The 56,444-nt window shown below is 72.6% G+C and carries 49 protein-coding genes and 1 pseudogene (1 of these 50 running past the window's edge); 22 read left to right on the forward strand and 28 right to left on the reverse strand.

Going from position 1 to position 56,444, the window contains the following annotated elements:
• Positions 1 to 165 precede the first annotated feature (165 nt).
• Complete coding sequence (locus VF746_11055; protein HEX8692951.1) at positions 166 to 636, reverse strand: NUDIX domain-containing protein; 471 nt, start codon at positions 634 to 636, stop codon at positions 166 to 168.
• A 28-nt stretch (positions 637 to 664) separates the two neighbouring features.
• The gene (locus VF746_11060; protein ID HEX8692952.1) at positions 665 to 1,087 is read right to left on the reverse strand and encodes a hypothetical protein; all 423 of its coding nucleotides are present in this window, start codon (positions 1,085 to 1,087) and stop codon (positions 665 to 667) included.
• A 316-nt stretch (positions 1,088 to 1,403) separates the two neighbouring features.
• Between VF746_11060 and VF746_11065 the strand changes: the two genes are divergently transcribed.
• Positions 1,404 to 1,931, forward strand: coding sequence for a hypothetical protein (locus VF746_11065; protein HEX8692953.1), 528 nt, complete (start codon positions 1,404 to 1,406; stop codon positions 1,929 to 1,931).
• Positions 1,932 to 2,042: 111 nt separating this feature from the next.
• On the opposite strand, the gene VF746_11070 is transcribed toward VF746_11065, so the two are convergent.
• The 3 genes from VF746_11070 to ettA all read right to left on the reverse strand — a co-directional run bounded on the left by VF746_11070 (position 2,043) and on the right by ettA (position 4,562).
• Positions 2,043 to 2,417, reverse strand: a complete 375-nt coding sequence (locus VF746_11070; protein ID HEX8692954.1) for a DUF2283 domain-containing protein — start codon at positions 2,415 to 2,417, stop codon at positions 2,043 to 2,045.
• A gap of 3 nt (positions 2,418 to 2,420) precedes the next feature.
• Complete coding sequence (locus VF746_11075; GenBank protein HEX8692955.1) at positions 2,421 to 2,744, reverse strand: hypothetical protein; 324 nt, start codon at positions 2,742 to 2,744, stop codon at positions 2,421 to 2,423.
• A gap of 129 nt (positions 2,745 to 2,873) precedes the next feature.
• Complete coding sequence (gene ettA, locus VF746_11080; protein ID HEX8692956.1) at positions 2,874 to 4,562, reverse strand: energy-dependent translational throttle protein EttA; 1,689 nt, start codon at positions 4,560 to 4,562, stop codon at positions 2,874 to 2,876.
• A 155-nt stretch (positions 4,563 to 4,717) separates the two neighbouring features.
• Between ettA and VF746_11085 the strand changes: the two genes are divergently transcribed.
• The 5 genes from VF746_11085 to VF746_11105 all read left to right on the forward strand — a co-directional run bounded on the left by VF746_11085 (position 4,718) and on the right by VF746_11105 (position 8,204).
• Complete coding sequence (locus VF746_11085; protein ID HEX8692957.1) at positions 4,718 to 5,107, forward strand: GntR family transcriptional regulator; 390 nt, start codon at positions 4,718 to 4,720, stop codon at positions 5,105 to 5,107.
• The gene (locus VF746_11090) at positions 5,104 to 6,027 is read left to right on the forward strand and encodes an ABC transporter ATP-binding protein (protein HEX8692958.1); all 924 of its coding nucleotides are present in this window, start codon (positions 5,104 to 5,106) and stop codon (positions 6,025 to 6,027) included. Before VF746_11085 ends, VF746_11090 begins: the two co-directional genes overlap by 4 nt.
• A 5-nt stretch (positions 6,028 to 6,032) precedes the next feature.
• Positions 6,033 to 6,827 carry a hypothetical protein gene (locus VF746_11095; protein HEX8692959.1) on the forward strand — a complete coding sequence of 265 codons (795 nt, stop codon included), beginning with the start codon at positions 6,033 to 6,035 and terminating at the stop codon, positions 6,825 to 6,827.
• 11 nt (positions 6,828 to 6,838) lie between these two features.
• Positions 6,839 to 7,588 carry a hypothetical protein gene (locus tag VF746_11100; protein ID HEX8692960.1) on the forward strand — a complete coding sequence of 250 codons (750 nt, stop codon included), beginning with the start codon at positions 6,839 to 6,841 and terminating at the stop codon, positions 7,586 to 7,588.
• Between the two features lie 172 nt (positions 7,589 to 7,760).
• On the forward strand, positions 7,761 to 8,204 hold the full coding sequence (locus VF746_11105; protein ID HEX8692961.1) for a thioredoxin domain-containing protein: 444 nt from the start codon (positions 7,761 to 7,763) through the stop codon (positions 8,202 to 8,204).
• A 624-nt stretch (positions 8,205 to 8,828) separates the two neighbouring features.
• Here VF746_11105 and VF746_11110 read toward each other — a convergent pair.
• The 7 genes from VF746_11110 to VF746_11140 all read right to left on the reverse strand — a co-directional run bounded on the left by VF746_11110 (position 8,829) and on the right by VF746_11140 (position 15,520).
• The gene (locus tag VF746_11110; GenBank protein HEX8692962.1) at positions 8,829 to 11,504 is read right to left on the reverse strand and encodes an ADOP family duplicated permease; all 2,676 of its coding nucleotides are present in this window, start codon (positions 11,502 to 11,504) and stop codon (positions 8,829 to 8,831) included.
• Positions 11,505 to 11,515: 11 nt separating this feature from the next.
• Positions 11,516 to 11,848 (reverse strand): PadR family transcriptional regulator, encoded by a 333-nt coding sequence (locus tag VF746_11115; protein ID HEX8692963.1) that lies wholly within the window; start codon positions 11,846 to 11,848, stop codon positions 11,516 to 11,518.
• A gap of 286 nt (positions 11,849 to 12,134) precedes the next feature.
• Entirely contained in the window at positions 12,135 to 12,272 is a 138-nt protein-coding gene (locus VF746_11120; protein ID HEX8692964.1) for a hypothetical protein, read from the reverse strand.
• Positions 12,273 to 12,348: 76 nt separating this feature from the next.
• Positions 12,349 to 12,471, reverse strand: coding sequence for a hypothetical protein (locus VF746_11125; protein HEX8692965.1), 123 nt, complete (start codon positions 12,469 to 12,471; stop codon positions 12,349 to 12,351).
• A gap of 110 nt (positions 12,472 to 12,581) precedes the next feature.
• On the reverse strand, positions 12,582 to 14,510 hold the full coding sequence (locus VF746_11130) for an asparagine synthase-related protein (protein ID HEX8692966.1): 1,929 nt from the start codon (positions 14,508 to 14,510) through the stop codon (positions 12,582 to 12,584).
• A gap of 298 nt (positions 14,511 to 14,808) precedes the next feature.
• Positions 14,809 to 15,264 carry a lasso peptide biosynthesis B2 protein gene (locus VF746_11135; GenBank protein ID HEX8692967.1) on the reverse strand — a complete coding sequence of 152 codons (456 nt, stop codon included), beginning with the start codon at positions 15,262 to 15,264 and terminating at the stop codon, positions 14,809 to 14,811.
• The gene (locus tag VF746_11140; GenBank protein ID HEX8692968.1) at positions 15,251 to 15,520 is read right to left on the reverse strand and encodes a PqqD family protein; all 270 of its coding nucleotides are present in this window, start codon (positions 15,518 to 15,520) and stop codon (positions 15,251 to 15,253) included. Before VF746_11140 ends, VF746_11135 begins: the two co-directional genes overlap by 14 nt.
• Before the next feature lie 277 nt (positions 15,521 to 15,797).
• On the opposite strand from VF746_11140, the gene VF746_11145 reads away from it, so the two are divergent.
• From VF746_11145 to VF746_11170, 6 genes are all read left to right on the forward strand, one after another.
• Positions 15,798 to 18,260: an ABC transporter permease gene (locus VF746_11145; protein ID HEX8692969.1), complete on the forward strand. Its 2,463-nt coding sequence runs from the start codon at positions 15,798 to 15,800 to the stop codon at positions 18,258 to 18,260.
• 99 nt (positions 18,261 to 18,359) lie between these two features.
• Complete coding sequence (locus tag VF746_11150; GenBank protein HEX8692970.1) at positions 18,360 to 19,289, forward strand: hypothetical protein; 930 nt, start codon at positions 18,360 to 18,362, stop codon at positions 19,287 to 19,289.
• A 490-nt stretch (positions 19,290 to 19,779) separates the two neighbouring features.
• The gene (locus VF746_11155; GenBank protein HEX8692971.1) at positions 19,780 to 20,145 is read left to right on the forward strand and encodes a helix-turn-helix transcriptional regulator; all 366 of its coding nucleotides are present in this window, start codon (positions 19,780 to 19,782) and stop codon (positions 20,143 to 20,145) included.
• The gene (locus VF746_11160; GenBank protein ID HEX8692972.1) at positions 20,142 to 20,552 is read left to right on the forward strand and encodes a gluconate 2-dehydrogenase subunit 3 family protein; all 411 of its coding nucleotides are present in this window, start codon (positions 20,142 to 20,144) and stop codon (positions 20,550 to 20,552) included. Before VF746_11155 ends, VF746_11160 begins: the two co-directional genes overlap by 4 nt.
• Positions 20,539 to 22,356, forward strand: a complete 1,818-nt coding sequence (locus tag VF746_11165; protein HEX8692973.1) for a GMC family oxidoreductase — start codon at positions 20,539 to 20,541, stop codon at positions 22,354 to 22,356. Before VF746_11160 ends, VF746_11165 begins: the two co-directional genes overlap by 14 nt.
• Positions 22,353 to 24,341 (forward strand): ABC transporter ATP-binding protein, encoded by a 1,989-nt coding sequence (locus tag VF746_11170; protein ID HEX8692974.1) that lies wholly within the window; start codon positions 22,353 to 22,355, stop codon positions 24,339 to 24,341. Before VF746_11165 ends, VF746_11170 begins: the two co-directional genes overlap by 4 nt.
• Positions 24,342 to 24,583: 242 nt before the next feature.
• Here the strand turns inward: VF746_11170 and VF746_11175 are convergent, their stop codons facing one another.
• Entirely contained in the window at positions 24,584 to 25,024 is a 441-nt protein-coding gene (locus VF746_11175; GenBank protein HEX8692975.1) for a hypothetical protein, read from the reverse strand.
• A 777-nt stretch (positions 25,025 to 25,801) separates the two neighbouring features.
• Entirely contained in the window at positions 25,802 to 30,787 is a 4,986-nt protein-coding gene (locus VF746_11180) for a multicopper oxidase domain-containing protein (GenBank protein HEX8692976.1), read from the reverse strand.
• Positions 30,788 to 31,234: 447 nt separating this feature from the next.
• Between VF746_11180 and VF746_11185 the strand changes: the two genes are divergently transcribed.
• On the forward strand, positions 31,235 to 31,786 hold the full coding sequence (locus VF746_11185; GenBank protein ID HEX8692977.1) for a CHRD domain-containing protein: 552 nt from the start codon (positions 31,235 to 31,237) through the stop codon (positions 31,784 to 31,786).
• Positions 31,787 to 31,958: 172 nt separating this feature from the next.
• Here the strand turns inward: VF746_11185 and VF746_11190 are convergent, their stop codons facing one another.
• From VF746_11190 to VF746_11210, 5 genes are all read right to left on the reverse strand, one after another.
• On the reverse strand, positions 31,959 to 33,533 hold the full coding sequence (locus VF746_11190) for an alpha/beta fold hydrolase (GenBank protein HEX8692978.1): 1,575 nt from the start codon (positions 33,531 to 33,533) through the stop codon (positions 31,959 to 31,961).
• Between the two features lie 85 nt (positions 33,534 to 33,618).
• Positions 33,619 to 34,266 (reverse strand): SdpI family protein, encoded by a 648-nt coding sequence (locus VF746_11195; GenBank protein HEX8692979.1) that lies wholly within the window; start codon positions 34,264 to 34,266, stop codon positions 33,619 to 33,621.
• A complete protein-coding gene (locus VF746_11200; GenBank protein HEX8692980.1) occupies positions 34,263 to 34,535 on the reverse strand; it encodes an autorepressor SdpR family transcription factor in 273 nt (90 codons plus the stop codon). Before VF746_11200 ends, VF746_11195 begins: the two co-directional genes overlap by 4 nt.
• A 255-nt stretch (positions 34,536 to 34,790) precedes the next feature.
• Positions 34,791 to 35,948 carry a rhomboid family intramembrane serine protease gene (locus tag VF746_11205; protein ID HEX8692981.1) on the reverse strand — a complete coding sequence of 386 codons (1,158 nt, stop codon included), beginning with the start codon at positions 35,946 to 35,948 and terminating at the stop codon, positions 34,791 to 34,793.
• A gap of 180 nt (positions 35,949 to 36,128) precedes the next feature.
• A complete protein-coding gene (locus VF746_11210) occupies positions 36,129 to 37,064 on the reverse strand; it encodes a peptidoglycan-binding protein (GenBank protein HEX8692982.1) in 936 nt (311 codons plus the stop codon).
• A gap of 143 nt (positions 37,065 to 37,207) precedes the next feature.
• Here VF746_11210 and VF746_11215 point away from each other — a divergent pair, with 143 nt between their 5' ends.
• The 3 genes and pseudogenes from VF746_11215 (at position 37,208) to VF746_11225 (ending at position 41,721) form a co-directional block, all read left to right on the forward strand.
• Positions 37,208 to 39,631: an aldehyde dehydrogenase family protein gene (locus tag VF746_11215; protein HEX8692983.1), complete on the forward strand. Its 2,424-nt coding sequence runs from the start codon at positions 37,208 to 37,210 to the stop codon at positions 39,629 to 39,631.
• A gap of 292 nt (positions 39,632 to 39,923) precedes the next feature.
• Entirely contained in the window at positions 39,924 to 40,517 is a 594-nt protein-coding gene (locus VF746_11220) for an NYN domain-containing protein (GenBank protein ID HEX8692984.1), read from the forward strand.
• 130 nt (positions 40,518 to 40,647) lie between these two features.
• A pseudogene (locus tag VF746_11225) lies at positions 40,648 to 41,721 on the forward strand (serine hydrolase domain-containing protein).
• Positions 41,722 to 41,962: 241 nt separating this feature from the next.
• On the opposite strand, the gene VF746_11230 reads toward VF746_11225, so the two are convergent.
• The 3 genes from VF746_11230 to VF746_11240 form a co-directional block, all read right to left on the reverse strand.
• On the reverse strand, positions 41,963 to 42,850 hold the full coding sequence (locus VF746_11230; GenBank protein ID HEX8692985.1) for a helix-turn-helix domain-containing protein: 888 nt from the start codon (positions 42,848 to 42,850) through the stop codon (positions 41,963 to 41,965).
• 76 nt (positions 42,851 to 42,926) lie between these two features.
• Entirely contained in the window at positions 42,927 to 43,952 is a 1,026-nt protein-coding gene (locus VF746_11235; GenBank protein ID HEX8692986.1) for a slipin family protein, read from the reverse strand.
• A 5-nt stretch (positions 43,953 to 43,957) separates the two neighbouring features.
• A complete protein-coding gene (locus tag VF746_11240; protein HEX8692987.1) occupies positions 43,958 to 44,344 on the reverse strand; it encodes a GntR family transcriptional regulator in 387 nt (128 codons plus the stop codon).
• A gap of 160 nt (positions 44,345 to 44,504) precedes the next feature.
• On the opposite strand from VF746_11240, the gene VF746_11245 reads away from it, so the two are divergent.
• Positions 44,505 to 44,906, forward strand: a complete 402-nt coding sequence (locus tag VF746_11245) for a hypothetical protein (protein HEX8692988.1) — start codon at positions 44,505 to 44,507, stop codon at positions 44,904 to 44,906.
• Between the two features lie 103 nt (positions 44,907 to 45,009).
• Here VF746_11245 and VF746_11250 read toward each other — a convergent pair whose 3' ends face one another.
• Together VF746_11250 and VF746_11255 are read right to left on the reverse strand one after the other, a co-directional pair.
• A complete protein-coding gene (locus VF746_11250) occupies positions 45,010 to 45,270 on the reverse strand; it encodes a hypothetical protein (protein ID HEX8692989.1) in 261 nt (86 codons plus the stop codon).
• An 87-nt stretch (positions 45,271 to 45,357) separates the two neighbouring features.
• The gene (locus VF746_11255; GenBank protein HEX8692990.1) at positions 45,358 to 46,983 is read right to left on the reverse strand and encodes a peptide MFS transporter; all 1,626 of its coding nucleotides are present in this window, start codon (positions 46,981 to 46,983) and stop codon (positions 45,358 to 45,360) included.
• 280 nt (positions 46,984 to 47,263) lie between these two features.
• On the opposite strand from VF746_11255, the gene VF746_11260 reads away from it, so the two are divergent.
• The 3 genes from VF746_11260 to VF746_11270 all read left to right on the forward strand — a co-directional run bounded on the left by VF746_11260 (position 47,264) and on the right by VF746_11270 (position 49,179).
• Positions 47,264 to 48,082 (forward strand): inositol monophosphatase family protein, encoded by an 819-nt coding sequence (locus VF746_11260; GenBank protein ID HEX8692991.1) that lies wholly within the window; start codon positions 47,264 to 47,266, stop codon positions 48,080 to 48,082.
• Between the two features lie 391 nt (positions 48,083 to 48,473).
• On the forward strand, positions 48,474 to 48,686 hold the full coding sequence (locus VF746_11265; GenBank protein ID HEX8692992.1) for a hypothetical protein: 213 nt from the start codon (positions 48,474 to 48,476) through the stop codon (positions 48,684 to 48,686).
• A 61-nt stretch (positions 48,687 to 48,747) separates the two neighbouring features.
• Positions 48,748 to 49,179, forward strand: coding sequence for an OsmC family protein (locus VF746_11270; protein HEX8692993.1), 432 nt, complete (start codon positions 48,748 to 48,750; stop codon positions 49,177 to 49,179).
• Between the two features lie 91 nt (positions 49,180 to 49,270).
• Here the strand turns inward: VF746_11270 and VF746_11275 are convergent, their stop codons facing one another.
• The 3 genes from VF746_11275 to VF746_11285 all read right to left on the reverse strand — a co-directional run bounded on the left by VF746_11275 (position 49,271) and on the right by VF746_11285 (position 52,212).
• Positions 49,271 to 50,251, reverse strand: coding sequence for a ketoacyl-ACP synthase III (locus VF746_11275; GenBank protein ID HEX8692994.1), 981 nt, complete (start codon positions 50,249 to 50,251; stop codon positions 49,271 to 49,273).
• A gap of 10 nt (positions 50,252 to 50,261) precedes the next feature.
• On the reverse strand, positions 50,262 to 50,714 hold the full coding sequence (gene trxC, locus VF746_11280) for a thioredoxin TrxC (protein HEX8692995.1): 453 nt from the start codon (positions 50,712 to 50,714) through the stop codon (positions 50,262 to 50,264).
• A 478-nt stretch (positions 50,715 to 51,192) separates the two neighbouring features.
• Positions 51,193 to 52,212, reverse strand: coding sequence for a sulfurtransferase (locus tag VF746_11285; protein HEX8692996.1), 1,020 nt, complete (start codon positions 52,210 to 52,212; stop codon positions 51,193 to 51,195).
• A gap of 301 nt (positions 52,213 to 52,513) precedes the next feature.
• Between VF746_11285 and VF746_11290 the strand changes: the two genes are divergently transcribed.
• Complete coding sequence (locus VF746_11290) at positions 52,514 to 53,887, forward strand: hypothetical protein (GenBank protein HEX8692997.1); 1,374 nt, start codon at positions 52,514 to 52,516, stop codon at positions 53,885 to 53,887.
• 298 nt (positions 53,888 to 54,185) lie between these two features.
• Here VF746_11290 and VF746_11295 read toward each other — a convergent pair whose 3' ends face one another.
• Entirely contained in the window at positions 54,186 to 54,878 is a 693-nt protein-coding gene (locus tag VF746_11295) for a hypothetical protein (protein ID HEX8692998.1), read from the reverse strand.
• Positions 54,879 to 55,221: 343 nt separating this feature from the next.
• On the opposite strand from VF746_11295, the gene VF746_11300 reads away from it, so the two are divergent.
• Positions 55,222 to 56,444: the 5' portion of a GMC family oxidoreductase N-terminal domain-containing protein gene (locus tag VF746_11300; protein ID HEX8692999.1), read on the forward strand. Its footprint extends 916 nt past the window's final position; the window shows 1,223 of its 2,139 coding nt (coding positions 1-1,223); it begins with the start codon at positions 55,222 to 55,224; its stop codon lies off the right edge, out of view.

The raw sequence follows: 56,444 nt of genomic DNA on the forward strand, positions 1-56,444 counted from the left end.
CGTGCGCTGTGACGGGCTTCGGTGCTCGCCGCGGGTAGCCCCCCTCCCCGGCCCTCCCCCCGCTGCGCGGTGGGAGGGAGAACTACAACCCGTTTCATCCTCCGTGGTCGCGCGCAGCGCGGTGGAAGACTCAGGATGACAGAATGGGGATCCGCGTATCCGCGCTCAGCCGGCCAGCGCGGCCAGGAGCCGGTCGATCAGCTCGGCCTGGGCGGGGTTGATCTTCTCCCGCGCCGTCGCGGGGTCGAACCAGGCGCAGCGGTCGACCTCGGGGAAGGTGAGCCATCGGCCGGAGCCGCGCGGCCACTCGGTCCGCACCTCGTTGCTGGTGATCCCGGCCGGGTCGGCGTCGCCCTCGCAGGCCCAGGCGCGCACCCGCTTCCCGGCCTTCTGGCGGATCTCGCCCAGGTCGAGGAAGGGGCCCTCGGAGCGGATTCCGGTCTCTTCCTCGAGCTCGCGGCGGGCGCAGGCGAGCGGCTCCTCGCCTTCGCCCACCTCGCCCTTGGGGATGCTCCAGGCGCCCGCGTCCTTGTTCTTCCAGAACGGGCCGCCCGGGTGCGCCAGGAACACCTCCACCCCGCCCGCCGCGCGGCGGTAGAGGAGGAGCCCGGCGCTCTCGCTGGCTCGCTGCGGCATGGGTCGGGAGACGGGGTGGGCGGGGCGCTCAGTGCTCCAGCGCCGTCTTGATGCGGCTTCCCAGCTCCAGGTGGGCCAGCAGCACGTCGGGGTGGCGGGTGCGCACCTGCTCCAGGCGGGAGAGCTCGGGGGGCTCGTCGACGGGGGTGGCCACCAGCTCGCGCACGCGCTCCACGAACGCGCGGGCGGCCGGCTTCGAGATCGGCTCGCGGGCGGCCAGCGCCTCGTCGATCTCCACGATCAGCCCCGAGAAGGGGCGCAGCCAGGCGAAGAACGGCTCTTCGATGAGCGCCTGCAGGAGCTGCGCGTTGGTCACCGGCCCGCGCCCGCGCTCGAAGTCGATGCGCTCGGCGTCGATGAGCGCCTTGTGCAGCCGGAGCAGCCCGCGGCGCACTTCCACCAGGCTGTCGCGGACGGGGTCCGGGTACGATCGTCGGCTGAATTGGGGCATCCGGCACCTCTGGTGAGTGGAAACATCTGCCCACTCGCGTGGAAAAAGCGCGCCAGCGGCGGGTTTTCGAGGCTTAATGGGCCGGGCGCGGGTCGGGGCTCGTACCTGGAAGCTAAAGCTGGGTTCCGGTCCGTGGAAGCATCGTGTCCTCCGCGGGAGGCGGAGCCGGCAACGCCCGGAGGTGGAGGCGCTCCCCGGTTTGTGAGCAATCCCGGAGAAGCGAATTCGGAGCGCCGGGCCGATTTTTCACGCCCTGCCCGCCGAGCCGGCGCTCTCCGGATCGGCCGCCGCCAGCCTCCAGCGGAAGGAGCCCCGCATGACCACGGACGCACCGGCCCTCGCCCGCCCGACCACGACTCTGGATGCGCTCCCGGGGGCGGCGCGGGACCGCTACGCGACCGCGCTCAAGCTGTTCATGGCGGTGGTGCTGGCGCACTGGGCGGAGCACCTGGTGCAGGCGTGGCAGGTGTGGGTGCTCGGCTGGCCGCGCCACCACTCGCGGGGCGTGCTGGGGCAGGCGTTCCCGTGGCTGGTGCACTCCGAGGCGCTGCACTACGGCTACGCCGTCGTGATGCTGGCCGGCCTGTTCCTGCTGCGCGGGGCGTTCACGGGGCGGGCGGGCGCGTGGTGGATGGCGGCGTTCTGGCTCCAGGTCTGGCACCACTTCGAGCACCTGCTGCTCATCGCGCAGGCCACGCTGGGCACCAACCTGGCCGGCCGGCCCGTGCCGACGAGCGTCGTCCAGCTCTTCGTCCCCCGCATCGAGCTGCACCTGTTCTACAACACCGTCGTCTTCGTGCCGATGGTCGTGGCGCTGGTGCTACGGGCTCGGAGACGAAACTAGCGTTCCCACGCTGGCGCTGTCCGGAGCGCGCCTCCGCTAGACCGAAGTGCTGGGGGATACGGCTGAAAGGGAGAGGGGACGCGGTGCGTCCCCTCTCCCTTCATGCTCTCATCAGGCAGCTCGGGATGTGATCTTTCCGGCCTGCAACGAGGTGATGGGGATGAGCTCGTTCGGCCCGGGAGTGTACGCCGAGAGAGTCAGGAACTCGCTGACGGGTGCGGCTTGCATGATCGCCAGCGCGAGGTTCCGCAGATCCGTGGAGAGCTCGGCGAGCCCGGTGAGCGGGAAGCTGCGAGGCCCGATCTCCGTCTGCTGCGCCAGGAGGGAGTAGTCGAAAAGGGTCAGGCCCACCGCGGCCCGCTTGCTCTTGTCGACACGCAGCAGGATGTGCTCGTTCAACTCGATCCCGGTAGCGCTCTCGCCCGGTGCGAACGCGACGTACAGCGTATCGCTGGGCTCGTCATAGCGGATCCGTGGCTCGGGCATGGCTCAGCCTACCTCCTTCTGGAACGCCGTGACGACATAGTTGTTGGAGTACGGAGTCCCATCCTCGCTCTGGCCGAAGCGGAAGAGAACGATCGCCACGACGTGCGTGTTGTCCATGGGCAGGTTCGGGAAGCGTTTCGAATACCGGTACTTCTGGGGATTCAGCGAGTCCTGCAGCCGCTGTCCCGACCGGATGGCGTCCCGAAGCTCACCCTCGTGCCCATGCATCTCCGGATGGCCTTCTACGATGTGCTCCCATCGCTCGTCAGTGAGATAGATCTCGTTACCCCAACGATCGTGGACCACCCACCGTCTGCCATCCGTCATGGAGGCTTCGCAACTGAAAGGTTGGGAGAGACGAGCAGAAAGACAAGCCAGTTGTCGCCTCTCCGCCTATGAAAGGATGCTGGAAGATGGCCCGGGAGAGTCGTCGGACTCTCCCGGGCGATCCGGCTCTCACGCCCGCACCAGCTTCTTGTAGCGGATGCGGTGGGGGGTGTCGGCCTCGGCGCCCAGGCGGCGCTTGCGGTCGGCCTCGTACTCGCGGTAGTTGCCCTCGTGCCACACCACGCGGCCCTCGTCCTCGAAGGCCAGGATGTGCGTGCAGATGCGGTCCAGGAACCAGCGGTCGTGGCTGATCACCATGGCGCAGCCGGCGAACTCCAGCAGCGCGTCCTCCAGCGCCCGCAGCGTGTCCACGTCCAGGTCGTTGCTGGGCTCGTCCAGCAGGATCAGGTTGCCGCCACGCTGCAGCGTCTTGGCCATGTGCACCCGGTTGCGCTCGCCGCCCGAGAGGACCTTCACCGGCTTCTGCTGGTCCGATCCCCGGAAGCCGAACCAGCTGCAGTAGGCGCGCGCGTTCACCTCGCCGCGGCCCAGCCGGATGGTGTCCTGCCCGCCCGAGATCTCCTGGTAGACGGTCTTGTCGCCGTCCAGCGTGTCGCGGCTCTGGTCCACGTAGGCCATCTCCACCGTGGAGCCCACCTTGAGCGTCCCGCCGTCCGGCGTCTCCTTCCCGGTGATCATGCGGAAGAGCGTGGTCTTGCCGGCGCCGTTGGGCCCCACCACGCCCACGATGCCGCCCCGCGGCAGGCGGAACGAGAGGCCGTCGATCAGCAGGCGGTCCTCGTAGCCCTTGGCCAGGCTCTCGGCCACCACCACCTCGTCGCCCAGGCGGGGGCCGTTGGGGATCACGATCTCGGCGCGGGAGAGCTTCTCGCGCGGGTCCTCGGCCAGCATCTGCTCGTACGAGTGGAGCCGCGCCTTGCTCTTGGCCTGGCGGGCGCGCGGGGCCATGCGCACCCACTCCAGCTCGCGCTCCAGCGTGCGCTGGCGGGCGGACGACTGCTTCTCCTCGCGCCGGAGCCGCTCCTGCTTCTGCTCCAGCCAGCTCGAGTAGTTGCCCTTCCAGGGGATCCCCTCGCCGCGGTCGAGCTCCAGGATCCACTCGGCCACGTTGTCCAGGAAGTAGCGGTCGTGCGTGATGGCCACGATGGTGCCCTTGAACTCGGCCAGGTGGTGCTCCAGCCAGGCCACGCTCTCCGCGTCCAGGTGGTTGGTGGGCTCGTCCAGCAGGAGCATGTCGGGCTCCTCGAGCAGCACCTTGCAGAGCGCCACCCGGCGCTTCTCGCCGCCGGAGAGCGTCTCCACGCGCGCGTCGGGCGGCGGCAGCCGGAGCGCCTCCATGGCGATGTCGATCTTGCGGTCCAGCTCCCACGCCCCCGCCGCGTCGATGGCGTCCTGCAGCCGTGCCTGCTCCTCCAGGAGCGCGTTCATCTCCTCGTCGGTGGAGACGTCGCCGAACGACATGTTCACCTCGTCGAAGCGGCGCAGCAGGTCGCGGATGTGCCGCACGCCCTCCTCCACGTTGCCGCGCACGTCGAGCGCCGGGTCCAGCTCGGGCTCCTGCGACAGGTACGAGATGCGGGTGCCCTCGGCGGGCCAGGCCTCGCCGTTGAAGTCGCGGTCGACGCCGGCCATGATGCGCAGCAGGCTGCTCTTGCCGCTGCCGTTGGGGCCCACCACGCCGATCTTGGCGCCGGGGTAGAACGAGAGCCAGATCCCCTTCAGGATCGTGCGGTTGGGGGGGACGACCTTGGTCAGGTCCTTCATCACGAAGATGAACTTGCTCGTATCCAGAGTCATCGAAACACCTGCGCGGGTTGGACGGTAGTACGGGCGCGGCCAATCTAAGCGGACGCCGCCGCCCGCGCAGGCCCCCTCCGGCAGGGTTGACAGAAGCCGCCGCCCCCGCACGTTTGGGAAGGGACGGGAAGGGCCTCTCGCAGGACGATGCGCGCATGCGGTTCCACATCGACACCGCCGACCCGCGGCCCGTGCACGTGCAGATCGTGGACGAGGTGCGGCGCGCGCTGATCCTGGGCACCCTGCACGCCGACGACCCGCTCCCGCCGGTGCGCGACCTGGCGGCGGAGCTCAGGGTGAACCCCGGCACGGTGGCCCGCGCCTACCGCGCGCTGGAGAGCGAGGGCGTCGTCGCGGTGCGCTGGGGCGAGGGGCCGGTGGTGGCCCCCGGCGAGGCGGGGCCCGAGGAGCGGCGCGCCCTGGCCCGCAGGGTCGCCCAGGCCGCGCTGCGCGACGCGCGGCGCAACGGCCTCTCCGCCGAAGAGCTGATCGACGCCCTGCGCGAGGCCGCGGGCGAGCCCACTTCCACCCCGGAGCCCGGATGAGCTTCCACCTCCCGGTCCGCCTGGACGCCGGCGCCCTCACGGTGCGCACCGACGGCCTCTCCAGGCGCTTCGGGCCCGAGTTCAGCCTTCGGGACGTCGGGCTCCAGGTGCCCGAGGGCGCCGTCTACGTGCTGGTGGGGCCCAACGGGGCGGGGAAGACCACCACGCTCAAGATCCTCCTGGGGCTGCTGCGCCCCGACGCCGGCCTCGTGGACGTGCTGGGGATGGACCCGCGCGCGCAGGGGCCGCGGGTGCGGGCGCAGGTGGGGTACGTCCCCGAGCGCACCGACTGGGGGTACCCGTGGATGCGCGTGGGGCGGATGCTGGAGCACCACGCGGTCTACTTCCCGGCGTGGGACGCGGCGTACGCGGCGCGCCTGGCCCACGCCTTCGAGCTGCCGCTGCACAAGCCGCTCGGCAGGCTGTCGAAGGGCCTCGCCCGCCGCGTCCACCTGACGCTGGCCCTGGCCCACCGCCCGCCGCTCCTGCTGCTGGACGAGCCCACCGACGGGCTGGACCCGGTGATGCGCGACGAGACGCTGGGGATGCTGGCCGAGCACGTGGCCGAGACCGGGTGCACGGTGCTGGTCTCCACCCACCTGGTGCACGAGGTCGACCGCCTGGCCGACCACCTGGGGGTGATCCGCGACGGGCGGCTCACGGCGCAGCTCGCCCGCGACACGCTGCACCGCATGCTGCGCCGCTACCGCGCCGACATCCCCGAGGGGTGGCGCGGGGTCCCCGGCCTGGACGGCACCGTGGTCAAGCGCGGCGGCGTGGGCCGGGAGATCCAGTGGAGCGTCTGGGGCGACGAGCCCGAGGTGGTGGGGCTGCTCGCCGCCAGCGGCGCCACCGTGCGCGACGCCGCCCCCCTGACGCTGGAAGACGCGGCAATCGCCCTCCTCAGCCGAAAGGAGTAAGCCCCATGTCCGAGACGTTCCTGCACCCCCTCCCCGCCCGCGGCCCGGTGGTCCGCGAGCAGTTCCGCTCGGTGGGGCTGTCGCTGCGGCGCGAGGCGCTGGCGGTGGGCGGCATCCTGGGGATCTTCACCGGGCTCACGGCGTGGGCGCGGCTCAACGGCGTCCACGGGATGTCGGTGGACCTGGTGCCCGAGGCGGGGATCCCCGTGTTCCTGCTGGCGCTCTTCGCCCCCCTGGCCGTGTGGAAGGGCGAGGCCCCCGGGGGGCGCGGCTACCACCTGTCGATGCCGGTGCCGCACGGGCCGCACGCGCTGCTCAAGAGCGCCTCGGGGCTGCTCTGGCTGCTGGCGGCGGTGGTCGGCTACCTGGCCTGGCTGGGGGTGATGGCGGTGGCCACGGGCGGCGACATCGGCCGGTCGTACTACGGCCCGCACGGGTACATCCCCACCTGGTGGCGGTGGGCGGCGATCTTCACGGGGGCGGTCACCATGTACGGGCTCGGCACGGCGCTGGCGCTCCGGACGGTGCACCCCTGGCGGTGGCTGGCGGGCGGGGCGTTCGGGTACCTGGTGCTCTCGGCGTGGAACGCGACCTCGAACGGCGAGAACCCGCTCTACCACGTCGTCCGGAGCCTGTGGAGCGGCCGCTACGGCCTGGGCACCGCGCTCACCGGCATCGCCCGCGGCTGGGGATACCACTACGGCTTCGGCGCGTCGACGTGGCTCACCGCGGCGTGGCTGTGGCTGGGGATCGCCGTGGCGGTGGCCGTCATCGCGGCGTACAACCAGCCCGAGCGCTGAATCTGGCGGCGGTGTTCGGAACCGAAGCGCGCCGGACGGCCCCTCTCCCCGGGGTCGTCCGGCGCGCTTCGTCTTTCCTGCTCCTGGCCGCGGTGATCGCCTGCCGCCCCGATGGGGAGCCGGCGCGGGAGGCGGTGCGGGAAGCGGCGCCGGTGTACGGCTGCTACTGGCCGGCGGTGGACACGGCGGGGTGGCAGGTGGTGGACGCGGGGCCGTTCGTCTTCAAGGCGCCGCCGGAGCTCCGCGAGCAGGTGGTGACGGGGGTGGACACTTACGTGGGCACCTGGCTGGCGGGGGAGCGGGCGCTGGCCTTCGACTATGGACCGCGCACCACCGACCCGCGCGAGCGCCCCGACACCGTCCCCGGCGCGGGGTGGTCGTGCGAGACACCGATCGGCGGGCGGGCGGCGGTGGTCCGCGCCAGCGTGCGCGAGGTGCCGGGGGCGTCGGGAGCGACGGCGCGGCACGCCGTGGCCGAGGGGTGGTGGCGCGACGCGGGAGACGGCAACCGGCTGCTGGTGATCGGGTGGGGGCCGGCGGCGGACTCGGCGGGGCGGGCGGCGGCGCTGGCGGTGATCCACTCGGTGAGGTTCCGCACCGCCTGGACCGCCGCCGACAGCCTGCGCCAGCTCCACCGCTTCTGCCGGATGCTCCAGGCCCGGGCCGCGCGCGACACCGCCTCCCGCCGCGAGTGGGAGGAGCGGCGCCCCTCCTGTCCCTCCGGCCAGCCGCCGCCGACGGACTACGAGAGCGTCCGATAGGCGGGACTGCGTCCTGCCGCTCTGCCGAGAATCGTTTGGGAACAAGTCCTGGAAAAGCCTCACACAGAGGAACAGAGAAACGGAGGGCTTCTCTGTTCCTCTGTGTGATTCCAAGCTGTTATGGCCGGTAAGGCGTCGAACCGTACCCGGGTGTTCCAGATCGTGAATCGCAATCCGGACGGAGTTTCCGGGACAGGTCGCCGTGGTCTACCGGCATTCGCCGCTGGCGAGCCACCCGTTCGCCGTCGCCGCAGCACGGGCCAGCGAGTGTGCCGGACGGCAGGACCGCTTCGAGGCTTATCACGACGCGCTCTTCGTCGAGCAGGAGTCGATCGGGCTGGCGTCCTGGACGCGCTTCGCGACGGAGGCGGCGCTGCCGGACATTCCCGCGTTCGAGCGGTGCCTGGCCGATGCGGGCCCGAGCGACAACCTCGGGCGCGACACCCTGGACGCCAGACGACTGCGCGTGGACGGCACGCCGACCTTCCTGGTCAACGGTCTGCGTTTCGACGGAACACCCCCGCTGGAGATGCTGCGCGCCTACGTTCGGCGCGCGGTGGCAGCGGCTGAGCCCCCAGGGAGCGAGGAACTCGCGGCCCGCCAGCGCACGCGCTGATCGCTCACCAGGCACGTTGGCCGGCTGGCCAGCATGGCGTGCGGAGACACTCAACTTTCATTCGGGAGGGGTCCCGTGATGTTCCGATCGTACGTTGTGGCGTTCGCGGTCTGCTGTGCCCTCTGTCCGCGTGTCGCGAGCGCGCAGTCGACGTCCGAGCCCGCGGGGGAGGGCGGTGTACGCACGTATACGAATCCCCATCCAGGTCCCAGCCGCGGGCCCGACTGGGGATTCTCCATCGGGATGAATCCTGGTCCGCGGAACGCGTACGGCTACCCGTACGTCACCGAGATTGCGGCCCATTCCAACGCCGAGCGTGCGGGACTCGCCGTGGGCGACACCATCGTGGCCATCAACGGTCGGGACGCGCGGCAGCCGCCGCTCTTCCCCGTTCAGGAGCCGGGGACCCGGTACGTGCTGCGGGTTCGGCGCGGCGAGGAGGAACTGGAGCTTCGTTACACGTTTCCGGGGGCCACTGACATTCACGGCCGGCCTCGGCGGTGAGCATGTCACCGTGCCCGGTCACTGGCCGCGGCGGCACCAGCAGCTCCATTACCTCCCGCCGCAAGCGGTCTCGTCCCTCCACTATCATCTAGCGGAGCGCGGCCGTAGCTACGCCGGTCGTCAATCCGACTGCAGCACGCTCCTCACGTCGAGCCCCGCCGCGCGAAGGGCTGGAATCGCGCTGGCCAGGATCGCCACCATGAGCATGGTGCCGACCACGATCCCGAAAACGCCCGGATCGCTCGGCCGCAGCTCGAACAACATCGGCCCGACCCATCGCCCGGCCGCGATCGCGATCGCACACCCGATGGCCACACCGGTGAGCATCGCACGCACGCCCTGCATTACGACGAGCGTGACCACCCGCGCCGGGCCGGCGCCGAGCGCCAGGCGAACGCCGAGCTCATACCTCCGCTGCGTGACGCTGTAGGCCATCACGCTGTAGAGCCCCGCCGCCGCGAGAATCAGCGCCAGCGCGCCGAACGCCGTGAACACGGTCGCGCCGACGATCCACGGGCGTATCTCGGCGTCCACCACCTCTGCGAGTGGGGTGACGGTGACGAAGGAGCTCCCCGGCATTTCGCGCTGCAGGCGGACCCGCAGCGGCTCTACGAGCCTGCTCGCGTGGTGAGCGCGCACGAAGAGGCCGCCCTCCTGCGGCTGCCACTGCGCCGTCGAGAGGTAGTAGTAGAACAGCCCTGGCTCTGCCTGGATCGATTGCGAGTGGATGTCTTCGGCGATCCCGACGACGTACGTGCACGGGGCCGTGTCCGCGCCGACGCGCATGCACTGGCCGATCGGGTCCTGATCCGGCCAGAGGACTCTCGCCATCGACCGGCCGACGACCGCAGCCCTGGGCGCACCCTCCACGTCGGTGCTCGCGATGCCCCGGCCGCGGACGATGCGCGTGCCCATCGTCGCGAAGTAGTCCGCCGACACCGCGTTGAAGTTGAACTCACCGATCGCGCTCACCGAATCGATCCCGGGGACGAAGAGCGGCCACGAGGTTGCTCCGTCGAAAGGAACCGATTCCCGCAGCGTCGCGTGGGTGACTCCCGGAACGCTCCTCGCCGCGTCGAGCAGACGAAGCCGCAGCGCCACCATCGCGGCGCTGTCGAGGCCGACACCCCGCATGTCGAGCTCCACCCGGAGCACCGAGTCCGGATCGAAGCCCAGGCGCACGTCGCGTACGTTGCGCAGGCTCTGGACGAATAGTCCCGCGCCGACCAGCAGTACGACCGACAGAGCGCTCTGCAGCAGCACCAGCCCGGCGCGGAGCGCGCTGCGCTGGTGCGCCCCATCACGCGCCCGCGACCTGAGGTCGCCGGCCAGGCTGCCGCGGCGCAGCTGCGCCAGCGGCGCAAGCCCGGCCAGGAGGCCTGCCCCCAGCGCCACCGCAGCCGCGAAGCGCAGCGTACGCCAGTCGGTGATGAGCGCCGGCTGATCCGTGCCCGGGAGGAACGCAGCCCTCAGCACGCCACTCGCCCACACGGCTACGGCGACTCCCGCGATGCCGCCGAGCAGCGCGAGCACCAGCCCTTCCGTGAGGAGCAAACCGAGGAGACGCCGCCGGCTCACGCCCAGCGCGATGCGGACGGCGATCTCGCGGCGGCGGCTGATGGTGCGCGCCAGCACGAGATTCGCCACGTTCGCGCAGGCGATGAGCAGGACGATGATGCTCACCCCGCCCAGCCACCGGGCGGCACGCGCGACGCTCGAGGACTCCGGCCCCCGTTCGGCCAGCACGGACCCCGCGACGGCGCGCGGGCGAAGCGAGGCCAGCGGCGGGTAACCTGGATCTTCCTCGATCTGACGCTGGAAGCTCCGCCTCAGCGCGGTGGTGAGATCCGCGTTCGCGGCGGCGAGGGTCACGCCGGGCTTCCGGCGAACGATCATCTCGAGGCCGATCGCGTGGCTGTAGGTCGTTGCCCAATCGGGCGGTCCGGCGGTGCTGGCGTACGTCGCGACGGGGATGTACGCCGCGGGTGGCCGATACGGCCACAGGCCGACGAACCCGTCGGGCGCGACGCCGATGATCGTGTAGACGGCGGCACCGATCTGCACCGTGGATCCAACGATGTCCTTCCGGCCGCCGAACCACGTCCTCCACGCCGTCCCGCTCAGCACCGCCACCGGTTCGGGGCGAGGTGGTGCGTCCTCGGCGGCGGTGAAGTAGCGGCCCAGCGCCGGTGGTGCGTCGAAGAATCCGAAGAACCCCGCGCTGACGACGGCGACGTTCGCGAGCCGCGTCCTCTCGCCGCTGCCGACCGCGAGGGACTTGAGGGAATAGGTGGCCGACTCGGAGAACCCCGTCGCCCATCGAGCGAGGTCGACGTACCGCGCGTACTGACCGCCCGTCAGGCTCTCCCTGCCTTCCATGGTCCGATACCGGTACACGCGGTGCACCGATGCCGGATCGACCATCCGTGCCGGCGCGCGAAAGAGCAGGCGGTCGACAAGGGAGAACATCGCCGTGTTCGCGCCGATGCCGAGGGCCAGCGTCAGGGTGGCGCCCACCGTGAAGATCGGCGACCGGCGCAGGCCGCGCGCGGCGTGCCTCGCGTCCTGCCATACGGCCTCGAGCGACGGCCAGAGCCACACATGGCGTGCTGACTCGCGCATGAGCGTCTCGTTGCCCATCGCGCGACGCGCCGCATGGCGCGCCTGGTCGGGCGGCATCCCGCGCCGGATGAGATCCTCCTCGATCATCTCGCGGTGGAACGCGACCTCGTCCGCGAGGTCGGCGTGGCACTCCGGGAGCCGAAGCCAGTAGGCCAGTCGTCGGATCAGGCGCATGCGCGAGCTCCTCAGGCGAGGCTGAGCACCGCCTGGATCGCCGTCACGACCCGCTCGAACTCCCCGCGCTTCACCGCGAGCTGCCGGCGGCCTGCGGGCGTCAGCGTGTAGTAGCGCGCGCGGCGGTTGTTTTCGGAGGTTCCCCACTCGGCGGCGACGTAGCCATCGAGCAGGAGGCGTTGCAGGGCGGGATAAAGCGAGCTCTCCCCCACCTCGAGCACGGCGTCGGACAGTTCCTTGACGCGCTGCGCGATGCCGTAGCCGTGCATCGGCCCGCGGACGAGCGTGCGCAGAACCAGAAGGTCGAGGGTGCCGGGGAGCAGGTCCGCCGATCGGTTCGTCATCGTCACATCTCCCATCGATAGTCGATGGAAGAGTCGGGTTTCCGATCCAATCTGTCAAGCCCCATCGATAGACGATGGGAAGCGAGCCAGATTTGCTGACGACGGGGGAAATTTTTCGGGGAACGGATATGGATGGTGATGCGCACAACGGTTCAGCGCCCGGGCGCAAGGCATGTCGGGGTGGCGGGCTGTGGGTCAGCCGGATCGGCGGCCGGCGCTGCGGCTGCAGGTGCCTGCGCCGGAGAGGGGCCCGGGAACCCGAGCGCCCCTCTCCGGCAGGCTTCCGCTAGTCGACGCCCGGGAGTGTCTGCGACGGGGCCCGCGGGACGCTGCAGCCGCAGGCGTCGGTGTTCACGCCGGTGGTGCCGAGCGTGAGGGTCTGGGCCTGGCCGACTTCCAGGATCTCGGGCCGCTCGTACGGCATGTTCCCTCCAGCAGTGGACGGTGATGCCCCTGAAAGGGGCGAGATCGGAGGAGGCGCTCCTCCGGCGGACTTCCTCCTACCGCGACGTGTCCGTTCTCGGGACGCTGCAGCCGCAGGCGTCGGTGTTCACGCCGGCGGTGCCGAGTGTGAGGGTCTGGGCCTGGCCGACTTCCAGGATCTCGGGCCGTTCGTACATCATCGCTGCCTCCTTGGATTGGATGGTTATGCCCCTTGGGGGCGGGATCGGAGGGGACCCGCAGCACGTGCCCTCTCCAAGAAGCTGCGCCGCCACGCACGCCTAACACCCTCTCAGAGTGCAGCCGGAGTGGCGCCAGCCTCGACTTCCTCGCTCCGCGAGAGCGCGGAGCCCTCGCCAGGACCGTTCGAAGGTTCACCGGCTTCAAGCGTGCGCAGCCACAGCTCCAACGAGACCGTCCGCAGGAGTTGCGAGCTATTGACGACGATGCCGTGGCGCGCCCGCCTCAGAGCGTTTAGCAGCGCGCCGCCGTCCACCACACCGAGCGCCGCCGCCCTCGAGTCGGCGAAGAGCGGCTCCAGGCGCGGCCACTCGCGGATCAGCGCGCGGTGGAACGCTTCGTCGGGGCCGGCCTTACTGCGGCGGGTGCGCACCTCCTCGGGGATGACGCCCCGCAGTGCGCGCCGCACCACGGAGCGGGTCTCGTGCGGACGAACGAGCTGCCCGAGCGGGATCGCCAGCGCGAACTCCACCAGGCGCCGGTCCAGGAACGGGTAGCGCACGTCCACGTGCCCCGTGCTGGAGAGCCACTCCAAGACCGGGAAGCGCATGGCCCGCCGGATCAGCTCGTACTGGAGCGTCTGGCTGGGGCGGCGGAAGCGCACCCCGTCCGCGGGCATCCCCACCATGCGCTCGCGCAGTCCCATCCGCCGGGCGAAGCGCGGGTCGATCCACTCGCCCAGCGGCTCCTCGCGCTGCCATGCCTGCACCCTCCGGGGCAGGAGCGGCCAGACTGCGCCGGACCACAGCGTCTTGAAGTAGGGCCAGCGGAGTGCCCGAGACCACTCCGCGGCGGCGCGCAGCAGCGCGCTCACCTTCCCCGCGGCTGCGAGGTCGGCGAGGGGGAGTGCATCGGGAGGCGTGCTCCAGAGGACATGGTCGCCGCCGATGCCGCAGAGGAGGACGCGGGCGCCGTGCGACGCCATCTCGCGCGTGACGTGGTCCTGGCGCGCCAGGAAGGAGAGCTGGTTGGCGGGGGCGTCCGGGCGGAGCGAGGCCGGGAAGGGGGCGAGGATCGGATGACGCAGCTCGGAGACGTGCAGGCCGGCCCGGCCCAGGCGTGCCTCGACTGGGGTGATGTAGCGGCGCTCGTCGGAACTGGCCGCTCCGTCGAACACGTACGAGACGGTCCGCAACTCGGGCGCCTCGACACGGCCGGCGCGCACCAGGTCGTCGGCCACGCACACCAGCGAGGTGGAGTCGAGCCCGCCGCTGAGGTTGCAGTACACGGGCGCGTCGGCGCGGAGCCGGCAGGCGACCGCTTCCTCCAGCACCGCGGCGAAGTGCGCCTCGTACTCGGCGTCGGAGCGGTACTCGATGCGTCGCTGCGGATCCGGCGCCCAGTAGCGGGTGCACCGCGCGCCGCCACGGTCCACGACCAGCACGTGCCCGGCCGGCAGCACGCTGACGCCGCGGAAGGGCGTGGCGGGCGAGGGGCGGTTGACCAGGAAGTCGGCGAGGAACTCCTCGTCCAGCTCGGCCGAGGCGCCCAGCGAGTTCAGCAGCGGCCGGGCGCGCGAACACCAGAACAGGTGTTCGGGCGTCCAGCGGTAGTACAGCGCCCGCCTTCCCAGCGCGTCGCACGCCAGGAGGAGGCGCTCGCCGTCCGGGTCCCAGCAGGCCAGTGCGAAGTCGCCCACCATGCGCGGCAGTGCCCGGGCCCCCCGGGCGCGGAGCACCGCCAGCGCGACTTCGACGTCGGCGGCGCCCGCGCCGGGGCCGAACTCCGCGCGCAGTTCGGCGGCGTTGTCCAGCCGCCCGTCGAAGGCAAGGAGCCACCCGTCCCGCGCGGCCAGCGGCTGCTGCGCGCGGCGCGATTGGCGGTCGGTGTGGAAGGGCCGGAAGAGCATCCCCACCCGCCCGCCCCACGCCGCGCTCTCGCCGTCGGGGCCGATGTCCGCCAGGGCGACGCTCATGCGCGTCAGCACGCGGCGGGGAAGCGCGGCGCCGCCGCGCGAGTACGCCCCGGCGAGCGCGCTCATCGGATCGCGCTCTTCGGGCGCAGCGCGGGCCCGTCCCACTCCGGCGGGTCAATACTCGGCCTTGGCGCGGCGCATCCGCACGCGTCGACGTACGTGGGGCCGGACCCGCGCGTCACCTGCTCCACCGCACCGAGTTCCGCGAGTTCCGGGAACTCATACGCGCGCTCTCTGCCCATGGCTCCTCCTTGGCGTGATCATGGAAGCTGGCGCTCCCGAGTCCGGAGTCAGCCGGTGAGCCGGGCGGAGCCGGTGCCGCCCCGAAGAGCCGCCCGAGGAACCGCCTCGTCCCGGCCCCGCTTCAGCACCGCGCGATCTCCGGGTACATCGCCTTGACCGAGGGAGAGTCGTTCACGACGACACCGTCCACCTCGGCCCACGCGTGGGCGTAGAAGGGGATTTTCTGCACCCCGACCACCAGGTCGGCGGGCACGCCGCGGAGCCGGAGAAGGCAGACCGCGGCCGCCGAGCGCTGCAGGCACCAAGCGCGCTTCAGGTAGTAGCTCTGCGCCCGGTCCACGGCCGCGCACAGCGTCCGGACCCGCACGTCGCGCGCTTCACGCGGCGCCGTGCCCAGGGTGGGACAGCCGCGCACCAGACCGTAGAAGCGGTGGAAGCCGGCCAGCATGAGCACCATGTCGGTCGCGGCCAAGAGGAGCCACCCGCAGACGCACGCAAGCACGCCCGGCGCCGCGCTCGTCCGCGCCGCGGCGACCGCAACCGGCGGGGCGGCGGCCTGGAGGTCAGCTCCGGACATCGACCAGTGCCCGGCGCTGAAGGGTGTCGACGAAGTCGGCGACGTCGCGCCGCACCTCGTCGCCGGGCGCTCCATAGCGCTCGCACAGGTGCGCCGCAATCTCAGCGAGGGTACGTCCGGCTTCCAGCTGCTGCCAGATCGCCGTCCCTACGCCATTCAGCGAGTAGTACTTTCCCTTCCTGAGGTCGAGGACCACCGCGCCGTCGGGATCGATGACCGAGCGGACGTGGCCTGGGATGACAACGGAGTCGTTCATGCGCCGGCTCCTTCCGGATGGAGGCGAGGCGGTCCGGGTCGAACCGGCCGCCACTGGAGCGAACATATGGGCGCCACGCCACGTTTCAAGCAAAATTGTTCTTCGTTTTTCATCTTCGCCCGCCATCTTCAAAATTCGTCTTCATCCTCTGTCTTCACTCTTCCTACGCACGTGACGTCCCTCGAAGTGCGCCCTTGACATCCTTGTTTCTGTCAGAAACAATTGATCGTGGCCGGCGCAGACCCGCCCGGTCATCCCCCTCGCTGCGAGGCGTGGCATGGAGACGCTCCTCACCACTCTCCTACGCGCGGGCCGCCGCCTGCGCCGCGCGCCCGGCTTCACCGCCGCCGCGGTGCTCACGCTGGCGCTCGGGATCGGCGCCACGGCCGCCGTCTTCACCCTAGTGGACGCCGTCCTTCTCCGTCCGCTGCCCTACCCCGCCGCCGAGCGGTTGGTCGCGCTCCGCCACGCCGCCCCCGGGCTGGACGTTGCCGACGCCGGACTGTCGGACGGCACCTACCTGCACTACCGGGCGCACAACCGCGTCCTCGAAGCGATGGGCGTGTGGGTGGAGAACGTGGTCAACGCCACCGACGGCGATCCCGAGCGGGTGCAGGTCGCGCTGGTCACGCCCGGCGTCTTCGGCGCGCTGGGCGTGACGCCCGCGCTGGGGCGGCTCTTCACCCCGGATGATGCCCTCCCCGACGCGACGCCCGTGGTGGTGATCAGCCACGCCTTCTGGATGCGGCGCTACGGCGGAGATCCTGGGATCGTGGGCCGCTCTATCGAGCTGAACCGGCTCCCTCGAAAGGTGGTGGGGGTGCTCCCGCCCGCGTTCGACTTCCCCCGCCCGGAGACGCAGGTGTGGTACGCGCTCCCCGTACAGGCGACCGAGTCCGGGATTCACGCCCTCTACCTGGGCTCGGTGGGGCGGCTCAGGCCCGGGGTGAGCCCCGCCGCCGCCGAGGCCGACCTGCGTCGGCTCACCGCTGCCCTCCCCGAGGCGTACGGCGACGCCACGCCAGAGCTGCTGCGCGAGTCCGGCCTGCGTCCGGTCGTGGTGCCGCTGAAGGAGGCGTTGGTGGGCGACGTCCGCCCGGCGCTGATGATCCTGCTGTGCACCGCGGCCTTCGTCCTCCTGATCGCATGTGCCAACGTGGCCACGCTCTTCCTGGCGCGCGCCGAGCGGCAGCAAGGAGAGGTTGCGGTGGAGCGGGCGCTGGGGGCGGGCGGGGTCGACCTGGCCGCGCGCTTCCTGGGAGAGGCGATGCTGGTCGCGGGGGCGGGGGCCGCCCTGGGGCTCGCGCTGGCCGAAGTGGCGGTGCGGGCGCGCTTCGGCTTCGCGCCCGGCGAGATCCCTCGCCTCCACGAGGTCCGGGTGAGCGCGGCCACCATGGCGCTGGTGCTGACTGCCGCGGTGGTGGCGGCCGCGCTCCCGGCGACTCTGGGGCTGCTGCGCGCCGCCCGCGGGCGACTCACCGCCGCGCTTTCGGGGACGCGGTCCACCTACGGCCCCCATACGCGCCGGGTGCAGGGCCTCCTCGTCCTGCTGCAGGTGGCGCTCGCGCTGGCGCTGCTGATCGGATCGGCGGTGATGGTGCAGAGCTTCCGCCGGTTGCGCGCGGTCGAGCTCGGGTTCGACCCCCGGAGCACCCTGGCGGTGGAGGTGTCACTCCCCTTCCGCGAATACCCCGCGTACCAGGACGGGGCGCGCTTCCACCACGCCCTCCTCGCCCGCCTGCGGCAGTTCCCGGGCGTGCAGGCCGCCGAGGTGGCGGGCACCCTGCCGCTCTCCCCCGTCCCGGAGTTCCTCGCCTCGCCCGTCGCGCCCGACCCGGCGGAGGCCGGCGTGCGCGTGACGCCGCCCATGGCCTCGCTCAACCTCGCCTCGCCCGGCTACTTCGCGGCCATGCGCATCCCGCTTCGGCGGGGACGCGGCTTCGAGCCCACCGACCTCGCGGGCGGCGCGCCGCCGGTGATCCTGAGCGAAGCGCTGGCGCGCGCGCTGTTCCGCGGCGAGAACCCGGTCGGGCGGTGGGTGCGCGTGGGCGTGGACGGCCCGGCGTACGCCGTGGCCGGCGTGGCCGAAGACGTTCCCGGAGAATCGCTGACCGGTGGGGGAGCGCGAGCGCTGTACTTCCCCGTGATTGACGACCCGCGTCTCCCCGGCGGCGCGGAGGTCCCGGTGCCCGTCTACCCGCGCGACATGACCGTGGTGGTGCGCGCCGCCGTCCCCCCAGCCACCCTGGCCGCGGCGGTGCGCCAGGCCGTGCGCGAACTCGACCCGAAGGTGCCGCTGGCCCGCGTGCGCACGCTGGAGGAGGTGGTGGAGGCCGCCTCCGCGCGCACCCGGCTCACCATGCTCCTGCTGCTCGCGGCAGCCGCCTCCGCCCTCTTCCTGGGGGTGATCGGGATCTACGGTCTGGTCTCGTACACGGTGGGCGCCCGCACCCGCGAGATCGGTGTGCGGCTCGCGCTGGGGGCCACCCCGGGCGCGGTGCGCCGGATGGTCGTGCGGCAGGGGGTGGTGCTGGCCGCCGGCGGGATCGCGGCCGGGCTCCTCCCCGCGTTCGCGCTCACCCGCATCCTGCGCGGGCTCCTGTATGGGGTCAGCCCCAGCAGCCCGGCCGCGTACGTGACCATGTCGGCGCTCCTCTTCGTTGTGGTACTGGGCGCCACCTTCGTCCCGGCACGCCGCGCCGGCCGCGTCGACCCGGCAGCCGCGCTCAAGGCCGAGTGACCCCTTCGACCCTCTGACCGCCGGTCCATGCGGACTTTCCCGAGGGGAACTTCCCGCGCCCGGTGGCCGACCGACCTCCACGCAACCCTGGGTTCCGACATGATCCGTTCCCTGCGACGCATCTCCGGCGCCCTCGCGGCCGCGGCGCTCCTCCTCTCGCCGCCATTGGCCGCGCAGCGCCAGCCCGCAGCGGAAGCGGCTGTTCCGCCGCTCCCCGTTGACGTGCGCCTCGTCTCCGACTCGACCGGAAACCTGCTGGTCCACCTGGGGAGCGACGGCGCGTTCCTAGTGGGGCACCAGACGCCGTCGCTGGTGGCCCGGACGCGCCAGGTGCTGGCGTCTCTCCCCCCGACCCGCGTGCGCTACGTGCTGGCCACCACCGGCGACTCGGCGGTGCGCGCGGGCGACGCGGGGTGGACGCGAGACGGCGCCGTGGTGGTGGCGCACGAGGGGATCCGCAACAGAATCCGGCGGGAGGCGCGCAACGACAGCACGGCGCTACGGCGCCTTCCCATGCTGGGCTTCTCGAACGTCTTCCAGATCCGCATCAACGACGACGAGATTCACGCCGTGCACCACCCGGCCGGATACAGCGACGGCGACGTGATCGTGCACTTCGAGGACCGGCAGTTCCTCTACCTGGGCAGCCTTTTCACCAGCGACGGCTACCCGGCGCTCGACCTGGAGCACGGCGGGTCGGTGGAGGGCCTGATCCGCACCGCTAAAGAGTTCGTGGACACCTACCGCGAATACAAGGACCTGGTCGAGCCGATCGTCCCCGGCCGAGGGCCCCTGGCCAGCTGGCAGGATCTGGCGGACTACCTCACCATGCTGGTGGCGGTGCGGGACCGCGTGAAGCCGATGGTGGCCGCGGGGAGGAAGCTGGAGGAGGTCGTCGCCTCGCGTCCGACCGCCGAGTTCGACGCGCGCTGGGGCCGGGGCCCCGTGGCACCCGCCCGGTTCGTGGAGATGGTCTACCGCTCCCTGTCGAACGGCACCGCCACACCGGCCACCGGGTCGCACCACTGACGCCGCGGCCCGGCGTCGGGCGGCGACGGCGGGCGCACGCTGGTTTTCTCGCGAGCGGAAGGCGGCGCCGCAGTTCGAACCGGGCCACGTCGGCCGGGATCAGCCCACGTGAGCGCCGCCCGCAGTCCAGCACCGGCCAGAACGACGCTACTTCCTTTTCAGTCTGATAACGCATGTACAAATCGAATGCGCCATGGATGACGCCCTTCTAGGAAAACTACCGCGCTCATGCGAAGCACGGGAAGATTCAGGTGAAAAACTTGCCTGTCACCCCACGAAGGATACCGCATCGGATTAGACATACCTTGTAATTTTATCCTTGCCAAGTCTCGTTAGTTACCTCTATATTTGGCCTGAAATGTGTTATCACAACACCGTTGCCGGGCACCCCCGACGGGAGCACCCGATGCCAAGGCGCCCAGAAGTAGAGGCGGAGTTGCACCGGTTCCAACATGCCCGTCTCGCGCCCGTACAGGGGGTGTCATGGCACGTGCGGCGCCTGCTGCACAGTATCCACGACGAGGTGTTTCAGGGCGCGCTCACCGTCAAGCAACTGAAGAAGCGCTGCGGGATCGGCGACCACAACGTCTCGTGCCGTTTCAAGCACGAGGTTGGGGTTTCGATCAAGGGCTACATCGAATCGCTGCGGCTGGACGCGGCGGCGTACCTGCTCGCGCGTGGACACTTCACCGCCTCGGAGGCCGCGCAGTCGGTCGGGTATGCCAACCTCCAGACCTTCTATCCCGCCTTCCGGCGCCGCTTCGGCTGCACTCCCGGCGAGTACCGCGCGCGGATGGCCCGGGGAGCCACGGAGGACTCTGAAGCGGCGTATATCCGCGCGGACGTGCGCCCGTGAGTCCGGCCGAGCGTGCCACCCTGACCGCCGCCCTGGAGTGCGTCCTTCCCGGCGCCGCGGAAGCCGGCGCAGCCGGATACGCGGAGCGTCTGGCCGCGCGCTCCGACCCGAGCGCCGCAGCCGAACGGCTCTCGGTGGGGCTCGCGCTGCTGGACTCCCTGGCAGAGGGGATGTGGGGCGCGCCGTTCGCGGCGTGCTCGGGCGAGCAGCGCGACGGCGTTCTGGAAGAGCTCGGGCGCGTTCCGCACCATTCGGCGCAGCGCTGCCTCCGGATGCTGGTGCAACTGGCCATCCGCGGCTTCCTCTGCGCCCCGGAGCACGGGGGGAACCGCGGGGGCGCGGGGTGGAAGTTCGCCGGCTTCACCCCCCATCCGCGCACCGCGGGAGTCGCCGATGCGCTCCGGTGACGACGTCCGCGACGTCCTGGTGATCGGCAGCGGCGCGGGCGGGGGACCGCTGGCGCTCCGGCTCTCGCGCGCCGGGTTCGACGTGCTGGTGCTGGAGAAGGGCCCGCGCCACGCGCGCGCCGACTACCGTCACGACGAGCTCCTCCACGCCGATCGGCCGGGCTTCTTCGTCCCACCGACATCGAGCGAGCCGCACGTGCTGGTGCGCTACAGGGGGGGTGGCGAACCGGCGGCGCCCGAGCGCAGTTGGCTGGGGTGGCTGGCCTGCTGCGTGGGCGGAGGGACCGCCCACATGGGCGCCTCGCTTTACCGCTTCCACCCGGACGACTTCCGCCTTCGCTCCAGGCTGGGTGCCTTCGAGGAGGTGGAGGACTGGCCGTACGGCTACGACGCGCTGGAGCGCTACTACGTCCGCGCGGAATGGACAGTCGGCGTCTCCGGCGCCGGCGCCACGCACCCGTACGAGGGGCGCCGCTCCCGTTCTCTCCCCCTGCCGCCCCTCCCTTCCCACCCGCTGGCCGCGCACGTGGATGCCGCCTGCGAACGGCTGGGGCTCACCGCCTTCGCCACCCCGCGCGGCATCAACTCGCGTCCGTACGCCGGCCGGCCGGCGTGCGAGCTGTGTGACTTCTGCGCCGGGTACGGCTGCCCGGCGGGCGCGCGGGGGAGCACGCAGGAGGCGCTGCACCCCCGCGCCGAGGCCACCGGGCGGTGCGAGGTGCGCGCAGGGGCCACCGTGCACCGCGTCACCGTGGACGCCCGCGGCCGCGCCGACGGGTGCCTGTACCTGGATCCGGCCGGGGCCGAGCACCGCGTCCGCGCACGCGTGGTCTGCGTGTGCGCCTCGGCCGTGGAGACGGCGCGCCTGCTCCTCCTCTCGGCGTGCCCATCCTTCCCGGATGGGCTGGCGAACGGGAGCGGACGGGTCGGTCGCCACCTGCAGTTCCACGCGACCTCCGACGGGCGCGCGCGCTTCCGTTACGACCGTCACCCCGGCAAAGGCCTCTCCGATCGCACCCCGTTCCTGGGGCGCTCGGTGATGGACCACTACTTCCTCCCCGCCGGCGCGGCGGCATACGCAAAGGGCGGGCTCCTGCGCTTCGACATGCAGCGCACGTACCCCATAGAGGCGGCCGAGCGGATCGCGTTCGAGGGACCTACGGGCCCGCTGTGGGGTGCGCGGCTGAAGGAGCGGCTCCGCGCGTACTTCCGCGATGCGCGCGAGGTGGAGTTCGAGGTCTTCCACGACTTCTTTCCCAACGCGCGCACCCGCGTCGAGCTGGATCCGGACGTGTGCGACCACCGGGGGATTCCCGTCGCACGCATCTACCTGGAGGAGCCGGCGCATCACCGCGCGGCCGGCGCGTGGCTACGCGCGCGTGGCCTGGAGGTGCTGGAGGCGGCCGGCGCCGACGAGCTCATCCCCGGCGAGGCCGGGCGCACCGCCACGGTGATGGTCCACGGGACGTGCCGGGCTGGGCGCGATCCGGCCGGCTCGGTCCTGAACGAGTTCTGCCGCGCGCACGAGATCCCCAACCTGTTCGTGGTCGACGGCAGCTTCATGCCGACGTCGGGGGGCGCGCCGTCCACCCTCACGATCTTGGCGAACAGCTTCCGGACGGCGGACTACATCGCCGACCGCGCCCGTGCGGGAGAACTGGCGCGCGCGGCGGGACGGGGCGCGACGCACGGATGGCGGGCGCCGGCGGCGGGAACCCGTAGCGGAAAGGACGCTTCGATGGACGAGCGGCGCGCGGTCAGGGCGGCGGCCGGAGAGGGCGCAGGCACGCGGGAAGACGCATGAGCGGGATCGTGCTGCGCGGGAGGATGTGGCAGCAGCCGGGCGAGCGCCCGCCGGGGCTGCGGGAGCGAGTGGCGGCGTTGCGCTACGTCCCGCCCTTCCTGCGCCTGGTGTGGGAGGCGCATCCGGCCTTCGCAGCTACGATGGTGGCGCTGCGTCTGGTTCGTGCCCTGGTGCCGGTGACGGTGCTGTGGACCGGCAAGCTGATCGTGGACCAGGTGGTGGCGCTCACCCGCGGCGCAGGCGACGTGGAGGCGCTGTGGCGGTATGTGGCGGTCGAAATCATGGTCGTCGTCGCCGGAGACCTGCTGGCACGCGGGTCGGCGCTGGTCGAGAGCCTGCTGGGCGACCTGTTCTCGAACCACGTGAGCGTGCGGATGATGGAGCACGCCGCCACGCTGGACCTGGAGCAGTTCGAGGATCCCAGTTTCTACGACCACCTGGAGCGGGCACGGGTCTACACCACCGACCGGATCGGGCTCCTGGCGCAGCTCCTCAACATCGGGCAGGACCTCTTGACGCTCCTGAGCCTGGGAACCGCGCTGGTCGCCTACAGCCCCTGGCTGGGGCTCCTCCTCGTGGCCGCCGTCCTCCCCAGCTTCCTGGGAGAGACGCACTACGCAGGGCTCGAGTATTCGCTCCTGTACCGCTACACGCCGCAGCGCCGGCAGCTCGGCTACCTGCGGATGGTGGGCGCCAGCACCGAGACCGCGAAGGAGGTGCAGATGTTCGGGCTGGCTCGGTGGCTGACCGACCGCTACCGGGTGCTGGCCGAGCGCTTCTATCAGGAGAATCGGCGCCTCTCGATCCGGAAGGGGATCTCGGCGTCACTGCTGGGAACGATCGGGACGGCGGGGTACTACGCCGCGTTCGTGACGGTGCTGCTCTCGGCGGTGCGAGGAGCGATCTCCCTGGGGCAGCTCACCTTCCTCACCGCAGCGTTCACGCGGAGCCGCGACCTCATCGCGCGCCTCCTGCTGGCGGCGAGCGAGATCTACGAGCAGTGCCTGTACCTGCGCGACCTGTTCGTCTTCTTCGAGATGCGGCCACGCATCGCCTCGAAGCCCGGAGCGCGGGCGGTGCCCACCCCGATCCGGGAGGGGTTCGAGTTCGAGGACGTGGGCTTCCGATACCCGGGAAGCGACCGGTGGGCGGTGCGCCACGCCTCGTTCCGGCTCCGGCCCGGCGAGCGGATCGCGCTGGTGGGGGAAAACGGTGCGGGGAAGACCACGGTTACCAAGCTGCTGGCTCGCCTCTACGACCCTACCGAGGGGAGGATCACGCTAGACGGCGTGGACCTGCGCGACTACGACGTGGCGTCGTTGCGGCGGGCGATCAGCGTGATCTTCCAGGACTACATCCGCTACGCCATGCGCTTCGACGAGAACATCGGCGTGGGCCACATCGATGCGATCCTCCCGTACCTGGAGGCGGTAGAGCGCGCTCCCGGTGCGACGGCGGGAGCGGAGGCGAACGGCTCCGGGACGGCCACCGCCTCGCCGAACGGCCCGCGTGCGAACGGGAACGGAAACGGCGCGGACTACGTGGGCGGCGTTCAGCTGCCGCGGCCGCTGAAAGTGGCCGCGGAGCAATCGCTGGCATCTACGCTGCTCCCGCGGCTGCCCTCCGGATACCGGCAGATGCTCGGGCGCCACTTCGAGGAGGGGGTGGACCTTTCCGGGGGAGAGTGGCAGAAGGTAGCGCTTGCGCGGGCCTACATGCGCGACGGTCAGCTGATCATACTGGACGAGCCTACGGCGTCGCTCGACGCACGCGCGGAATACGAGGTGTTCACGCGGTTCTCCGCACTGATGGCGGGGCGGATGGCCGTGCTGATCTCGCACCGGTTCTCAACGGTGCGGATGGCAGACCGCATCGTGGTGCTCTCCGGCGGCACGACCGTGGAGGACGGCACCCACGAGGAGTTGATGGAGCGCGGGGGACTGTATGCGGAGCTTTTCAGCCTGCAGGCTGCGGGGTACCGGTAGTTGGGAGTGACTTGACCCGGCCGCACTCCGGAGTTGTCCCGCGCGTGGACCAAACGCGGAGATGGGACGGTGCACAGTAACTGGAACGCGCCGTGCATAAAGAGACATTTAGTGTACGGACACCCCGCGCCATTGGCCGGCACGCACGCGGGCGGGTCCCCGCTTGGACCTCCCGCTCGCCGCCCGCCGGTGCGCGGCCCGCGCACCCGCTGCCGCGTAGCGCGCCCGGCGCGTAGTGGGCCTCACAGGCTGTTGCAGTCGGTGTCCGCGGAAGTCGCGTCCGAGGCGCCGTCCATGCTCGCCGTGCCGGACGCCACCGACACCGTGTACCCGCCGCCCACCGTGCCCGGCGTGGTGATGGTGATCCTTCCGTTGGTGTCGGTGCGGTACCAGGGAACGGCGCGGCCGCTGAGCAGTGTCTTCGTCTGCGTGTGCACATGGCCGTACCCGTTGCTGCTGCCGACCCCCATCGTCACGTACGCGGGCGTCACCAGATCGAGCAGGCGGCTGGTGATCCCGTTGCAACTGCCGTGGTGGTCGGCCTTCAAAACGTCGACGTCCATCCCCGGACTGCTATCGTAGGATGCCGTGTTGTCGAACCAGTCGATGGCCTCGTGCTCCGCGTCCCCCGCCATCCACATCGTGAACGACGCGGAGTTGGGGCCTACGAGCTTCGCGACCACCGAGCGGTTGTTCTCGTTGGCATCGGTGGTCTTCGGCTTCAGGACGTGCAGTCGCGCGCCGCCTTCCAGCAGGAAAATGCAGACCGAGCTGCCCGTCCCGCAGGGGTCGTCCGCGTCCCGGTAGTCGAGCGCGCCACGGCCGGCGCGTGCGTTCAGACTGTCGCGCAGCTCCGTGATCGTTGTCCCGGAGTTCGTGTTCTTCGTCTCCAGGAAGACCGAGACGTCGATGTCGTGCGAGAGACCTTCAGGAACTCGCGCAGGCTGGCGAGGTGGTCCAGGTGACCGTGGGTGTTATACCGTTTTCGAGATTCGCTGTGCATTGGGAAGCTGTCATTCCGAGTGGAGCCCGATGCGCTGAGCTCGCGTTCGCCACCGAAGTCGGGCGGGCTCCCGAGGAATCTACTCGCGGCCGGCAGGAGGCCGGACCGATGCACGAAGCCAGCGTCCGGGCGGGGTGAGTAGATTCCTCGGGCGCCGCCCAGCTGAGGTGTGAAGTGAAATCCGGATCGGTGCCGCGGCGCCGCTCGGAATGACATGGTTCGCGAAAGGACCGGATTGCACACTGATTCCTGGAATTCGGTATTACTGTTTGAACCAGAACGGAATAGCCTCACGCAGAGTCAGCAGAGGCAGCAGAGGAAACCACGCCGGGCGGTGAGTTCTCTGCTGCCTCTGCTTCCTCTGCGTGAGAAAGGCGGTTGTCGTTCGTTCAGAAAGCGGGCGGCCCCGAAGAGCTTCGGGGCCGCCCGTTGTGCATCACCGCGTCCTACCCGCGCCTCACCAGGTGGGCCAGCCGCCGTTGGGGACCGCCACGTACGGCACGATCCGCAGGATCCCCCAGAGCCCGCCGTCGAACAGGAACGAGCTCTGGTCGCGGTACAGGTAGTCGCCCAGCACCCCGTACTGCCCGCCGCCGCTCGGGATGCGCAGGTCCAGGTGGTTGGTGGGGCCGTGGCCCCACGCGGCGCCCTTCAGCTCCGAGAGCGGGTTCTCGGTGCCCCACTGCCCGTAGAACCAGTCGCGCAGCGGCGGCAGCTCCCGCCAGGCGTGCCCGTGCACCTGCATCACGTGGTTGCGGGCGTGGCCGCCCGGCTCCAGCACCCGGAACACCACGCGCTTCCCCGCCTCGTGCGTGAACACGGGCGTCTGCGGGTCGCCGCCCACCTGCACGTTGCTGAGCGAGTTGCGGAAGTTGAAGCCGCGCGTCTGCTCCAGCGGCGTGTTCGGCGCGAAGCCCATGCGGAACCAGAGGGGCTCGGTCCGGTAGTTCAGCCCCTTCTGCCCCGAGTCCTCCGGGTCTTCGGCTTCCGCCAGGTTCGGGATCGGCGCCCCGTTGCCGAAGCGCAGGTTGAGGTTGTCCTGGAAGAGGAGGACGAACTCCTGGAACGCCTTCACGCCCGAGCCGTCGTCGTACACCAGCCGGGCCGCGGCGCGCGAGGCACCCTGGCCCGCGCCGGACATCCCCTCCTCCCACCAGGCGGCCTGCGGCTCCACGATCAGCGCTCCGACCAGCCCCTTGCCGGGCTGCTCCACCGGGTCGGCGGGCGACAGGTTCACCGCGCCGAAGTCCACCGGCGTGGCCTTGAGCGTCCCGTTCGGCTGCAGCGTCAGGTCGCCCGCGTACCACTGATACGTCACCGAGCCCCCCGGGGCGGCCGTCTGCACCGGGTTGGTGCCCACGTTCATCCCGTCGCCGCGCGTGACGTCGTAGGAGAGCAGCTGCGGGTGCAGCCCCACGTGCGACGAGGGCCGGACGTGGTTGGCGTTGAAGCGGTCCACGATCATCGGCAGCGTGTTGTAGCCGTCCAGCTCGGGGACCGTGGCCGGGAGCCGGTTGCGCAGCACCACCTCCATGCACATGCTGGCGTTGGTGCGCAGGATGAGGGGCTCCACCGGCACCCCCGGCAGGAGCTTGCCGGCAGCGTCCAGGTCGCTGGTGCGCACGTACAGGATCCCCGTGGGGTCGTGCAGCGGCCCCACCCCCGCCGCTCCCGGGCGCGAGTTGTAGGTGAGGGTGCCGCCCGGGAGCGCGTCGCGCGCCAGCACCGCCGTCACGTCGTACCGGACCGGGGCGTACGTCTTGGGGCAGACGCCGTTGAAGTCGCCCGCGTTGGCGATGGTGAAGTTGCCGCCGGTGTTATTGGGGAGGTCCAGCAGCGCCGTGTTCCCGCGGACGTAGCCGCGCAGGATCCCCCACATCCCGTTCCAGAGGTCGTCGGTGGCCGAGCCGCCCTTGTACAGGTAGTCGGCCTGGCTCCCCACGAAGTTCTTGGGCAGGGGCGGGAGCACGAACTCGTAGTGCTCGCTGATCCCCATCATCTGGCTGGCCCTGAGGCCCGAGGTGCTGTCGGACGGCTCGAAGAGCCAGCGCGGGGTGTGCATGCTGAAGTTGTGCCCCTCCTCGTGCGCGCCCACCAGCACGCGCACCTGGATGCGGTCGCCCTCCTTGGCCCGCATCAGCGGCGTGAAGGGGTCGCCCCCTCCCACCCCGCCGGTGAGCGGCCGGTAGAAGCCGGGCTGCACGTTGAAGCGCGCGTCCGCCCGGTCGGTGCGGCTCTGGAAGGCGTAGGCCAGGTCGCCCGCCAGCCCCGCGGCCTGCGCGTTGGTGGCCGGGTCGCGCACCCGGAGCGCGATCGGCTCGTTGCGGTAGTTCACCGTCATGGTGCCGGGATCGTCGGCCGAGAGGAGCTCCGGGCACGGCAGGTTGAGCGAGACGGCCACGCCCTCGTCGGGGCTCGGGCAGTGCCCCTTGCGGACGGGCGGCTGCAGCAGGTTCGGGAGCGCGTCCTCGAACTTCCCCGCCGGGTTGACGGCGTTGGCCGGGTCCGCGATCCCCACCGTGGTGACGCCGGTGGCGCGGTCGGTGAAGGTCTTGGGCGCCAGGTTGGCCTCGGCCGTGTAGGCCAGGGTGAAGTCGGCGATCTGGACGTTGAACTCGCGGTAGCTCGAGTCTGCCAGCGCCGTGAGGATGTCGGCCCGCCAGCTGGTGGGGCCGCCGTCCAGGGCGCGGGTGCCGAAGAAGACGCCCGTCTCCGGGTCGCGCCAGCGCGAGCCCGCCGGCTCGGTCACCAGCCCCGCGTACAGCCCGTTCTGCTGGTGGGTGGAGGGGCCGAAGTGGTCGTGCGTGAACACGGTCCGGAGCGTCCGGTCCACCCCCTGCTTGTTGCGGAGGTCGTCCACGAACCAGCGCTGGATCGTCTCCTGCGCCCCGATCCACTCGCCGTTCGGGCCGCTGCCGAAGAACGGGTGCGCGCGGGCCACGGGGCAGGTCCAGGTGCCGTCGCGCGGGTCTCCCGACGCCACGCCCGCGCAGCCGTTCTGCCGGCGGATCGCCTCCACCCGCTCGCGCGTCTCGCCCGGCGAGAAGCTCCCGTCCTCGTAGTTGAAGCCGTTGGCCGCGCCGTCGGAGCTGGTGACGTCGAACTTCACCAGGTGGATGTGCTGCCCGATCACGTCGGTGGGCGTCCTCACCTGGAAGTCGTCCAACTGGTACTCCTTGGGCACCAGGTTCACCAGGTGGAAGGTGATGCAGTCACCGGTGTTGGCGCGGAAGAAGAGCGGCTCGGGCGGGCGCACGGCCAGGCGGAACGAGTCCACGTCGGCCCACAGGCTGATCATGCGGTGCTGCGGGAAGTGCCACCCGGCCTTGTTGAACTTCGCGTCGATCTGGATGTCGGCCGCCTTGTAGGTGCGCGGGCTCCCCGTGGGCCGGCCCAGGTCGTCCACGCACGGGTCGGCGAAGGGCGCGCCCTCCACCGCGGGGCGTCCGTTGGTGAGGAAGGTGTCGGCCACCACCGCGCCGCTCACCGGGTCGAAGCGCCAGGTGGGCTGCGAGCGCCGGGCGTGGAACGCCATGGCGCTCTTCTCCAGCGCCGTGCCCGCCTCGGGGAGCGTGTCGGCGATCAGGGTGCGGTTGTCCTTGTGGAAGTCGAAGCGGTTCAGCGGCGGGAAGTCCGACACCCCGTCGCGCACCACGTGCCGCCGGAGCCCGCCGTCGAAGCGGGTGTCGAGCGGGGGATGGGGCGGCCGGTGCCCGGCCAAGCCCGGGATGTAGAACGGGAAGCCCGGCTGCGTGGCCGTCGGCATCGGCGCCAGCGCGTAGGTGGGCAGCGGCACCAGCCCGGGGATCGGCGTGCCCTCGGCGATCTCGCCGTCGGGGAGCGCCCGCGCGTTGGCCGCCGGCGTGCCGTCGGCGTCCAGCACGGTGCCGGCCTCGAAGACGTCGTGCACCCGCCACAGGCCCCACATCCCCATGGCGAAGTGGGGGTAGAAGTGGCAGTGGAAGATGGCGTCGCCCGGCGTCTTGTTGCGGTTGCTCCCGCCGTCGTAGGTGATCTCGTAGGTGAAGCCGGCGCCCGGCCCGATCGCCTGGGAGTCCAGGTACGTCGAGTTGTCGGAGTTCGGCGTGTGCAGCCACTGGTGGGCGTGCAGGTGGAAGATGTGGTGCTCCTTGGGCCCGGCGTGCAGGTTCCTGAACTTCACGTGGTCGTTCATGTAGCTGTGGTACACGTTCGACGGGTCGTCGGGGAAGAAGGCCTTGGTCGCCTTGCGCCCCGGGTCGGGCCGCCCGTCGCCGTTCAGGTCGCGGTCGGCGGGGACGTCCACGATCATCGACGGGTCTCCCACCGCCCAGCTGGAGAGGAAGAACTCCTCGTACTTGCACTCGTTGCAGTCGAACATCGGCCCCACGCCGAAGCGGTTGGCCAGCACCTCGGCGCCGATGCCGCCGGTGCCGTAGTTGATGGCGAAGGCGTCGCGCCCCGAGTGCAGGGTGTGCTCGAACTTCGGGTCCTCGAAGACGTTGTTGAACGCCTGGACGATCCCGATCTCGTCGTGGAAGATGATGGTGAACTCGCGGAAGGGCTTGTGCCGGTCGCGCGCGGCCACCACCGAGTCGTACTGCGTGGGGATGCGCCCCGGCCCCGGCCCGGCGATGACGGCCGTGAGGTCCGAGTGCACGATCTCCTGGCCGTTCCTCATGTTCAGGATCGGCCGGCCGGCCAGCGGGTGCCCGGCGGGGTACACCGCGGCGTAGTTGATCACCGGCTGCCCGCCGGGGGTGGTGCGCGGGGCCCCGGCGGCGTCCCGGGCCTGCGCCAGGCGCAGGTCCTCGGCGGTCACCTGGCTCCGGTACCACACCGAGCCCTGCGGCTCTACGTTCACGGCGCCGAAGAGCCCCTTGCTGATCTGCCCGCCGTCGCCGTCGCCGCCGGTGGTCTGGGCGGTGCTGTAGAGGAGGTACGTCCCCTCCTTCTCGGCGAACAGGGTGTAGGTGCGGCTCTGCCCCGGCTCCACCAGGCTGCTGGCGTTCCTCCCCACGTTGCTGCCGTCGTCGGCGATGGAGCTCACCAGCTGCATCCCGATCACGTGCACGCTGGCGGCGCGGGTGCCCGGCTGGTCGTTCTTGGGGGTGGGGGAGAGCAGGTTGGTGAAGTTGACCTGCAGGCAGCCGCCGGCGTTCACGCGCAGCGTCAGCGGGCGCGGGCGCTTGCCGTCGCGCAGCCGCACGTTCCCCGCGCCGACGGTGGTGCCGCTGATCGGCACCACGTCGCCGCGCAGGGCGTACATCATGGCGGCCGGGTCGTTGGCGCCCAGCCGGTTGTAGAAGATCGGCTGGTCCAGCGCCACCACGTTGGCCACCACGGTGTTGCTCGCGGTGCACTGGGCCCGGGCCGCGCCCGCCGCCAGCGCGCTCAGCGCCAGCGCCGCCGCCACCGCGCGCACCCCGGGGGGCGCGTCGACCCGCCTGCTCGTCCTGCTCATGGGCCGTCCTCCGCTGTGAGGGTTGGGGAATTCGGGACGGCCGACCGCCTGGCAAGCGCGATACCGATTCGGACGGAATTCGTGCAAATGTTTGTCGGAGAGAAATTTGCCCGTGACCCTGCACAATGTGGCTATGTGCTTGTTTGCACTCACTTTGTGCAGCGCTGCACCGCCTCTGGCACAGAAGCAGTTCTTTTTAGATTTGTTTAAAAACGATGGTTTGAGATGGTTTATGGCTGAGTGGAAATCGGGCGAAATCGCGCGTGCTGCGGCTGGAATTCGTCGTCAGGGAGCACGCCGAGGCTCCGGAGCGGCCGCTTCTCGTTCCAACGAACCCCGTCTCAACATCGTTGCGCGCGGAGGCGTGGCGAGACAAACTTCGAAGGCTCGCGTTCCCCGGCTCGGCGTGCTTCGCCGAGACCCCAACCTGAGTCCCGGAGGTGCCCCATGCGGATTCGTCCGTCGTACCTCGCCGCGACGCTGGCGGTGCTCGCCCTCGGCTGCGGCGAAGGCGCCCCCGCCCCTGGCGACGAGATCGTCCTCCCGGTGTTCGTCCGCGGCGCGTCGGACCACTTCGTGTCGCAGATGACCGGCGAGGAGGAGCGGCCCACGCCCGTCGTCACCGAGGCCCATGGCCAGGCGGTGTTCCGGCTGAGCAGGGACGGCCGCACGATGCACTACCGGGTGATCGTGGAAAACATCGACGACGTGACGCAGTCGCACATCCACATCCTGGTGCCGCCCGCCACCACGGGGCCGTTCGTGGTCTTCCTCTTCCCCTTCAACGCCGCGGGGGTGGACCCCGGAAACGGCATCCTGAGCGAGGGGACGTTCACCCAGGCCAACCTGATCCCGCGGGCGAACATCGGCTTCACGGGGACCATGGCCGAGTTGCTGGCGGCGATGCGCGGGGGCACGGCGTACGTGAACGTGCACAGCGTCCCCTTCCCCGCCGGCGAGATCCGCGGCGACGTGAGGGAGGCCGGCCCGTCCGAGTAGCCGCCACCGGGCTCCGTTCAACGGAGGCAAAGAGGCACCGGCGCGCGGGAGGTGCGCGCCGGCGCTTTATCGTTGCCCGGTCTCCTGCCGCAGGGACTCACACGGAGTCAACGGAGTCAACAGAGACCCGCAGTTCTCCGTTAACTCCGTTGACTCCGTGTGAGACATTCAGTTACGGATACCGCAGCTTCGCCGCCAGCCAGTCGGCCAGCGCGCCCAGGAACTCGGGGACCACGCGCATGGAGGGGAGCCGGTCGTAGCGCGCCGGGTCGCCCACGGGGTCGCGCACCAGCAGGTGGTCGACGCCGGGGAAGACGCGCACGGTGACGTCGCCGTTGCCGGAGCGCCGGATCGCCGCGGCCAGCTCCTGCGCCTGGTCGGCCGTCACCTGGCGGTCGGCGGCGCCGTGGAGCACCAGCACGGGCTGCCTGAGCCGGCGCGCCACCGGGAGCGGGTCGTGCTCCATGAACCACTTCCACCACGCCAGCCGCCCCACCGTCGAGTCCGCCTGCGCCCGGTACGCGGCCACCGCCGAGTCGCGCCGCTCGGGAGGAACGGTGCTGTCGTGCTCCGCGGCCCAGCGGCGCTGGTACTCGATGATCTCCTCCCCCCGCCGCGAGGTGCCGGCCACCAGCACCACGGCCGCGACGCGCGGGTCGTCGGCCGCCACCAGCGGCGCGATCACCCCGCCCTCGCTGTGCCCCAGCAGCGCGATCCGCTCCGGGTCCACCTCGGGGCGGGAGCGGAGGTAGGCGACCACCGCGCGCACGTCGGCCGCGAAGTCGGCGCTGGTGACGTCGGTCAGGTCGCCCTCCGACTCGCCGTGGCCGCGGTCGTCGAAGCGCAGCACGCCGATCCCCCGCCGGCCCAGCGTGTCGGCCACCTGCCGGAAGAAGCGGTAGCCGGGGAGTGTCAGCGGAGTCGCATCGCGGTCCTGCTGCCCCGAGCCGCTGATGGTGACCACCACCGGCACCCGCCCGCGCCGCTCCTTCGGCAGGGTGAGCGTCCCCGCCAGTCGGAAGCCGCCCGGGGTGGGGACGCGCACCTCCTCGGCCGTGTACGGCGCGTCCGCGGGCGCCGAGTAGTCGGGGCGCGAGGGAGCCAGCGCCAGCTCCGCCGTGCGCGAGACCTCCAGGTTCTGCGCCGGGACGCGCGCGCCCAGCAGCCGCCCGGCCGCGTCCACCCGCGCGTGCACCGCGCCCGAGGGGAGGTCGACCACCGCCGAGTCGCCGCGCCACGCCACCCGCGCCACGAGAGCGTTCGGGAGGCCGACCACGAAGACGGGGACGGCCGCGCCGTCGCCGCCCAGGGCGCGGGCGCGCAGCAGCACCTGCTCCACCAGCAGCAGGGAGAAGCTGAGCACCGGGATCGCGCCGCGGCCGGGCGCCAGCGCCTGCACCATGCGGTTGCCGCCGCCCTCCACCGTCACCCGCGCGCTGTCGCCCGAGAGCTCCACCTTCGCCGTCTGCGCCGGGGGCGCGTCCGCGGCCGCCGTCTGCGCGTAGCCGCGGAACTCCATCCCGGTGACCGACGCGTCCGGCGCCAGCGCGGCCGTCCAGGCCAGGCGCCCGGCACCGCGCAGGACGACCTCGGCCGAGAGCGAGCCGGGGGCGCGGGTGAAGCGCTCCACCGCGAGCGTGTCGCCGCGCATGGTGATCACGAAGGCGCCGCGCTCCTGCGCCGCGAGCACTGCGGGGGCCAGGAGCAGCGCCGCGAGCGCGGCCGCGGCCCGGCGGGTCGAGCACATGGGATTCCTTTCGTTCCGGGGAGCGCCGCCGGACGGGAGCCGGCGGCGCAGTCGTCGTCCGTGGTCGTGTGGTGGAGCGGCCGCGCTACGCCTCGCGCCCGCGGGTCTCGCGGCGCCAGGCGAAGTACGAGTAGGCCGCGGAGAAGAGGGCCGCCGCTCCCAGCGCGGAGACCGCCACCCAGGGCCGCATCGCCTCGGGAAGGAGCGCCGCCGCGGCGCACAGGAGCCCGCCGGCCACGAAGGCGCGCCCGCCCACGCGGTGCGTGTCGCGCCAGACGCGGTCGCTCGACAGCGTCCACGGGGTGCGGATCCCCATCCACCAGTTGGAGTGGATGCGCGGCAGGTAGTTGCCGATCCCCACGAAGAGCAGCCCGGTTCCCCCCAGGATCACCGCCGAGGCGTTCACCGGCCAGCCGAGCGCGGCGCCCAGCGACGCCACCTCCACCAGCGCGAAGAACAGCGTCAGCAGGCTCACCACGATGTGGAACTCGTCGCGGAACTTCTCCCAGTTGCGCCGCCGCGGGTCGACGTACGGCAGCACCCGGAGCAGCAGCAGGATCGCCGTGGCCGTCAGCGGCGCCACGAACGCGCCGGGCCACCTGCGCATGGTGCCGTCCACCTCGCCCTGCAGGTTCCAGTGCGTGGGCACCACGTCGGGCAGGCGCGGATACACCACCAGCGCGAACGCCCACATCGCCGCCGCCACCAGCGGCGCCAGCCAGCGGCTCTTCATCTCTCTCCTCCCGGGCTCAACAGGCCCATCATCTCCTGCAGGAACTCCTGGAAGACGGTGGTCTCCAGGGAATAGATCAGGTTGCGCCCGTTCCGCTCGGCCTTCACCAGCCCGGCCTCCTTCAGCACGGCCAGGTGGTGCGACACCGAGGCGGCGGTCATGGGGAAGCGGGCGGCGATCTCCCCCGCCGTGAGGTCTCCCCCGCGCAGCGCCTTCAGGATCTCCCGCCGCGTGGGGTCGCCGAGCGCGCGGATCGTCTGGTCCAGCATCGTCGCCGTCGTCTCTTCTCTATCCCGATCGTGAGGCTGGACTGTTAGACTAACGTCTATTAGACGTACGTCTAAATATCGGGCGCGGTTTCGCGGGCGTCAAGGAAAATCGAGCGGCGGCCCGCCCGTGCGTCGCGAGTGCCTGAAGACACCCGCTGGAACCACGGGAAGCCTCGCCCACCGTCCGCGCGCTCCGCGGGTCCGGCGCGGCGAGGCTTCGACCGCGGTTCCGCTTCAACCCCGCGCGCCGGAAGGCTACGACCCCGCCGCGTGCGCGAGCAGCCAGCCCGCCGTCGCCGCGGCGGCGGCGAACAGCACGCCCAGCGCGGCGTCGCCGGCCAGGCGCACGGCGCGCGGGGGCTCCCAGTACGGCCGGTCGCCTTCCCGCGGCACCGCGAGGAGGCCGACGAGCGCGCCGGCCGCGAAGCCGCCCGCGTGCGCCGCGTTGTCGATGAACTGGTAGCCCACGACCCCCATCGCCACGATGATCCCGATGTCGGTCAGCAGCGCGCGGCCGAACCCCGGCGGCATCAGGTGGCGTCGGCCGCGGCGGAGCGCCATCGTCCCCAGGAAGCCGAACATCCCCATGATCCCGCCCGAGGCGCCCACCGACACCCCGTGCGGCATCAGCACCGTGCTGGCGGCGCCCCCGCCCAGCGCGGCGAGGAGGAAGACGAGCGGGACGAACGCCCGGTGCGCGAACGCCTCCAGCACCCGCCCCAGCGCGGTGAACGCCATGAAGTTGAAGGCGATGTGGATCACGTTGCCGTGCACCAGAGCGCCCGAGAGCAGCCGCCACCACTCGCCCGCGCGCACCCGGTCCTTGTCGACGCCCACGTACGCCGCCGCGAAGTTCCCCGATCCGTCGCCCAGCGCGCTCCCCACGCCGCCGCCGCCCAGCAGCACGGCCGCCACCTGCGCCGCGAAGACGGCGATCAGCGCCGCGCCGAGCCATTGCGTGTAGCGCGCCGGGTCGCGGCGGGGGGCGGGGCGGGCGTACGCGGCGCGCGCCTCGGCCCGCAGCTTCTCCGGCGTCAGCGCGCGGAACTTCCGGTACTGGAAGGCCGAGTGCGCGGCCAGCACCCCCGCCAGGAAGACGAACACCGGCAGCGGCGTCCCGAACCCGAGCTGCCCGGTCGCGGCCGCGAAGGCGAGCAGGACCGCGCACGCCGCGCCCCAGCCCAGCGCCAGCCGCCGCGCGCGCCCGAGCCCGTGCGCGCGGAAGGCGTCGAAGAGGTAGGGCACGCTCCAGGCGGGCGCCAGCCGCCCCTCCGTCTCCGGCGTCCACACCAGCGGCGTGCGCTCCCCGCCGCGGAGCCGCTCCACCAGCGCTTCGCGGCTCGCGGGCACCGGCCGGCCGTCGTACCAGCCGTACGCCGAGGCCAGCGCGGCCTCGTACAGCTGCTCTTCCACGCTCCGCCGCTCCGCCCCGCCGTCGCCGGCGGGTGGGGCGGGGGAGGAGGGTTCGGGCGATCCTTCGCTCACGGGGGCCTTGTCTCGACGGGCGGGCGGGGTCCATCGCGCAGGGCGCCCCGCGGACGCCTAACGCTCACGCCCGCGCCGCCCTCCCGCAAGTGCCCCCGGGTCCGCCCTTCACGCGGGGAGCTCGTCGAGGCCCCAGCCGCCCAGCCGGTAGCGCGCCCCGTGCACGCTCCCGGTCCCCGTGGCGATCGTGAGCTTGCGCCGGCGGACGTCCTCCACGAACTGCGGCCGGCTCCCCTCGGCCACCACGCTGGCGATCAGCTCGCGCACCGCGCGCTCCGGCGCCCCGGGGCTCGCCTGCATCCCCCGGCGGATGCGGGCGACCTCGTCCGCCTCGAACCCGCCGTTCTGCACGACGACGTCGTAGCAGAGCGCCGCGCCGAGCTCCGAGCGCAGGCCGAAGCGCTCCATCTCGTCCAGGGCCCGCCGCCAGCGCCCCTCCGCGTGCCGGAGCTGGACCGCGCGCGCCTGGGGCGCCCTCCCCAGCCGGGCGAACGCCTCCTTCCACTCCGGGCGCACGCGCCTGCGGTTCGGCGGGAGCGAGATGGAGTCCGCGAACCGCCGCTGCTCCGCGGCCGGAGCGCCCAGGACGCGGACCAGCTCGGGCTCCAGCGGGCCGAAGGCGGCGGAGAACACCGCCGGGTGGTCGCGGCGGATCTCCCGCAGCACCGGCCCCAGGTCGCCGGTGAGGAGGGTGAAGCCGATGATCCCCCAGGTGAGGCCCGCCCCGTCGAAGTTCCCCACCACCAGCGTGAAGCCGTGCCCCTCGAAGTCGGCCGTGAGCTGCAGCGAGCGCTCGAACGTCGGCGGCGGCGGCCGGTTCGTGAGCCCCGTCCAGGCGTCGACGTCGACCCTGCCGGTCGGCACGAGCCCCCGCGACCGCTGCCACGCCTGCAGGGCCGTCTCGGTGTTGCCGCCGAAGACGCCGTCCACGCCCTGCACGTCGAACCCGGCCGCCACCAGCGCGCCCTGGAGGTCCTCGACCACCCCGCCCTGCACGGTGCGGAAGCCGCTCGGCGCCCGCTCGAAGAGGAGTCTGGAAGCCATCGCCGCCTGCCCGGGAAGAGGTGAACGGAAGCACGGGAGCGAAGAAGGTGCGCGCCGGCGCGAGTGCGCGAAAGCGCGCCATGCATTATGATGGTCCGCGCCGGGCGATTTCGCCGGCCGCGGAACCCGCCGAGAACGAGCCCATGAGCATCGCCGAGATCTTCGAGACGCTGGAGTACGGACCCGCCCCCGAGAGCGCCTCGCCCGCCCTGCGCTGGCTGGAGGAGCAGGGGGGCGCCACCCGCCACTTCATCGCCGGCGAGTGGCGCGAGCCGGCCGAGGGCGAGTACTTCGACACCATCAACCCCGCCAACGGCAGGGTGCTGGCGAAGGTGGCCCAGGGCGGGCGCGAGGACGTCGAGACGGCCATCCGCGCCGCGCGGCAGGCGCTGGCCGACTGGCAGGCGCTCGGCGGGCACGGGCGGGCGCGCTACCTGTACGCGCTGGCGCGCCAGGTCCAGAAGCACTCGCGCCTCTTCGCCGTGCTGGAGTCGCTCGACAACGGCAAGCCGATCCGCGAGTCGCGCGACATCGACATCCCGCTCGTCGCCCGGCACTTCTACCACCACGCCGGGTGGGCGCAGCTGATGGAGAGCGACCCCGAGCTGCGCGACTACGCCGCCGTGGGCGTGGTGGGGCAGATCATCCCGTGGAACTTCCCGCTGCTGATGCTGGCGTGGAAGATCGCCCCCGCGCTGGCGATGGGGAACACCGTGGTCCTCAAGCCCGCCGAGTTCACCCCGCTCACCGCCCTCCTCTTCGCCGACGTCTGCCGCGAGGCGGGGCTGCCGCCCGGCGTGGTCAACATCGTCACCGGCGACGGGCGCACCGGCGCGCTCATCGTCGAGCACCCGGACGTCGACAAGGTCGCCTTCACCGGCTCGACCGAGGTGGGCCGCATCATCCGCGTGGCCACGGCGGGGAGCGGGAAGAAGCTGTCGCTGGAGCTGGGCGGGAAGAGCCCCTTCGTGGTGTTCGACGACGCCGACCTGGACAGCGTGGTGGAGGGCGTGGTCGACGCCATCTGGTTCAACCAGGGACAGGTGTGCTGCGCCGGGAGCCGCATCCTGGCCCAGGAGGGGACCGCGCCGCGCCTCACCGAGAAGCTCAGGGCGCGGATGGAGACGCTGCGCGTGGGCGACCCGCTCGACAAGGCGGTGGACATCGGCGCCATCGTGGCCCCGGTGCAGCTGGAGAAGATCCAGGGGCTGGTGCGGCAGGGGGTGGAGGAGGGGGCGACCATGTGGCAGCCCTCGTGGAGCTGCCCCACCGAGGGGTGCTTCTACCCGCCCACCCTCTTCACCGACGTCTCGCCCTCGTCGACCATTGCCCAGGTGGAGATCTTCGGCCCCGTGGTGGTCTCGATGACCTTCCGCACCCCGGCCGAGGCGGTGGCGCTGGCCAACAACACCCCGTACGGCCTGGCCGCCAGCGTGTGGACCGAGAACATCAACCTGGCGCTCGACATCGCCCCCAAGATCCGGGCGGGGACGGTGTGGATCAACAGCACCAACGTCTTCGACGCGGCCAGCGGCTTCGGCGGCTACCGCGAGAGCGGCTTCGGGCGCGAGGGCGGGCGCGAGGGGCTGTGGGAGTACGCCAAGCCGCGCTGGGAGAAGGAGGCCGGCAAGACACGGGGGACGGGGGACGGGGGACAGCCGGCGAAGACGAAGGCGAAGGCGCCGAAGGCCGACACCGCGCGCGGCCGCGGCCCCGTGCTCCCGCCGATCGACCGCACGGCGAAGATGTACGTCGGCGGCAAGCAGGCGCGCCCCGACTCCGGCTACTCGCTGGCCGTCCACGGCGCCGACGGGCGGCTGGTGGGCGAGGTGGGCCTGGGCAACCGCAAGGACGTGCGCAACGCCGTGGAGGCGGCGCACAAGGCCGCCGGGTGGGGGAAGTCCACCGGCCACAACCGGGCGCAGGTGCTCTACTACCTGGCCGAGAACCTGGCCGCCCGCGACGCCGAGTTCGCCCGCCGCATCGCCTCGATGACGGGCGACGAGGGGAGGGCCGCGCAGGAGGTGGAGCTCACCATCCGCCGCCTCTACACCTACGCGGCCCTGGCCGACAAGTGGGACGGCGACGTGCACCACACCCCGTTCCGCATGGTGACGCTCGCCATGCCCGAGCCGATCGGAGTGGTGGGCATCGCCTGCCCCGACGAGGCGCCGCTCTTGGGCTTCGTCTCCACCGTGGCCCCCGCGGTGGCCATGGGCAACGCGGTGGTGGCAATCCCCTCGGAGCGCTGGCCGCTGGCGGCGACGGACTTCTACCAGGTGCTCGACACCTCCGACGTCCCCGGCGGCGTGGTCAACATCGTCACCGGCCGCCGCGACGAGCTGGTGCAGACGCTGGCCGCCCACGACGACGTGGAGTCGATGTGGTACTTCGGGAGCGCCGAGGGGAGCGAGCTGGTGGAGCGCCTCTCGGCGGGGAACATGAAGCGCACCTGGGTGAGCTACGGCAGGCCGCGCGACTGGTTCGACCCCGTCCAGGGCGAGGGGCACGAGTTCCTGCGCCAGGCCACGCACGTCAAGAACATCTGGGTGCCGTACGGGGAGTAGGGAAGTGCGTGAGTGCGTGAGTGCGAAAGTGCGAAAGTGCGAAAGTGCGAAAGTGCGGGGTCGCAGGGGGTAAGGCATGCTCGTCCGGTCGATGTCGGGGACGGGATCGGCGGTCCGGTTGTGGGGAAGAGGGTACACTCTTGACAGGCAGCGCGGCGCGATGTAGCTTGTCGGCGTTGTCGGTCCCTGGCCGGTGTGCGGTTGGTTGGTCGGCCAGCGTTACAGCCCCGGGGAGCTTAGGCTCCCCGTTTTTTTGCCCCACCTCCCGCCGCCGCCCCTTATGCCCCCTCGCGTGAAGATCTTCATCGACTTCTGGAACCTGCAGCTCACCTGGAACGACTACCACGCGCGGCGGGGCGGCAGGCGGCCGGTGCGCATCCCCTGGGAGCGGCGGCTGTACGAGGTGCTGGTGCGGCAGGTGCGGGAGGACGCGGTCTACGCCGGGACGCACGTCTACGCGTCGTACGCGCCGGGGCTGGGGAAGGACGCCGGGCTGCGCCGCTTCTTCAACGCGATGGACGGCTTCACCGGCTACGACGTGTTCCTCAAGGAGCGCGCGCCGCTCAGCCCGGCGAAGTGCACCAACCACGGCTGCCGCCTGCCGATCACCGTCTGCCCGCACTGCCGCCGCTCCATCCAGCGCACCGTCGAGAAGGGGATCGACACGGCGCTGGTGACCGACCTGATCCGCTTCGGGCTCGACGGCCACTACGACTGCGCCGTGCTGGTGGCGGCCGACGCGGACCACGTGCCCGCCGTGGAGTTCCTGGGCAACCGCGCCAAGCAGGTCACCCACGCCTGGTTCCGCGGCCAGTCGCAGGAGCTGCGCAACGCCTGCTGGAGCCACGTCCTCTTCGACAACCTGATGACAGAGCTGCTCGACTGAGCGCCCGCGTCGGCCGCCGCCCGCGTCCGCCGCGTTCCAGGCCGCTTCGCCCGTGCAAGACGCGCGGGCGGCGGCGCGCTATCTTCCCGGCGTTCGTCGGTTCCCGGTGGACTTCGAGGCGTGTCGATCGATGAGATACCTGGCGTGCGTCGGCGTGGTTGCCTTCTGCGCGGCCGCGGGGCCCGGCCGGGCGCAGGCGGGCGCGGCGGACACGAGCTTCGCCGCCTTCGAGCGGGCGGTGCGCGCGGAGCTCGCGGCGGCGAAGGTGCCGGGCGCGGCGGTGGCGCTGGTGCGCGGCGACAGCGTGGTCTACGCGGGCGGCATCGGCGCGGCGAGCGTGGAGACGGGCGCGCCGGTGACGGCGGACATGCTGTTCCAGGTGGGCTCCGCGTCGAAGGTGCTCACGGCGCTCCTCCTGGCCGTCCTCGCCGAGCAGGGCGCCCTCCGCCTCGACGCCCCGGCGCGGACGTACGTCTCCGGCCTCCCGCCGCGGCTCGGCGCGCTCACCCTGCACCAGCTCCTGTCGCACTCGTCCGGCCTGCGCGACGTCCCCGGCGCGGGCGGGCTGCACGACGAGGGCGCCCTCGCCGCGTACCCGCGCACCTGGACGGCGGAGTGGGCGCCGCTGCTGCCGGGGCTCTTCTCCTATTCCAACGCCGGGTATGCGCTGGCCGGGCTGGCGGCGCAGGAGGCGGCGGGAAAGCCGTTCGCGGACCTGGCGCGCGAGCGGGTGCTGGCGCCGCTGGGGATGGAGCGCACCACCTACCGCCCGCTGGAGGCGCTCACCCGCCCGGCGGCGGTGGGGCACGCGGCGCCTCCCGGACAGGAGCCGCGGCGGATCCCGTCGTACGCCGACGACACGCGCCTCTGGCCGGCGGGCTACGCCTGGAGCAGCGCGCGGGACATGGCCCGGCTGCTGGCGGCGCTGATGGCGGATGGACGCGTCGGCGGGCGGCAGGCGCTCCCCGCGGCCGCCGTGGCGCGCGTGCGGGGGCGGCACGTGGAGGTGCCGAACCTGTTCACCGACGCGGCGTACGGCTACGGCCTCTTCACCGGCACCTGGCGGGGGGTGCCGAGCGTGTGGCACGACGGGCAGATGGACGGCTTCGGCGCGCTGGTGCGGATCCTTCCCGCGCGGGGCCTGGGCGTGGTGGTGCTGCTGAACCGGGAGGGGGTGCGCCCCGACCGCATCGCGGACCTGGGCTTCGCGGCGCTGGGCGTGGCGTGGCCCGAGGCGCCGGCGCCGGCCGCGAAGCCGGAGGTGACGATGAGCGCGGCGGAGATGGCGAGTTACGCGGGGCGCTACGAGAACCGCTTCCCGCTGGAGCTGTTCGTGAGGGAGGGCGCGCTCTTCCGCCGCTGGTTCGGGCAGGAGCAGCGCGTCTGGCGGGTGGGGCCGCGGCGCTTCACGGTGGACCCGGCGCGGACGAGCCCGGCCGCCGAGTTCACGATCGCGCCGGCGGAAGCGGCGCGCCCGGCGTACGTGCAGGCGTTCCTGTGGGTGTTCGTGAAGACGGGCGGCGCCGCCACTCCGCCGGCGTCACCCCCAGCGCCCGCCGGAACGCGCGGGTGAAGTGGCTCTGGTCGGCGAAGCCAGCCGAGAGCGCCACCCGCGAGATCGGCGCGCCGGAGGCCAGGGCGGTGGCGCTCCACTCGATGCGGAGCCGCCGGACGCACTCGCCCACCGACTCGCCGTAGCACGCCCGGAACGAGCGCGCGAGCGTCACCGGATGCACCCCCGCTTCGGCCGCCAGCGCCGCCAGCCTCAGGTCGCGCCGGGCGAACTCGGCGTGCAGCCGGTCGCGGACGCGCGCGAGCCAGGCGGGCGGCCGCCCCTCGCCCCGCGCGGCGTCCGCCCGCCACCCGAGGGCCAGCAGCTCCAGGGCGAGCGCCTCGACGGCGAGGGGAGACGCGTCGTCGTCGCGCGCCAGCTCGCGGCGGAAGCGGCGCCCGAGCGCGGCCAGCTCGCCCGAGCGCACGTGGCGGCACCCGTCGAAGAGCGCGGCCGGCGCGCCGAGCCCGTCCAGCCGCCCCGCGTCGAACTGCACGCCGACGGTGTGCAGCCCGTCGCGCCCGATGCGGTCCACGTGCACCTCGCCGGCGGGGCGGAACCAGGCGCCGGTGACTTCCTGGCGCGCCGATGCGCCCGCCGTGCGCCAGGTCTCCTCGAAGCCGCCGCCCAGCACCAGCGTGGCCGTGGCGCACTCGTGCGCGTGCGCCGCGATGGTGTGGCTGGGCGGGTGCACCGACTCGGTGACCCGCACGCCGGCGGCCGCGACCGACCGCCTGAGCCGGGCGCGGTCGAAGGGAACGGGGCGGAAGGCTTCCGTCATCCGGCGAAGTCGAAAGCTGGTGGCGGAAAGGCGAGGCCCCCGCGCGGCAGAGTGCCGGCGGGGGGCCTCCCCCCGATCACCCGATCGGGGTGGGCAGCGACGCGAGGTCGGGGAGCCCGCGGGGCGGGGCCGAGGCGGCCTCCTCCTCCGCCCGCGCCACGTCCGCGTCGCGGGCGGCCTGGCGCTGCTGGGCCTGCGCCTGGCTGGCCAGCGCGGTGGCGGCCAGCACGCCCGAGGGGCCCATCGAGTCCACGATGCTGCTGGGCACCACCATCATCCCGCCCTTCTGCTTGAGCCCCTCGTACAGGATGTTCATCTGCCGCAGCTGCAGCGCCGTGGGGTTGTGCTGGTACGCTTCCGAGGCCTGCTCGAAGAGCTTGGCGATCTCCACCTCGGCCTGGCCCAGGATGATGCGCGCCTGCTTCTCGCGCGCGGCCTGCGCCTCGCGGCTCATGGCGTCCTGCAGCGCGGCCGGGATCACCACGTCGCGCATCTCCACCGAGTGCACGGTGACGCCCCAGGGGGTGGTGCGGTGGTCGATCAAAGCCTGCAGCTCCTTCTCGATCTGCATCCGCCCGCGCAGCAGCTCGGTGAGCGAGGTGCGGCCGATGATGTCGCGCAGCGCCGTCTGCGCGGCCCAGCTCACCGCCTGCACGTAGTCCTGCACCTCCAGCGCGGCCTTCTCGGGGTCGTACACGGTCCAGAAGAGCACCGCGTCGACGTTGACCGGCACCGTGTCTGCGGTGAGCGTCTGCTCGGCCGAGAAGCTGGTGGTGATGGTGCGCTGGTCGATCCACGACGGGATGGTGTCGACGAAGGGGATCACCCAGAACGGCCCGGGGCCCCGGAGCCCCACGTAGCGCCCCCAGCGCAGCACCACCGCGCGCTCCCACTGGCGGGCGATCTTGGGCGAGAGGGCGGCCACCAGCCCGATCCCGGCGCCCACGATCAGCCCGACCGGGCTCAGCGTGAGCGCGGTGGCGGCGGCGCCCGCGGCCGCGGGAACCAGGAACGAGACGGCGCCCAGGATGTTGGGGCGCGGCGCCTTGCCGCTGGGAAGGTTCTGGCCGGAGCCGGCGGGCACGATGGCGACGCCAGGCATATGCGCTACTCCTGCCGCCCGCGGCGGCTGTCGAGGTGGATGATCACGTCGTCCAGCGAGAACCCCAGCTCCGCGGCCTCGCGCAGGAGGGTGTCCTCCAGCGCGCTCAGCTCGTCGAGCAATTCCTCGCGGCGGATCTCGTCGGCCGACGCGCGTACTACGGTGCCGACCCCCGCGCGGGTTGCGAGCACCTGCTGCCGCTCCAGCTCCTCGTAGGCGCGCTCCACCGCGTTGGCGCCCACGCGCAGGTCCACGGCGAGCTGGCGCACGGTGGGCAGCGGCTCGCCCGCGGACAGCAGCCCCGCCCCCACCGCCGAGCGGATGGTGCGGACGAGCTGCGCCTCGATGGGAGTCGGGTCCGACGGGTCGATGTGGAACATGCGGATCGGCACGGGTTCCCTGTACGGGTACACGCGCCGACCCGCCCAAGTCAAGCGACACGGCGGCGCGGCATTGATCCGCCGTGCGGATTCCGCTACCGTTGATCGTCCCCGCCGGACCGGGGACTCTCTGCCCGGTCCACCCGGCCGCCCTTCCGCAGGAGCAACGCGGATGGACTTCCCCGTCGCCCCTCCCATCACCGCCCAGCCTCCCGCCGTCGTCGAGCGCAAGGTGCGCTGGGCCCACGCCGCCTACGTGTTCCAGACGCTCGCCTGGCTGGCGGGCGGCGGCGGGCTGATCGGCGCCATCATCGCGGGCCTGAACCGCGGCGCCGTGCGCGGGACCTGGCTGGAGAGCCACTTCCAGTGGCAGATCTCCACCTTCTGGCGCGGGCTCGGCTACGGCATCCTCGCGGCGATCGGCGCGGGGCTCGCCTCCCTGCTGCTGCCCGAGCCGGCCGAGCGGCCCGCGGCGCTGCTGGTGGGGGCGGTGTACCTCGGCTGGTACGTCGGGCGGGTGGCGAAGGGGTGGCTGGCCCTCCACCACCGCGAGCCGATCGACGTGGACGACTGAGGCGGTTGGGTAGCCTCTTCGATCCTCCGGTCATCGTTCGGAAAGCGAGCGGCCCCGCCCGGAAGCACCGGGCGGGGCCGCTCGTTCTCCGGCCGACGTCCCCTCATTCTCCGGGGGAACCGGCGTCGTCGCCGCCCAGGTGGAGGGTGCGGAGGGCGGCGCTGCGGCGCTGCTCCAGGGTGGCCTCCTCCAGCGCGCGGATGGCGGCGTCGCCGAAGCCGTCGGCCGGGTCGTGGCCCAGGCTCGCCAGCAGCTCGCGGACGTACTCGACCTCCAGGCCGCGCCCGCGGATCCGCTCGCCGATCTCCTCGTCCGTCATCGCCCAGCCCTCGTCGTCGCGCCGCATCGGCTTCCCTCGCTCCATGGAGCGCCTGCGCGTTGCGTGCCGGAAGCACGAGGGGCGCGCCCGAAGGCGCGCCCCCGATGTATCGGTGACCGGAGGCTCCGGCCATCAGTGCGCGGCGCGGGTGCCGCCCTGGTGCGGCACGTCGGCCATCATGCGGCGGATCGGGATCACCAGCAGGCCCAGGATGACGGTGGCGGCCATCAGGAAGAGCGTGGTGGTGGTGAAGAGCTTCGGCATCTGCTCCAGCTTCTCGGGGTCCACGTGGCCGCCCACCAGGCCGCCGATCAGGTTGCCCAGCGCCGAGGCCAGGAACCAGATCCCCATCATCTGCCCCACGAACTTGCGCGGCGACAGCTTGGTCATGGACGACAGGCCCACGGGCGACAGGCACAGCTCGCCCACGGTCTGGAAGAAGTAGCTCCCCACCAGCCACATCGGCGAGACCTTGAGCGCGCCGCCGCTGGAGACCACCGCGTTGGCGGCGAAGATCATCATGGCGAAGCCGAGGCCGGCGAAGAACAGCCCCATGGCGAACTTGGCGGGGCTCGACAGGTCGCGGCCGCGCCGCCCCAGCGACACCCACAGCGCGGCGAAGAACGGCGCCAGCAGGATGATGAACAGCGCGTTGATCGACTGGAACCAGGTGGCCGGCACCTCCCACCCGCCGATGTTGCGGTCGGTGAAGTCGGCGGCGAAGAGGTTGAGCGAGGTGGGCGCCTGCTCGAACGCGCTCCAGAAGATGGCGGCGAAGAGGAACAGCACCACGATCACCGCCACCCGCCGCTTCTCGTCGCCGTCCAGCCCGCCGGCCAGGAACACGTAGCCGAAGAAGAGGGCGGCCATGCTGATCATGGCGCCCGTCATGTAGCGGCCGATCACCTGCGCGTCGGGGACGAACACGCCCGCCGCGGCCAGGACGAACGCCAGGACGATGACGCCCAGGCCAGCGGCGAGCCACAGCTTGACGCTCTTCTCCTGCCGCGCCTGCACCGCCGCGTCGGGGTGGCGCGTGGGCTCCATCCCGATGCTCCCCAGCGTCTTGCGCGCGGTGAGCGTGTACACCAGCAGGCCGATCAGCATCCCGAAGCCCGCGGCGGCGAAGCCCGCGTGCCAGTCCACCTTCTCGCCCAGCGCGCCGGTGATGAGGAAGCCCAGGAAGGCGCCCAGGTTGATCCCCATGTAGAAGATGGAGAAGCCCGCGTCGCGCCGCGAGCCGCCCTCGGGGTACAGGTCGCCGACGATGGCCGAGATGTTCGGCTTGAGCAGCCCCGTGCCGAAGACGATGAGGAGGAGGCCCAGGAAGAAGAAGATCTTCCCCCCCGTCCCCTGCCCCGCGAAGCCGGAGAGCCCGATGGAGAAGTGGCCCGAGGTGATGAGGATGGCGCCGATGAGGATGGCGCGGCGGAGCCCCAGCAGCCGGTCGGCCACCCAGCCGCCCGGGAGCGAGGCCAGGTACACGCACGCGCCGTAGATGCCGACGATGGCCGAGGCCTGGTCGCGGTCGAAGCCGAAGCCGCCCCTGGCCAGGGCGGCCGACATGAACAGCACCAGCAGGGGGCGGAGCCCGTAGTACGAGAACCGCTCCCACATCTCGGTGAAGAAGAGCGTCGACAGGCCGCGCGGGTGGCCGAAGAAGGCGGTGTCCTCGCTCGGGGGGCGGGGCGGCGTCCGCGGGCGCTCGAGGACGGCGGCGCCGCCCGACCGCGGGGTCTCCGGGGAATCGATGCTCATGGGCGATTCGGGTGAGGGTGTGCCGGCCGCGCTGACGGGCTCCGGCCGGGTGGACTTCCTTCGCTCGCTCGGGCTGCCGGGGTGAGTCGGAGCCGGTGCGGGCGTGACGGGGCGGCGACGCGGAAAGCGCCGAATCTACGGCGCTTCCGCCGATCCCGCCATATTGCGCGTGGGCCGTCCGGCCGCCAATCTGCGGTCCTCCCGGACGAACGTTCCTTCCAGAGATGGACCGCGGCTACCGCGCATGCGCCCCGAAAGTTCCTCGGCTCCAGCAAGTTCCGTGACCACGGGCGCCGCACCGGGCGCCCCCTTCGCCGCCGAGCTGGCGGCGGCGCTCGCCGCGGCGGCAGGAGCGGCGGCGCTGGTGGCCGCGCGCGCGGGGGCCGACCAGGTGCGCGAGAAGGAGCGCGCCGACCTGGTGACCGCGGTGGACGAGGCGGCGGAGCGGCTGATCGGAGAACGCCTGCGCGCCGCCTTCCCGGACGACCGGCTGGTGGGCGAGGAGCTGTCGTCGGCGGCGGTCGCGGACGGCCGGCGCTGGATCGTGGACCCGGTGGACGGGACCACGAACTTCGTGCACGGGCACCCGTTCGTGGCGGTGAGCATCGCGCTGGCGGACGACGCGGGGCCGGCGGTGGGGGTGGTCCACGCGCCGTTCCTGGGCGAGGTGTTCCACGCGGTGCGCGGCGGCGGCGCCTTCCTGAACGGAGAGCCGATGCGGGTGAGCCGCGTGGACGCCTTCGCCCGCTCGCTGCTGGCGACGGGCTTCCCCTTCAAGCAGGGGAAGGGCGACCTGGACGCCTACATGCTGCTGGTGGCCGACGCGGTGCGCAGCACGCACGACGTGCGGCGCGCCGGGAGCGCGGCGCTGGACCTGGCGTTCGTGGCGGCGGGGCGGGTGGAGGGCTTCTTCGAGGTGGGGCTGGCGCCGTGGGACGTGGCGGCGGGGATGCTGCTGGTGGCCGAGGCGGGCGGCCGCGTCACCGGCTGGCCGGGCGACGCGGAGCCGCCGCTCGCCACGGGACGCATCCTGGCCAGCAACGGCCTGGTGCACGCGGAGCTGGAGGCGCTCGCGGCGCGGCACGTGGGGAAGCTGTGACGGATCGGCGAGGTGCCGATGGAATGCGGGTGAACCCGCGGCAACGACAGCGAAAAGCCCGCCTGCGCGGGCTCGTTCGGTGTGGGGGCGGCTCCGGTGCGTAGAGGCGGCGTCAGGTGCAGGCAGGGCCAATCCCGTGCGCGTCGGCGACCCACGCGGCAGGGTGGGTAGATTCCTCGGTCGCCCCGACCATCGACGCAGCCTCGGGCTCGGCGCGGGGCTCCCTCGGAATGACAGATCGCGGTTGACGTACTTCGTACCTCGTACTTCGTACCTTTCGCACTTTCGTACTTTCGCACTCCCGCACTCCCGCACTCCCGCACTTCCCCTCCGGCACCGTCCCTGCATCTCCGGCGCGCGAGAGAGGCGCAAATCCAATCCGGAGAACCGTATGTCTTCGTTCACGACGTACCTGATCGGGTTCCTGATCCTGGTCATCGGGCTGGCGCTGGCGGCGTACCTGCTGGGGGCGCCCACCACCTGGATCGTGGTGGGAGTGATCGTGCTTCTGGGGATCGGGATCATCACGGCCACCACGCGCACCCGCACGCGCGACCCCGGCGGGCCGCACGGCCCCTACGGCGGCGGGCCCCGCACCTATTGACGGGCGGGCCTCCCCCGCTTCGTTTGACGCGGGTCCACCACGTACACGCGAGGAGGGGGAGATGCCCGAAGGGGTGCCGGTGGAGTATCCGGTCGAGGTGTTCTGGGAGGGCGGGACGCGCTTCCGCGGGGGGCCCGCCGCCGGGCCCACCCTGCTGGTGGACGGCGAGCGCCAGGCCGCCCCCAGCCCCGTCGACGCGCTGGTGGCGGCGCTGGCCTCCTGCTCGGCCGTGGACGTGGTCGAGTACCTGGAGAAGCGCCGCACGCCGCCCGCCTCGCTCTCCGTCTCCGTCCGCTTCTCGCGCGCGCCCGACCCCCCGCGCCGCCTGACCGACGCCCACCTCACCTTCCGCGTGGCCACCACGTCGCCGATCGAGCAGGTGGAGCGCGCCGTCCAGCTCTCGTTCGAGAAGTACTGCTCCGTCGCCGGCTCGCTCGCCCCCGACACGCGCCTGCAGTGGTCGGTGGAGCTGGCGCCGCCCGTGGGTGGGTGAGGGGTCCAGGCATCGGACCCGCGCGAGCCGGCCCGCAGGGTGTCCCGTAGCTCCAGCGGGCGTCTTCAGGCGCCCGCGGCGAGCCCCGCCTTCAGCCGAGCACCACCGCGCCCGCCGTCGCCCCGGCGCCGAAGGAGACCAGCAGCGTGGGGCGCCCGGGGTCGACGCGGCCGGCGGCGAGCGCCTCGTCGAGCGCGATGGGGACCGTGGCCGCGCCGGTGTTGCCGTAGCGGTCCACGTTCACGAACACGCGCTCCATCCCCGTCCCCAGCTCCCGCGCCAGCGCCTCGACGATGCGCAGGTTGGCCTGGTGCGGGACCACGAGGCCGACCTCCTCCATCTCCACTCCGGCGCGCGCCAGCGCGATCCTCGCCTGCTCCGCCATCGTGCGCACGGCGGCGCGGAAGAGCTTCGTCCCCTCCATGCGCAGCAGGTGCGAGCGCTCCTCCAGCACGCCGTGGTCGAACGGCTGCGCCGAGCCGCCCGCGGGGCGCTGGAGCGCGCCCGCCAGCCGCCCGTCCGCCCACCACGAGACGGCGCGCACCGCCAGCGGGCCCGCGCCGCGCGCCAGCACCGCCGCTCCCGCCCCGTCGCCGAAGAGCGGCCCCGTGGCCGGGTCGGCGCGGTCGGTGACGGTGGAGAGCTTCTCCGCGCCCACGACCAGCGCGGCGTCCGCGTCTCCCGCCCGCAGGAGCGCGCGGGCGGCGACGAGCGCGTACGTCCACCCCGCGAAGCCCGCCTCCACGTCGAAGCAGGCGGCGCGAGCGGCGCCGAGCGCGGCCTGCAGCTCGCAGGCGGTGGGCGGGGTGAGGTGGTCGGGGGTGGAGGTGGCGACGACGATCAGGCCGACGTCGTCCGGCGGGAGGGCGGCGGAGGCGAGCGCGGCGCGGCCGGCGTGGAGCGCCATCGCCGCGGTGCCCTCGCCGTCCCCGGCGACGCGGCGCTCGCGGATGCCGGTGCGGCGGACGATCCACGCCTCGTCGACGCCGGCGGCGCGGGCGGCCTCGGCGTTGGCGAGCACGCGGCCCGGGAGGTAGCGGCCCGTGCCCGCGATCCGGACCAGTGCGTCCACGCGGCCGCGGCTAACGGAGCGCGGCGTCCACCATCTGCTCGATGCGGGCGCGGGGGAGGGCGCCGACCTGCGTGTCCACCGCCTGGCCGTTCTTGAAGACCATCAGCGTGGGGATCGAGCGGATGTCGAAGCGCGCGGTCGTGCGCTGGCTGCGGTCGGTGTCGAGCTTGGCCACCAGCACCGTGCCCATGCGCGAGCGCGCCACCTCGTCCAGGAAGGGCGCCATCATCTTGCAGGGGCCGCACCAGTCGGCGTAGAAGTCCACCAGCACGGGCACCTGCGCGTCGGCGATCACCCGGTCGAAGTCGGCGTCGGAGACGTGCACCGGGCGGTCGAGCAGGATCGGCTTGCCGCACTCGCCGCACCTGGGCCGGTCCTGCGCGCGGGCCAGGTCCACGCGGTTGAGCCTGCCGCAGAAGGGGCAGCTCACCGTCACCTTGCGCGAGGTCGTCGTCGCGTCCATCCCCTCCTCCTTCCCGTGAGCTCGACTGCCGCGAACTGCTGACTACCACTACGGGTTTGGGCGTGTCCCTCCGCTGCGCTCCGGGCCGGGCTGCGCGCGCCGTAGGGCACGATACGACCGTGCCCCACGGCGCCGGGCCGCGTTCGCGCCAAACCCCCGGCGCGCCCGCGTCCCGGCCCTCCGGGCGCGCATCCCTCACGCGGGGTTTCGTCGCGCGTGCGCCGCACCGGAAAGGCGGCTAAAGCCGCGGCTACAACTACAGAAAGCCTCGCAAACCCCGCGAGGCTTCAACCGCAAACACCTCGCCCCGGCGCCCGGTTTCGTCGCGCCCAGCGCCGAAGTCCCTCCCCGGGCTGTTCTGGGGGAGGGACCGCGCCTCAGGCGCCAGGGAGAGGGCTCCCACCGTCGCACCGATGCGCTCGAAGCGCACGAATCCTCCCGGACCTCGCAACCAGCACTTCGCACTTCGCACCGCCGTTCACCGCTCCACCGGGAAGTCGTTCCCGCGGCGGCTCCAGTCGGCGAAGGAGGCGTCGTACATCTTCGTCTGGTACCCCAGGTAGCGCGCGACGAAGTAGAGGAAGCTGGCCTGCACGCCGGTGCGGCAGTACGTCACCACCGTGCTCCCCGTCACGGGGGCCACCGGGGTCGCGGCCCGCCGGCGGTTCCCCTCCAGGCGCGCCCGCTCGCGCGCCTCCCGCTCGCGCTCGCGCGTCTCCACCACCGCCTCGGCGGGGTGGGTGGCGCCGGCCAGCTTGAACAGCGCCCGCAGCACGTCGCGGCTGCGCAGCTGGGGGTTCTCGTCGGAGACGATGGTGTTGCGCCAGAACACGTTCTTCGCGCCGGGGATGTGCCCGGGGCGGGTGACGCCGGGCCCCGGCTCGGTGCCCGTGAACTCGGCGGGCGGCCGCGCGTCCAGGATCAGCACCGTGCTGTCGTTCAGGTGGCTCCGCACCCACTCGGCGTCGGCCAGCACCTCGGGGCGCGGGCGGGGCGTGAACGAGCCGCGCTGCACCGTGGGCGCCGCCGTCTCCACCTGGTTGCCCGCCTCGCGCCAGGTCTCCAGCCCGCCGTTCAGCAGGGCCACGCTCGGGTGGCCCAGGTAGTCCAGGGTGAAGAAGGCGCGCGCCGCCGCCAGCCCGTCCAGGTCGCCGTAGAGCACCACGCGCGAGTCGTCGGAGACGCCCGCCGCCTCGAACGCCTCCTCGAGCTGCGCCACGGGGGGCAGCTCGTTGGGCACCCCCTCGCGCTCGGTCACCAGCGACGAGAGCGCGACGAAGCGCGCGCCGGGGATGTGCCCCGCGTCGTAGCTCTGGCGGTCGCGGCCCACGTGCAGCACCACCGTGCCGGGCTCGTTCAGGGTGCGGCTCAGGGTGTTGACGCCCACCAGCAGCTCGCCGCGCACGGGGGGCGGGGGCTGCTGGCGCATGTAGCCCGGGATGAGGCAGCCCGACAGCAGGACCGCGAGCGCCGACACGGCGGCGAGGCTCTTCTTCATTTCCGATCTCCGTGGAAGGTTCTGCTCCGACTATGGAGCCTGGAAGCGCCCGGCGCAACCCGCGGGCCGCCGCGTCCGCATCGCCCGGCCATGCAGGGGAGGATGAATCGGCGGCTCCAACTACAGAAAGCCTCGCCGACCCCGCGAGGCTTCGACCGCGGAAACAACGCGCCGGGACGGTGCATCGGGACGGAGGGCCGGGCGGGATCGCGCGGCGTCCTTGATTCGGCTTTCTTTCGGGGCTAATCTTCACCACGCGCGTCCACCCCGTCCCGCTTCCGTGCCCGTGAGTACGACACCCATGCTCCCCCCTTTCCCCGATGCCGCCCTGCGCGAGGTGCTGGGCGGGTGCGTCGCGGCGTGGGCGCGCGGGGCGGCGGGGGACGGGGAGGCGCGGCTGCTGTACGTGGACGGCTTCGCGGGGGCGGAGCTGCAGTTCGGGAGCGGGGTGGCGCGCGCGGCGGAGGAGGAGACGCGGGCGGCGGCGGCGGTGCGCGCGCTCGACTCGGCGGCCGGCGGCGCGCGGGCGAACGCCGTCCTGGTCGAGGAGGACCCGGCGTACGTGCAGCGCGTCTACGCGGACCTGGAGCGCGTGGCCGGCGGCGAGCGGCTGCGCGCCACGCGCGACTTCGCCTCCCTGGCGGCGGGGGAGGCGGCGCTGGTGGAGGCGGACTTCGCCGCGGTGGCGGCGGAGGTGGCGCGCTTCGCGGACGGGGCGCGCTCGCTCTTCTGGCTGGCGCCGCCCTCGGCGCGCAAGCTCCCCTGGGAGGTGCTCCGCCCGCTGGTGCAGCGCCCGGGCGCGGACGTGCTGCTGCGCCTGCCCGCCGCGGACTTCGAGAAGCAGTCGCGCCACGACAGCCCCGTGGCGGACCTGCCGGGCTTCGTGCGCCGCATCGTCGAGGGGTGCTCGGCCATGCTCGGCGACGCGAAGCACGAGTGGCTCCCGGCCTGGCGCGCGGCGGCCCGGGCCGGCGGCGTCGCGGCGGCGCTCGGCGGCGTGCTCGGCCGCTTCCGCCGGCTGCTGGAGGCCGCGGCGCCCGGCCGCATCGTGAGGTCGGAGGTGCTGGAGGCGGACGGGGCGGCCGCCCACCTCTTCCTGGTCACCTCGGACTCCGCCTTCGCGCTCGCCTTCGAGGCGGCGGCGCGGGGGGAGACCGTCCCCGCCGTCGCCGCCGAATCCGTCCCCCCAGCGGAGCCCGTCCCGCCGGCGGAGGCCGAAGCGCCGGCGGCGGAGGAGCCGCAGCCGGTCTTCGCGCCTGCGGAGTCGGTGGAATCGGCGGAGACGGGGGAATCGGCGAAGATCGCGAGGACCGCGGGGGATTCGCGGGACGCGGGAGATGCGGTCCTCGACCTGTTCCCCGAGATGCTGCCGGCGGGGGAGGAGGAGGCGCCGGCGGGGATCGACCTGGGCGCGCTGGGGGAGTCGCTGGCGGGGCGCTACGCGGGGCGGGCGGTGGCATGGCGCGAGGTGCTGGGCGAGCTGGCCGCCTCCGGCGCGAGCGCGGGCGAGGCGAAGCGCATCCTGGCCGCGCTCAAGCGGAGCGGCCGGGCCGTCTACGGCAACCTGAAGGACGAGGGCGACGAGATCGACTTCCCCAGCGAGCCCGTGGCGCCCCCACCGCGCAAGCGCAAGCGCGCGGCCGGCGACGCGGGGCTGTTCGGGGCGGACGAGTAGGGGCGAGGCATGCCTCGCGCGGGGGCCCTCTCCCCCGCGCGACCCCGGTCGTTCGTTCCTCACGACCAGGGGCCGCGCTCCCCTCTCCCAGACTGCGGGAGAGGGGAAACACCTCGGCGCTTCGCGCGACGAAATCGACTGCGGAGAAAAGAGGGGTTGCGCGGTTGAAGCCTCGCGGGGTCTGCGAGGCTTTCTGCAGTTGTTGCCGCGGCCTTTGCAACGCCGCTCGTGGAACGAGCGAGGGCGGGCGCCCCGGATCCAGGACGCCCGCCTCTGGCCATCGGCTGCCGGAGCCCGATCAGTAGGGCTCGTAGCCGTGGCCGCCCGACGAGCCGTGGCCGTAGCCGCGGAAGTGCCGGCCGGGCTCCACCCCGCCGCCGCGGGCGTTGCGGAACAGGTCGCCGCCGTAGCCGCCGCGGTTGTAGTCGCCCCAGTCGTTGCCGGAGCCGTAGCCGCCGGTGGCGCCGTAGGTGCCGCCGCGGGTGTAGCCGGCTCCGCCGCCCATGTACCCGCCGCCGCCCATCCGCTCGCCCGTGCCGCCGCGGAAGCCGGTGTTCCCGTAGCCGCCCATGCCGCCGGCCATCCCGCGGCCCGAGTAGCCGTGGGTGCCGTAGCCGCCCGACATCCCGCCCTGCATGCCGCCGCGGCCCATGTCGTAGTCGTGGCCGTACCCGCGGTAGCCGCCGCCCCAGTCCTCGCCGCCGCCCCAGTCGTCGCGGGTGTCGCGTTCGCTCCAGTCGCCGCCGCGGCTCCAGCGCGAGCCGCCGCTCCACCCCGGGCTCTCGCGGCCGCCGTAGTCGCCGCGGTCCCAGCCGGTGCGGCCGCTCCAGCTGCCGCCGCGGTCCCAGTCGCGGTCCATGCTCCCGCCGCGGCCGCCCTCCCAGCCGTAGTCGCGGTCGTAGTCGCGGCCGCCGCCGAACCAGCCGCGCACGGTGTCGCCCGCGCGCTCCAGGAAGTTGCGGTCGTCGTAGTCGCGTCCGTAGCCTCGCATTTCTTCCCTCCTTGCCTGCGTTCCGGACTGGATGGCGGCCCCGTTTCCGGGCCGCCCGCCTCACCCCTTTCTCCACAGGGCGGGAGCCGGTGACGGCTGCAAGTCACGGGCCGTTCCGCGCGGGCCGAAACCATTGTCCGGGCGCAAGATAGCGTGCTTTCGACCCCTTCTGCGACGGCTCTCGGGAGCAGGGGTTTCGCGTGCCGCGGGCCGGCGCGAGGGCCCCCGGCACCCGCCGCGTTTGACGCGGGCTCCGCGAGACGTGTATGCTTCGGAGACTCGCGCACTTGCACCTTCCGCCGGCGCCTTCCGCCGGCCCTTTCTCCAGGCGGCGGGCGTCCGGATGACCCTCACCTCCGCGCAGCTCACCACGCTCGAGGCGCTCTGCCGGCGGATGGTCCCCCTGCCGGACGAGCCGGACCCCTCGGCCGCCGCGCTCGCCCGCGCGGTGGAGGCGCGCCTGGCCGGGATGGACCCGGAGCAGGGGCGGCTGGTCGCGCGGCTCCTCGCCGCGCTCGACCACCCGGCCACGGCCGCGCTCACCTGCGGCGTGCCGGTCCGCTTCACCCGCATGGCGGCGGCGCGGCAGGACGCGTGGCTGCGCGGCTGGGAGACGAGCCGCGTCCCCGCACGGCGCACGGTGTTCCAGGCGCTGCGCCGGCTGGTGCTCTCCACCCACTACGCCCGCCCCGCGGCGTTCCCGCGCATGGGCTACCTGGGCCCGCTGCACGAGCGCGGGCCCGCCTTCCCCTGGGAGGGCCCGCTCCCCGGCACGGCGGCGGACGACGAGCCCGTCGCGCGCGAGAGACCCGAGGGCCCGCGCGTGCCGCGCATCGCCCCGCCGCGGCTGGACCCGGTGGCGGACCCCTGGGCGCGCGGAATGACGGAGGGCGCGCGGCTCCCGGCGGACACGCGCGTGCGGGCGGACGTCTGCGTGGTGGGCACCGGCGCGGGGGGCGCGGTGGCGGCGGCGCGGCTGGCCGAGGCGGGGTACGAGGTGGTGGTGCTGGAGGAGGGCGGCTTCTGGCGCGGCGAGGACTTCACCGAGCGCGAGGCCGAGATGACGCCCCTCCTCTACGCCGACGGCGGCGCCCGCGCCACGGACGACCTGGCGGTGCCGATGCTCCAGGGGCGCGGGGTGGGCGGGGGGACCACGGTCAACTGGTTGATCATGCTCCGCACGCCCGGGTGGGTGCTGGAGGAGTGGGCGGCGGAGCACGGGCTGGCCGGCATGTCGGCGGCGGAGCTGGCGCCGGAGTTCGAGCGGGTGGAGGAGGAGACGCACACCCGCGCGGTGCCGGACGACGCGCACAACCCGCCCAACCGGGCGCTGCTGGACGGCGCGCGGGCGCTGGGGTGGAGCGCGCGCGCCGTGCGGATCAACGCGAAGGGGTGCGTGCGCTCGGGCTTCTGCGGGCTGGGGTGCCGCTACGACGCCAGGCAGGGGACGGCGGCCGTGCACGTCCCCGCGGCGCTGGCGGCGGGGGCGCGGCTCTTCACTGACGCGCGGGCGGAGCGGGTGGAGGTGGCGGAGGCCGGCGGGCGGGCGCCGCTCAAGCGCGTCCA

Origin of the sequence: Longimicrobium sp. (assembly GCA_036389795.1) — a bacterium.
Taxonomy (GTDB): Bacteria; Gemmatimonadota; Gemmatimonadetes; order Longimicrobiales; family Longimicrobiaceae; genus Longimicrobium.

Excerpts from the sequence above, each read along its gene's own strand:
- VF746_11055 (HEX8692951.1), bottom strand. The coding sequence starts at position 636 with ATGCCGCAGCGAGCCAGCGAGAGCGCCGGGCTCCTCCTCTACCGCCGC.
- VF746_11060 (HEX8692952.1), bottom strand. The coding sequence starts at position 1,087 with ATGCCCCAATTCAGCCGACGATCGTACCCGGACCCCGTCCGCGACAGC.
- VF746_11065 (HEX8692953.1), top strand. The coding sequence starts at position 1,404 with ATGACCACGGACGCACCGGCCCTCGCCCGCCCGACCACGACTCTGGAT.
- VF746_11070 (HEX8692954.1), bottom strand. The coding sequence starts at position 2,417 with ATGCCCGAGCCACGGATCCGCTATGACGAGCCCAGCGATACGCTGTAC.
- VF746_11075 (HEX8692955.1), bottom strand. The coding sequence starts at position 2,744 with ATGACGGATGGCAGACGGTGGGTGGTCCACGATCGTTGGGGTAACGAG.
- ettA (HEX8692956.1), bottom strand. The coding sequence starts at position 4,562 with ATGACTCTGGATACGAGCAAGTTCATCTTCGTGATGAAGGACCTGACC.
- VF746_11085 (HEX8692957.1), top strand. The coding sequence starts at position 4,718 with ATGCGGTTCCACATCGACACCGCCGACCCGCGGCCCGTGCACGTGCAG.
- VF746_11090 (HEX8692958.1), top strand. The coding sequence starts at position 5,104 with ATGAGCTTCCACCTCCCGGTCCGCCTGGACGCCGGCGCCCTCACGGTG.
- VF746_11095 (HEX8692959.1), top strand. The coding sequence starts at position 6,033 with ATGTCCGAGACGTTCCTGCACCCCCTCCCCGCCCGCGGCCCGGTGGTC.
- VF746_11110 (HEX8692962.1), bottom strand. The coding sequence starts at position 11,504 with ATGCGCCTGATCCGACGACTGGCCTACTGGCTTCGGCTCCCGGAGTGC.
- VF746_11115 (HEX8692963.1), bottom strand. The coding sequence starts at position 11,848 with ATGACGAACCGATCGGCGGACCTGCTCCCCGGCACCCTCGACCTTCTG.
- VF746_11120 (HEX8692964.1), bottom strand. The coding sequence starts at position 12,272 with ATGCCGTACGAGCGGCCCGAGATCCTGGAAGTCGGCCAGGCCCAGACC.
- VF746_11125 (HEX8692965.1), bottom strand. The coding sequence starts at position 12,471 with ATGATGTACGAACGGCCCGAGATCCTGGAAGTCGGCCAGGCCCAGACC.
- VF746_11130 (HEX8692966.1), bottom strand. The coding sequence starts at position 14,510 with ATGAGCGCGCTCGCCGGGGCGTACTCGCGCGGCGGCGCCGCGCTTCCC.
- VF746_11135 (HEX8692967.1), bottom strand. The coding sequence starts at position 15,264 with ATGTCCGGAGCTGACCTCCAGGCCGCCGCCCCGCCGGTTGCGGTCGCC.
- VF746_11140 (HEX8692968.1), bottom strand. The coding sequence starts at position 15,520 with ATGAACGACTCCGTTGTCATCCCAGGCCACGTCCGCTCGGTCATCGAT.
- VF746_11145 (HEX8692969.1), top strand. The coding sequence starts at position 15,798 with ATGGAGACGCTCCTCACCACTCTCCTACGCGCGGGCCGCCGCCTGCGC.
- VF746_11150 (HEX8692970.1), top strand. The coding sequence starts at position 18,360 with ATGATCCGTTCCCTGCGACGCATCTCCGGCGCCCTCGCGGCCGCGGCG.
- VF746_11165 (HEX8692973.1), top strand. The coding sequence starts at position 20,539 with ATGCGCTCCGGTGACGACGTCCGCGACGTCCTGGTGATCGGCAGCGGC.
- VF746_11170 (HEX8692974.1), top strand. The coding sequence starts at position 22,353 with ATGAGCGGGATCGTGCTGCGCGGGAGGATGTGGCAGCAGCCGGGCGAG.
- VF746_11180 (HEX8692976.1), bottom strand. The coding sequence starts at position 30,787 with ATGAGCAGGACGAGCAGGCGGGTCGACGCGCCCCCCGGGGTGCGCGCG.
- VF746_11185 (HEX8692977.1), top strand. The coding sequence starts at position 31,235 with ATGCGGATTCGTCCGTCGTACCTCGCCGCGACGCTGGCGGTGCTCGCC.
- VF746_11190 (HEX8692978.1), bottom strand. The coding sequence starts at position 33,533 with ATGTGCTCGACCCGCCGGGCCGCGGCCGCGCTCGCGGCGCTGCTCCTG.
- VF746_11195 (HEX8692979.1), bottom strand. The coding sequence starts at position 34,266 with ATGAAGAGCCGCTGGCTGGCGCCGCTGGTGGCGGCGGCGATGTGGGCG.
- VF746_11200 (HEX8692980.1), bottom strand. The coding sequence starts at position 34,535 with ATGCTGGACCAGACGATCCGCGCGCTCGGCGACCCCACGCGGCGGGAG.
- VF746_11210 (HEX8692982.1), bottom strand. The coding sequence starts at position 37,064 with ATGGCTTCCAGACTCCTCTTCGAGCGGGCGCCGAGCGGCTTCCGCACC.
- VF746_11215 (HEX8692983.1), top strand. The coding sequence starts at position 37,208 with ATGAGCATCGCCGAGATCTTCGAGACGCTGGAGTACGGACCCGCCCCC.
- VF746_11230 (HEX8692985.1), bottom strand. The coding sequence starts at position 42,850 with ATGACGGAAGCCTTCCGCCCCGTTCCCTTCGACCGCGCCCGGCTCAGG.
- VF746_11235 (HEX8692986.1), bottom strand. The coding sequence starts at position 43,952 with ATGCCTGGCGTCGCCATCGTGCCCGCCGGCTCCGGCCAGAACCTTCCC.
- VF746_11245 (HEX8692988.1), top strand. The coding sequence starts at position 44,505 with ATGGACTTCCCCGTCGCCCCTCCCATCACCGCCCAGCCTCCCGCCGTC.
- VF746_11250 (HEX8692989.1), bottom strand. The coding sequence starts at position 45,270 with ATGGAGCGAGGGAAGCCGATGCGGCGCGACGACGAGGGCTGGGCGATG.
- VF746_11255 (HEX8692990.1), bottom strand. The coding sequence starts at position 46,983 with ATGAGCATCGATTCCCCGGAGACCCCGCGGTCGGGCGGCGCCGCCGTC.
- VF746_11265 (HEX8692992.1), top strand. The coding sequence starts at position 48,474 with ATGTCTTCGTTCACGACGTACCTGATCGGGTTCCTGATCCTGGTCATC.
- VF746_11270 (HEX8692993.1), top strand. The coding sequence starts at position 48,748 with ATGCCCGAAGGGGTGCCGGTGGAGTATCCGGTCGAGGTGTTCTGGGAG.
- trxC (HEX8692995.1), bottom strand. The coding sequence starts at position 50,714 with ATGGACGCGACGACGACCTCGCGCAAGGTGACGGTGAGCTGCCCCTTC.
- VF746_11285 (HEX8692996.1), bottom strand. The coding sequence starts at position 52,212 with ATGAAGAAGAGCCTCGCCGCCGTGTCGGCGCTCGCGGTCCTGCTGTCG.
- VF746_11290 (HEX8692997.1), top strand. The coding sequence starts at position 52,514 with ATGCTCCCCCCTTTCCCCGATGCCGCCCTGCGCGAGGTGCTGGGCGGG.
- VF746_11295 (HEX8692998.1), bottom strand. The coding sequence starts at position 54,878 with ATGCGAGGCTACGGACGCGACTACGACGACCGCAACTTCCTGGAGCGC.